Raw genomic sequence first — 50,365 nt, 5'->3', positions numbered from 1 at the left:
CCAGGATCAAACTCTCCGTCGAAAAAACCATAAACACCCCACCAGCACAACGACCGGCAGACGCGTCAGGCAATTGACTTGCTTAGTTTGACCTCTGATCTCGAAACCCCCACCCCCCTGGCGAGGAGGATGGAGGAACAACACCAAAGGAATCCCCAACAACCCACCCACAACAGGTGAGCTGCCACGGGGTTGATTGATTTGGCATCAACACTTGGCACACTGTTGAGTTCTCAAGAACCGGACGCACCAGAACCAGCCACCCCCTACGGAAGCGGCCCAGTCACTGCGCTTGTCGGTGTCACCACCCTACCCCAGCCACCGGGTGGTCCCGGCCAGCCGAAGCGGGCAACCCCCACACCATCGACCCGTCACCAGACGCACTGAAGCACCCAGCGGAAGAATCATGGAAGAGGATCAACGCCCTACCACCTACCAGCGAGAACCGGCCGGTCGCCCGTCCGTTGCTCCCCGCTGCGCGGTGTGTCCACTACGTTAACGACACCCCACCACCGGGTCAAATCCCCGCCAGGTCGACCGGCACCTCCAGCAGGCTCGGCACCGGCACCGAGTCCTCCAGGCGCCGGGCCAGCTCCTGCAGGACCCGCCGGAGGGGGCTGCGCGGAACCACCTCGTGCAGGGTCCGGCCGGCGAGCAGGGCCTGGTCCGCAGCGGGGTCCTCCGGCAGCAGGACGAGGTCGTCGACACCGGTGAAGCGGTGGACGGCCGAGGCCACGCGCCGTGCGGCCGGTGCCCCGACGGCCGAGGCGCGCACCCGGCTCAGCACCGCCACCGCCGGGGTGCCGGGCGCCACGTCACCGACCCTCTGCCACGCGCGGATCCACCGCTGCAGACCCACGGGGTCCGCGGCGCCCACCACCAGCACGACGTCCGCGGCCTCCAGCGCGACCGCCGTCGCGGAGTCGCGGACCGCCTCACCGTCGTCCTCGTCCAGGCCGCCGGGCAGGTCCAGGACCAGCCACTCGGCGCTGCCGGCCGCCACCTCCAGGACGCGGCGCAACCCGACGGGCCGCACCTCCGACCACCGGCCCGGGTCGGGGGACCCCGTCAGCACGGCCAGGTCGGGCAGCACCAGGCTCGCGCACCGGTGCAGCGCCCGCGCGTCCAGGCGTCCCTCCGTGGCGGCACGCACCGCGGCGAGCAGCCCGGGAGCCTCGTCCAGCAGCCCCAGGAGCTGGGCGACGCAGGCGCCCCGGGTGTCGAGGTCCGCCAGGACCGTCCCAGCGCCGGCCGCGGCCAGCTCGGCGGCCAGGTTCACCGCCACGGTCGACCTGCCGGCCGAGCCGTGCGGGCCCCACACGGCGACGGTGCGGCCGACGCCTGCCGCTGCACCGCCGGGGGTCCAGGTGCCCTCCGGCGCCGGCGCACCCGTGGGCGCCGGATCGACGGGCGCGCCGCCCGACCGGCCCTCGGAGCGGACCGCCTCGGCGACCACGGCGGCCGCCCGGGCCAGCGCGGCGGGCTCGTCGCCGGCGGCGGCGAAGGAGCGCGCGCCGAACGCCCGCCACCGGTGCTCCAGCGCGGGGGCGGTCCCGCCGCCGGGCAGCAGGACCAGCAGCCCGGTCCCGTGACGGCGCAGGGCGTCGACCACCTCGGCGTCGGCACCCGGCAGGTCCGCCCCGAGCACCGCGACCCGGGCCAGTCCCGCAGCTGCCGCGGCCAGCACCTCGGTCAGGTCCGCGCAGCGGCGCACCACCACCACCTCACGGCGCAGCGGCTCCCAGCCGGCCACCAGGCGGGCCTCGTCCGGACCCGGGACCGCCACCAGGACCGGCAGGCTCACGAACCGCCCCCGGCCCCGCCCGGCAGCGGCACCAGGACCACGGCGGCCTCGACGGCCAGCGCGCTCAGCACGGAGGGCAGGACGCCCTGGGGCACCAGGACCTCCACGTCGGCACCCGCGGCCCCGGCCAGCGCAGCGGAGCGCTGCCGCACGGCGACCACCTCGACGGCCTCCGCCAGCTGCTCCGGTCGAGGCTGCGACGGCGCACCCGCGGAACCTGCCGGGGCGGCGTCCTGCGGCCACGAGACCCACACGTCCGCGAGCGCCCCGGTGCGCACGCCCTCCGGGAGGGCTCCCTGCATCGGCAGGCTGACCGCGCGTTCGGCGAGGTCGGCGGCGGGGGCGACGGCCGCGCGGGGCAGCAGCTCCCCCGCCGACAGCCCGCGCAGCGCCACCCACCCGGCGACCGGCGGTTCGGTGGCCGGCAGGTACGCCGAGGCCGTCGCCGCGTCGACCGAGACCTGGACGACGTGGAGCTCGGCCTCCCCCAGGGCGGTGCCGGCGCCGACCGGGCTCGACACCGCCCACACCCCGCTGGTGGCGCTCGCGGCCTGGACGGTGCGGGCACCGACGACCACGGACCCCAGGACCAGGGCGATGCCGACCAGGAGCCGTGGATCGCGCCACGTCGGCGCCTGCAGGCGACGCGCCCGCACGGGCGCGTCCGGAGCCTGCCCGCGCCGCCGAGCCGTCGGTGGAGCCGTCGCCGTCCGCACCCGCATCCCCCCAACCCGCGCCGGACCTCCCGGCCGCGTCGGGCACATGGTGACCGCACCGGCGCGGCCCTCCGCGCCGTCGTCCACAGGTCACCCGAACGGGCCTGCGGTCACGGGAGGGCGTGCGAGGATGCGCGTCGCCGCCGGTCACCGGCGGCGACCGCCCTGCACCCGAACAGGAGGCACCGTGCCCAGCCGTTTCCTCCCGCTCGCGGACGTCGCAGAGACGCTGGCGATCTCCGCCGCCCAGGCGTACGCCCTGGTGCGCAGCGGGGACCTGCCGGCCATCAAGGTCGGTGGCCGCGGGCAGTGGAGGGTGGAGGAGTCGCAGCTCGAGGCCTACATCGAGCGGATGTACGCCCAGACGCGCGAGAGCGTGCAGGCCGAGCAGGGGCACGGCGCGCCGCGCACCTGAGGACCGCCCGTCCGGTGGGCCGCGCGTCCCGCCGGCTCAGCTCGATTCGGTGACGTTCAGCAACGAGGCGAACGGCACCGTGACCACCGACTGATCGACCCCGGCGCGGACGAGCACGTCGACGTGGTCGGCCCCCACCCGGGCCAGGCGTCCGCGCACGTCCCCCGCCCGGGTGCGCACCAGCACCCCCTCACCCGCCGCCGCCAGCGCGCGCAGCGCCAGGAGCAGCGAGCGGCGCGCCACCACGGCACCGGGCGGCAGGCTGGCGGCCGAGAGGCCCCGCACGGCGCAGACCGCTGCCGTGGGCACCAGCACCTGGCGCCGGACCGGCGAGCCGGCCGACAGCAGCACCCACCCCGGACCCGCGGCGCGGACGCGCCCCTCCACCCAGCTGCCGTCGAGCAGCTGCAGGGAGAGCTCCCCGTCGGTGGCCAGGAGCCGGGCGAGCAGGTCCACCGAGGCGACGTCGTCGTCCCGCCTATCGGCCACCTCGGCGTCCCGCTCCAGCCGCCGGGCGTGGCTCAGCCGGGCGTCGAGGTCCTCGAAGAGGTCGTCCCAGCGCACCCCTGCACGCTACGGGTGCTCACACCCGGTCAGGTGCACACCGCCGAACGAGGGGTGTGCGTGCGCCGTGCTGGCCCTGAGGGCGATCTTGCCGGTAGACAAGTCGCACCAAACGACACCAAACGACACTCTCTCGGCTCAACAGCCATCAAGTGCAGTGTTCAACCACCGAGGAGGCCGCAGTGCTCGAACGGCACCCGGCAGCGGCCGGACGGACCGGCGCCGTCCTGGCCGTCGGCGCCGCGCTGGCGGCGCTGCCCGTGGGCGCGGCCGCGGGCGTGGGCGTGCTGAGCGCGCCGGCCGTCCGCTCGGCGTCGGCGGGCACCGCGAGCACCGCGGACCTGCTCACCGCCCTGTGCGGAACCGCCGCCTGCCTGCTGCTGCTCGCCCTGGCCGGCAGCGTGCTGCTGGCCGCGGTCGCCGAGGCCCGCGAGCGCTCCGCGGCCGCCCGGGGCCGGCGCGCGCCCGTGGTGCCGGCCGCGACCCGGGCGGCGCCAGCCCCGGTGCGCCGAGTCGTCGCGCTGGTCGTCGGGCTGGCGCTGGGCACCGGTGTGGCCTCCGCCGCCTCCGCCGCACCGCGCGGCCCCGAGGCCGGCTGGGCCGCAGCCGCCCCGCAGGAACCGGGCCCGGTGGTGCCGGCGGACCTGCCGGCCGACCTCGTGAGCCCCGGGTCCACCGGAGACGTCGACCCGGCGTGGGCGTCCCTGCCCGACCTCCTGCCCGCACCGCGCGGCGCACCGGTCCTGCCCCCCGCCGAACTGCCCGGCGGTGTCCGCCCGTCCGGAGCCGGCGCCGATCTCGTGGTCCAGCGCGGCGACAGCCTGTGGTCGCTGGCGCGCGAGCTGAGCGGCCCCGGCGCCCGCGACGCGGACGTCCTGCACGAGCTGCAGCGCCTGTACGCGGCCAACGCCGACGTGATCGGGGAGGACCCCGACGTGCTGCTGCCCGGTCAGGTGCTGCGCCTGCCCTGACCGGGCCCGCCCTTCCTTGCCCACCCCACCACCACCGACCTCGCCAGGAGGACCCCGTGCCCGCGACCGCGGCCCTGCTCGTCGACGCTCCCGCCCCCACCCGGCCGGCGGTCCACCGGATCCGCCGCTACCCCGTCCCTCTCGCCGCACCGCCCCTGGCGGGTGAGCCGGGCGCCGTGCTGTCGGTGCTGACGCACCTGAGCCCCGACCAGGGCGTCCTGGAGCTCGACCTGCCGCGGCGGCACCCGCGCTCGCCCGCACCGGCGGACCTGCCCGAGGTGGGCGGCTGGACGCGCGGCTACCTGGTGGTGCTCCTGGAGGTGCTCAGCGGTCACCGGCCGCCGCAGCAGCTGCTGCGCTGGTCGGCCGCCGACGTCTACACCGACGTCCAGCGCCGGGCGGTCCTGGCGGCGCGGCTGCGCGGCGCCGGACCCGGCCCGCGACCGCAGGTGCTGCGCGTGCTGCCCTGCGGCCTGGACGACGGGGCCGTGGAGGTCAGCGCGGTCGTCCGGGTGGGCGAGCGGGTGCGCGCGCTGGCGCTGCGCGTGGAACGCCGGCACGGGCGCTGGCGGGTCACCGCCCTCGAGGTCGGCTGACCGCGCTCCGACGCCCACCCCCCGCGACGCCGAGGGCCCGCTCCCGGAGCGGGGGCGGGCCCTCGGCGCGACGGGTGCTCAGTCGGTGGCGCGCTCGCGCTCGGCGGCGCGCCGCTGGGCGCGGTTGCCCGTGGGGGCGTCCGTGCTGGAGGAGTCGCCCGCGTGCACCTCGACGTCGCCCTCCGCCGTGGGAGCGGTGTACTGCAGCTGCCGCCTGGCGGGCTGCTCGAACCCCGGCGCCACCGCCGGCGCGCCCGCCTGAGGGGCCGGCTGCACCTTCAGGGAGAACAGGTACCCGACCGACTCCTCCTTGATGGCGTCGGTCATCGCCACGAACAACTGGTAGCCCTCGCGCTGGTACTCCACGAGCGGGTCGCGCTGGGCCATCGCCCGCAGGCCGATGCCCTCCTGCAGGTAGTCCATCTCGTACAGGTGCTCGCGCCACTTGCGGTCCAGCACCGACAGCACCACGCGGCGCTCCAGGTCGCGCAGCGCCGGGGCGCCGAGCTCCTCCTCGCGGGCGTCGTAGCAGGCCTGCGCGTCGGCGCGCATCTCCTCCAGCAGCCGCTCCACCGTGAGGTTGCCGCGACCACCGGCCGCCTCCACGACCTCCTGCGGGGTCACCGAGACCGGGTACAGGGTGCGCAGCGCCGCCCACAGGGCCTCGAGGTCCCAGTCCTCGCCGAAGCCCTTGCCGGTGCCCTGCACCACGTAGGCGGTGACGGTGTCGTCGATGAAGTGGCGGATCTGCTCGTGCAGGTCCTCGCCCTCGAGCACCTTGCGGCGCTCGGCGTAGATGACCTCGCGCTGGCGGTTGAGGACGTCGTCGTACTTCAGGACGTTCTTGCGGATCTCGAAGTTGCGGCCCTCGACCTGGCCCTGCGCGCTCTGGATGGCGCGCGAGACCATCTTCGACTCGATGGGGACGTCCTCCGGGATGCCGGTGCGGGTCAGGAAGGACTCCACCAGCGCCGCGTTGAACAGCCGCATGAGGTCGTCGGTCAGCGACAGGTAGAAGCGGGACTCACCGGGGTCGCCCTGACGGCCCGAGCGGCCGCGCAACTGGTTGTCGATGCGGCGCGACTCGTGCCGCTCGGTGCCCAGCACGTACAGCCCGCCGAGGTCGCGGACCTCGTCGTGCTCGGCCCGCACCGACTCCTGCGCCTGCTTCAGCACGTCCGGCCAGGCCGCCTCGTACTCCTCCGGCGACTCGTCCGGGTCGAGGCCGCGCTCCTTCATGGCCGCCACGGCCAGGAACTCCGCGTTGCCGCCGAGCATGATGTCGGTGCCGCGGCCGGCCATGTTCGTGGCGACGGTGACCGCGCCCTTGCGGCCCGCCTGGGCGACGATCGACGCCTCGCGGTCGTGCTGCTTGGCGTTCAGGACGGTGTGCTGGACGCCCGCCTCGCTCAGCTGGGAGGAGAGGTACTCGCTCTTCTCCACGCTGGTCGTGCCGACCAGGACGGGCTGGCCCGTGGCGTGGTGCTCGGCGATGTCCTCCACGACCGCGGCGAACTTGGCCTTCTCGTTCTTGTAGACCAGGTCCGGCTGGTCCACGCGGATCGCCGGCCGGTTCGTGGGGATCGACACCACGCCCAGCTTGTAGATCTGCTGGAACTCGGCGGCCTCGGTCATCGCGGTGCCGGTCATCCCGGAGAGCTTCTCGTACATGCGGAAGAAGTTCTGCAGGGTGATCGTGGCCAGCGTCTGGTTCTCGTTCTGGATGGGCACGCCCTCCTTGGCCTCGATGGCCTGGTGCATGCCCTCGTTGTACCGGCGCCCGGCCAGGATGCGGCCGGTGTGCTCGTCGACGATGAGGACCTCGCCCTTGGGCGAGACGACGTAGTCCTTGTCGCGCTTGAAGAGCTCCTTGGCCTTCACGGCGTTGTTGAGGTAGCCGATGAGGGGGGTGTTGACGCTCTCGTAGAGGTTGTCGATGCCGAGCAGGTCCTCGACCTTCTCGATGCCGGACTCGAGGATGCCGATCGTGCGCTTCTTCTCGTCGACCTCGTAGTCGACCTCGATCTTCAGCTGGCGGACGATCTTGGCGAACTCGCTGTACCACTTCGTCGGCTGGTCGGCCGGGCCCGAGATGATCAGCGGGGTGCGCGCCTCGTCGATGAGGATGGAGTCGACCTCGTCGACGATGGCGAAGTGGTGCCCGCGCTGCACCATCTCGGAGCTGTTCCAGGCCATGTTGTCGCGCAGGTAGTCGAAGCCGAACTCGTTGTTCGTGCCGTAGGTGATGTCGGCGGCGTAGGCGGCCCGGCGCTCCTCCGGGCGCATGCGCGAGAGGATGCAGGAGCTGGTCATCCCCAGGAAGCGGTAGACGCGCCCCATGAGCTCGCTCTGGTACTCGGCGAGGAAGTCGTTGACCGTGATGACGTGCACGCCCTCGCCGGTGAGGGCGTTGAGGTAGGCGGGCAGCGTCGCCACGAGGGTCTTGCCCTCGCCGGTGCGCATCTCGGCGATGTTGCCCTGGTGCAGGGCGGCGCCACCCATGAGCTGCACGTCGAAGTGGCGCTGGCCCAGCGTGCGGCGGGCGGCCTCGCGCACCACCGCGAACGCCTCCGGCAGCAGCTCGTCGAGGGTCGCCCCGCCGGCCAGGCGCTCCTTGAAGCGGTCGGTCTCCCCGCGCAGCTCGGCGTCGGACATGGCGGTGAAGTCGTCCTCGAGCGCGTTGACCTGCCCCGCGATGCGGTGCAGACGCTTGACGACGCGGCCCTCGCCGGCGCGGAGGACCTTCTCGACGATGGCTGGCACGGGAGCAGTCTAGCGACGGCGGGCCACCGCGGAGCGCACGGACGGACCGATCCGGTGGCGCTGCGTCGCACAGCGCTCACCGTGCGCTCGACCCCGGGTCACCCCGAGCGCCCCAGCAGACGTCGCACGTCCCGCGGGGGCACCACCTGCACCGGCACCGGCACCGAGCCCGCCGCGCCCTCGCGCAGCGCGGCGGGCACCTCCCCCGCCGGGCGCGGCCCCCCCAGCAGCAGCCCCTGGGCCACCACGCACCCGGCCTCCTGCAGCGCGCGCACCTGCCCGGTGCTCTCCACGCCCTCCGCCACGACGCCCAGGTCGAGGGCGGCGCCCAGCTCGCACAGGGTGCGCACCGCGGCCACCGCCGCCGGAGCCTGGTCGCCGTCCAGCTCCGCGACCAGCGAGCGGTCCAGCTTCAGCCCGTCGACCGGCAGCCAGCGCAGCGCGGCCAGCGAGGACCCCGCGGTCCCCGCCGGCACGTGGTCGGCGACGGCGAAGTCGTCCAGCACGATCCGCGCACCCGTGGCGCGCAGCTGCGCCAGCCGGGCCGCGAGCACGTCCGGGTCCGCCGACAGCACCTGCGCCGGCACGTCCAGCACCAGGGCGCCGGGCTCCAGGCCCGTCTCCGTCAGCGCGCGCAGGACGTCCTGCGGCCCCGAGCGCGACAGCGCGTGCTGCGACGAGAGGTTCACCGTCAGCGACAGGTCGGGGGACTGGCGACGCCACCGCACGGCCTGCTCGCAGGCCGCGCGCAGCACCCAGCGCCACAGCGCGTCCACCGCCGGCGAGCGCTCCGCGCCCGCCAGGAAGGCGCCCGGCTCCAGGACCCCGCGGGTGCGGTGCCGCCAGCGCAGCAGGGCCTCCAGGCCCACCACCGCGCCGTCGGACAGCCGCACCAGCGGCTGGTACACCAGCTCGAACTCCTCCTCGTCGACCGCCCGCTGCAGGTCCGACTCCAGCTGGCGCCGCAGGACGTCCGCGTCGTGCACGTCCGGCGCGAAGACCACCACCGTGCCCTGCGAGGGGTCCCCGGCACCGGCCGGGGAGCGCCCCTGGGCCTTGGCGCGGTACATGGCGCTGTCCGCGCGGCGCAGCAGCTCACCCGCCCCGACGCCCTCCGCGGCGACCGCCAGGCCGATGCTCGCCCCCACCCGCACCGACCGGCCGTGCACCTCCACCGGTGCGGTCAGCTCCGCGCAGACCCGCTCCGCCAGCCGCTGCGCGGCGCGCTCCGGCTCGTGGCTGCGCACGACCACGGCGAACTCGTCGCCGCCCAGCCGGGCGGCGAAGTCGTCACCGCGCAGGCAGCGGCGCAACCGCCGCGCCACCCGGCCCAGGACCTCGTCGCCCGCGGCGTGCCCCAGCGAGTCGTTGATCGCCTTGAAGCCGTCCAGGTCGATGAACAGGACGGCCGCCCCCAGCCCGTCGCCGGCCGAGGCGCGCAGCGCGACCTCGAGGTGGCGCAGCAGCGTCGCGCGGTTGGGCAGGTTCGTCAGGGAGTCCGTCGATGCCGCCTCGACCACGCGCACCGTGTCGGCGTGGCTCAGCGCGGTGCTGGCGTGCTCGGCGAACGCGCGCAGGACCGTGGCGCCCACCGCGTCCAGCGGCTCGGCCCCCGTCTCCACCACCAGGGCTCCCACGCCCCGTCCGTTGATGTGCACCGACGCGGCCGCCGGGCCCGCGCCGCCCACCACCACGCCGAAGCCCTCCACCCCCGCGGCCGCCGCCAGCGCCCGCTCCGGCGCGATCGCCGGGTCGCCCACGGCCGCGACCACGCGCAGGCGCATCTGCGAGCGGGGGTCGGCCAGCACCAGGGACACCGCCCGGGAGTCCAGCAGCTGCGAGGAGCTCGCGGCGATCTGCAGCAGCAGCTCCGGCAGGGGCCGGCGGCCGGCGACGGCGCGCTGGAAGCGCACCGACGTGGTGAGCACCTGCTCGCGCTGGGCCAGCGCCCGCTGCAGCCGGGTGCGCTCGGCGGCGCCGAGGGCGTCCTGGCGGCGCTGCGACCGCTCGCGCGCGCGCCCGTGCCCGGCCAGCACCACCAGCCCCAGCAACCGGGCCACCAGTTCCACCCCGCGCAGGTGGGAGGGGTCCACGAGCCCGTCGTGCACGCGCCCGACCACGATGCGCACGTCGACCAGGTCCGGCACCTCCACGACCACCGCGCGCACCCGCCCCAGCCCCGGCACGGCGAAGGTGCCGCCGCCGTCGCGCACCACGCGCGCCAGGCCGCGCTCCGGCAGGAACCGCCGGCCCAGCCCCACGCCGCCGCGGACGTGACCGCCCTCGCACACCGCGACCACGTCGGCGTCGACGAGGTCGGCGACGACCGAGGCCGCGCGCACCAGCACGTCCTGCTCGCCGTCGGTGCCGGACAGCTCCGCCAGCACGCGCTCGAGCAGGTCGCCGGCCTCGCCGAGGCGGCCGGGGGTCACCTCGGAGACGTCCACGGCAGGTGTGTCGGACGCCGCGCGGCTCACGTTGAGCCGAACGCCTCCACGTGACCCGAACGCCCCACGGCCCTTGACAACGCCTCCGCCAGGTCCCCGCGCCCGGCGACGGCCACCGAGCTCAGCCCCAGCCAGCGCGCCAGGTCCCCCAGCTCGGCGGCCAGCTCCTGCGCCGTGCCCGGCGGGGCCCCCGGCTCGCCCCACGCCGCCGGGACGCGCAGCACCCCACCGGGGGCGGCGCGGTCCGCCTTGAGGTCCACGCGCGCCGCGATCCGCTCCCCCAGCAGGAACGGCAGGACGTTGTAGCCGTGCACGCGCCGCTCGCGCGGCACGTAGAACTCCAGCCGCAGCGCCACCCCGAACAGCTCCTCGGTGCGCGGGCGGTGCCACACCAGCGGGTCGAACGGGGTCAGCAGCGCGCGGGCGCGCACCCGCGGCGCCCGCGCGTCCACGTGCCGGTAGACCGGCCGGCGCTGCGAGGAGGCCCACCCGCGCACCCGCACCGGCACCAGCTCACCGGCCTCGACCAGCTGCTGCACGGCCGGGCGCGACTGCTCCGGGCGCAAGCGGAAGTAGTCGCGCAGGCTCGGCTCCGAGGCCACGCCCAGGGCCCGCGCGGCGGTCGCGACCAGGGCGCGCACCGCCTCCTGCGGGTCGGGGTCCGGCGCCGCGGCGACCCCCGGCGGCAGCACCCTGCCGGTCAGGTCGTAGCGGCGCTCGAACTGCGGCGTGCGCCCGGACGCGGACAGCAGGCCGGCGAAGAAGAGGTGCTCGCAGGCCCGCTTCACCGCCGACCAGTTCCAGCCCCAGTGCTCGCCCGGGCGCGTGCCGCCCGGCGCGAGCGCCGCCTCCACCTGCCGGGCCGTGGCCGGGCCGTGCGCGGCGACGTGCTCGAGCACCGCGTCCAGCAGCTCCGGCTGCTCCACGGCGACGCTGCGCACGCTGCCCCACGCGTCCTGCGCGGCGCGCGCCATCCGCCAGCGCAGCAGGCGGTGCGTGGCGGGCGCCACGAACGACGCCTCGTGCGCCCAGTACTCCACCAGCCGCCGCGGCGGGCGCTGCGCCGCGCGGTCGAGCAGCTGCGCCGGGTAGGGGCCCAGTCGGCTGAAGAAGGGCAGGTAGTGGCTGCGGCACAGCACGTTCACCGAGTCGATCTGCACCACGCCCAGGCGCTCGACCACGCGGGCCACGTGCGCGGCGCCGGGAGCCGCCGGGCGGCGGGCGGCGAAGCCCTGAGCCGCGAGCGCCGCCCGGCGCGCCTCGGCCGCGCCGATCTCCTCCACGGCGGCCGGGCCGGCCGGCGCGCTCAGGACAGCTCCACGATCTTCTCCCGCACCGCGTAGACGACCGCCTCCATGCGCGAGTGCAGCTGCAGCTTCTCCAGGAGGTTGCGCACGTGGTTCTTGACGGTGTTCTCGCTGATGCCCAGGTGGCCGGCGATCTCCCGGTTGGCCATCCCCCGGGCCAGCAGGCGCAGCACGTCCAGCTCGCGCGGGCTCAGGCGCGGCGTGCCCACCACGCCCAGGCTGCGCTCCTCGTCGCGCCGGCGCATCGCCGCGAACTCCCCCAGCAGCAGGTCGGCCATCCTCGGGGTGATCAGCGACTGGCCGGTCACGACGGCGCGGATGGCGTCGGCGACCTCCTCGGCGGGCACGTCCTTGAGCAGGTAGCCGTTGGCGCCGGCGCGGACGGCGGCGAACAGGTCGTCCTCCTCCTCGGAGGAGGTGAGCATGAGGATGCGGGTGGAGGGGGCCACCGCCTTGATCTCGGCGCAGGCGTCGATGCCGGAGCGGCGCGGCATCCACACGTCCATCAGGACGACGTCGGGCAGGAGCTCCTCCACGCGCCCGACCGCCTCGGCGCCGTCGGACGCCTCGCCGACGACGTCGATGTCGTCCTCGGTGGACAGGACCATCTGCAGGCCGCGGCGGAACAGGGAGTGGTCGTCGACGACGACGACGCGGATCGCGTCGGTCCCCGCCTGCGGGCTGCTGCTGGGCACCGTTCCTCCTCGTGACGACGGCGGGTGGACCGCCGTCCGGGGATCCTGGCACGCCCGCGCCGCGCGCACCGTCCGCGACGCGCACCGCCCGTGCCGCACGACGGGCCGGCGGGGTGGCACCCCGCCGGCCCGCCCGCTGCCGGACCGGGCCGGGTCGGCTCAGGCCCGGCCGGACCGGCTCAGCGCAGTCCCGCGGCCACGGCGGCCAGCGCGGCGTCGGAACCGGCGCGGGCCGCGCCGTCCGAGCCCGCCGCTCCCGCGGCGTCCTCGTGCACGTCGAGGTGGATGACGCCGTAGTCCCAGCCGCGCCGGCGGTACACCACGCTGGGGCGGCCCGTGGCGGCGTCGACGAAGAGGTAGAAGTCGTGGCCGACGAGCTCCATCTCGTACAGGGCCTGGTCCAGGGTCATGGGCCTGGCCTCGTGCGTCTTCTCCCGGATGACGACCGGCGAGGCGTCGGCGGCGTCGTCGACCGGGTCGACGTCCTCCCCGGGCGGTCGCGATCCGGCCAGGGCCACGGGGGTCGGGACGTCGAGGTCGGCCGGCGTGTGGTCCGCCGGGACGGCGGCGGCCCCGGCCAGCGCCTCGTCGCTCAGACCCGGCGCCGCCGGCTGGCGGACGCTCTCGGGCCGGCGCCGGCCGTGGTGGACCTTCCGCTTGTCGCGGGAGCGCCGCAACCGCTCCATGAGCTTGGTGGTGGCCAGGTCGAGCGCGGCGTACGGGTCGTCCGCGCACGCCTCGGCGCGCACGACGGGGCCCTTGTCCCGCACGGTGATCTCCACCCGTTCGCAGCTGGCCAGCTGGCGGCGGTTGTTCTCGTGCGAGAGCTCCACGTCGACGCGCTGGGCGCGCGGGGCGAGCTGCGTGACCTTCTCCAGCTTCGCCTCGGCGTGGTGGCGGAACCTCTCCTTGACCTCGGTGTGCCGTCCGGTGACCACAACTTCCACGGGATGCCTCCCTCGCTCGCTGGGCGGCGCCGGCCGAGGGGCCGGCCCGCCTCGGACCGTCACCTCGTGCCGTGCAGCGGCTCCCCGGGGAGCGTGCTCAGCACAGGCAGCCGGTAGGGCCCGCCGGGAGCGCCGCGCGGAGCGCGCGCACCGTCGGGCACCGCCGGGGGCGAGACCGGCCTGACGCCGGATCCGGCTGCCATGCACCAACGCTAGACCCCCCACCCCCTCGATGCCCACGTCTACCGCGCCGCGCCCCCGCCGGCGGGGGCGGTCGGGGCGAGGACGGGCGAGGCGGCGGCGGTCAGGCAGGCCACCCCGACGACGGCCGCGCCGGCCGCGCGCAGCGCCCGCACCGCCTCGGTGGCGGTGGCCGTCGTGGTCGCCACGTCGTCCACGACCACGCACGGGCCGGCCGGCACGGGGCCGCGCACGCCGAAGGCGCCGGCGAGGTTCACCCGGCGCTCGCGGGCGCGCAGCAGGGTCTGGTCGGCCACCCCGCGGCGCACCCGCAGGACCCGCGCCACGGCCGTGGGACGGCCCGCGGCGCGCTCGCGGGCGGCGGCGCGGGCGGCGAGGTCGGCGACGAGGTCGCCGCCGCGGGCGCGGCGGCTGGCCCGGCGGGAGGGCACCGGCACCAGGCTCACGGGGGCACCCGGCGCAGGCAGCGCCCGCACGGCGGCGGCGATCGCGGCGGCGGCGACCGGGCGCAGCTCGGCGCGGTGGCGCTCCTTGACCCCCAGCAGCAGCTCGCGGGCGGGACCGGCGTGCGGTGCCGCCGCGCGCAGCGGGGTCCCGTCGGCCAGCTCCAGCACCACCGGCCCGGCGGCGAGGGTGCGAGCGCAGGCGGGGCACCAGGCCGTGCCCGGCCCGCCGCACCCGCCGCACGCGGCCTGCCACAGCAGGTCGGCGGCGGCCCGCAGCAGCGGCCCGGGACCGGTGGGGGCGTCGAGCGCGTCGGGGGGCACCTCGGCAGGCTGCCCCCTCGCCCGCCCGGGCGGCCCGCCGTCCACGGGCCGGCGCCCGCGCCGGGCGCTGCGGCGGCCGGTGGATCCCGCGGCGCGCCGCGCGGCGGCGGGCACGGTCGTGCGTCCCACCCCGGCCGGCCGGTCTCACCCCGGGTAGGAGGGGTGCCGTCCCGGGGCGAGGGGCGACCAGCCCGCTCCGCTGCGCACCAGCAGCCTGCCGTCGGCCGTGCCGACCACGAGGTCGTGCTCGCTCGCGCCGGCCGCGACCGACTCCGCGCCCGGCACCGGCGCCAGCCGCCGGGAGGGGCCGAGCACCTGCACGAGCAGCACCACCGGGTCCTCGCCGGCGGGCCGCACCAGCACGGCGACCCGGTCCTGGCCCAGCCAGGAGGCGTCCAGCACGCGGCCCGCACCGGGCACCAGCTCCGGCGAGGGGGCCCCCAGCCGTGCGGGGCGCCCGTCCGCACCGCGCACCACGGCGTGCACCCGCACCCGCACCACCCCCTCGCCGTCCTCGGCGAGGACCAGCAGCCGGGCCCCCTCGCGCGAGGCGCGGGCCCGCACGACGCGCCCGCCCAGGCCGCCGGCCGGCGGCTCCACCGCGGACGGGGCGGTGCGCGGGTCCGCGGAGGGCAGCACCGCGGGCGCGGCACCCGGCGCGGACGGCACCGCCCACACCCAGCCGTGCCGGTCGATCGAGGGCGGTGCGAACCCCTGCGCGGCACCGGCCACCGAGCCGGCCCCCAGGGACACCGCGGGGCCCGCCCCGCCCGCCGCGGACCGCTGGACCACCAGGGTGGCACCACCGCGCACCAGCCAGGCCCAGCAGGAACCGTCCCCGGCGGCCGCGGGGTGCTCGACGCCGGCGGCCGCGCCCGGCGCGCTCAGGCCCTGCACCGGACGCACGGCGCCGGCGGCCCAGCGCGAGGGCCCCGCCGGGCCGGCCAGCACCAGCCGGGGGTCGGGCACCGGCGGCGCTCCCGGCGGGTCCCCGAGGGGCGAGGGCCCCGCTTCGCGCGTCAGCTCAGCCCCCTCCACGCGCACCGCGACCTCCTCCACGCCCGGCAGCCGGGTCAGGCCGGCGCGCAGCTGGGCCAGCAGCAGCGCGCGCTGCTCGGGCGTGGTGCGCAGCGCCGGGGCGGTCAGGTCCACCACCGCCACGGCACCGGAGAGGGGCACCGTGCCGGTGCGCAGCCCGGTTCCCGCCGGGGCGCCGCTGCGCACGGCCGGCGCCAGCCAGGCCGAGGGTCCCGCGAGCAGCTCGGTGACCACCCGGGTGGCCGTGGAGGAGTCGTAGGCGAACCAGCGCACGTCCCCCACGAGCTGCGCGGCGCCGGCGGTGGTGGCGAAGTGCACCGGGAACGGGCGCAGCGACCGCGCGGCGTCCAGCTGCGTCAGCAGGAGCCCGTCGCCCGGCACGTCCACGCGCCAGCACCCGTCCTCGCGCACCAGGTGCAGCGTGCGCTCCAGCCGGGCCCCCGGGGGCCGCTGCGCGTAGCGGCCCCCGGCGTCGACGTCCGCCAGCGCGGGCGCCGAGACCCGCACCGAGGCGGTGCCGTCGGGGTGGGGGCCGTCGGTGAGCTCCACGGCGGGGTCCTCGCCCAGCACGGTCGTGGACACGTCGGGGCGCCAGGTGCGGCGCGCGGGGACGGACAGGAACTCGCGGGCGACGGCCTTCTCCGCCGCACCGGCCGCCGCCGCCAGCAGGAAGCCCCGCACCACCTCCACCGGCCCGGCGCCGTCCACCGGCCCCTTCGGCACCACCTGCAGCAGGCCCAGGCGGGGGTCGGCCTGCACCCGGGACCCGGCCACCACCGGGCCGGAGCGGGGCAGCCCCGCGCACCCGGTCGCCGCCGCCAGCGCCAGCACCACCACCGCGCGCCGCGGCGGGCGGGCGCCGCGCGCACCGGTCCCGCTCACGGCGCGCCCCCCGGCACGACGGCACGGCCGGCGGGCAGCGCCGCGACGGGCTCGCGCCAGCCCACCGGCACCACCGGCAGCGGCATCGAGCGCAGCGGCCGCCCCGCCGCCCGCGGCACCGTGAGCACGAAGTGGCAGCCGTGCCCGGGGCTGCCCCACACGTCCAGCCGGCCGCCGTGCAGCCGGGTGTCCTCCAGCGCGATGGCCAGGCCCAGCCCGCTGCCACCGGTCGTGCGCGCCCGCGCCGGGTCCGCCCGCCAGAAGCGGTCGAAGACGCGCGGCAGCTGCGCCGGGGCCAGCCCGACGCCGTGGTCGCGGACGCCCACCGCCACCGTCCGCTCGTCGCACACCACGGTCACCTCGATGGGGCGGGACTCGCCGTGCTCCACGGCGTTGCCGAGCAGGTTGCGCAGCACCCGCTCGATGCGCCGGGCGTCCACCTCCGCGGTGCACGGCGAGGCCGGCTCGGAGACCAGGACGGCGCTGCCGCGCCGCTCGGCGAGGGCCGCGGTGAAGTCCACCACGCGGTGCACGAGGGTGCGCACGTCCTGCGGGTCCGGCTCCAGGGCGGCGGCCCCCGCGTCGAAGCGGCTGATCTCCAGCAGGTCCGCCAGCAGGGTGTCGAAGCGCTCCAGCTGCGTCATCAGCAGCTCCGCCGAGCGCGCCGCGACCGGCTCGAAGCCCGCGCGCGCGTCGTGCAGGACCTCCCCGGCCATGCGGATCGTGGTCAGCGGGGTGCGCAGCTCGTGGCTGACGTCCGAGACGAACCGCTGCTGCAGGCGCGAGAGCTCCTCCAGCCGGCCGATGTGCTGCTGCATGCCCGCGGCCATCTCGTTGAAGGCGCCGGCCAGACGGGCGAAGTCGTCGCTGCCGCGCACCCGCATCCGCTCGTCCAGGCGGCCGCCGGCGAGGCGCTCGGCGGTGCCGGCGGCCTCGCGCACCGGCTGCACGACCAGGCGGGTCACCACCCACGCCACCGTGCCCACCAGCACCACCAGGGCCAGGCCGCCGCCGGCGAACGTCCTGCGCACCAGGGCGGTGGTGCGCTGCTCGCTGGTCAGCGGGTACACGAAGTACAGCTCGCGCTCCCCCGCGCGCGGCAGCGTCACGGTGGAGCCGACCACCAGGCTGGGCGCGCCGGTGCCGCCGGACAGGTCCACCAGCTGCACCTGCTGCACGTCGGTGGAGGTCACGGCCCGGCGCAGCCCGGCCGGCACGCCGGCCGGGGACAGCCCCTCCGAGGCGAGGTCGCGCACCGGGGCGGCCCCCTCGGCGCTCCCGCCCGCGCCCAGCAGCAGGACGCCGCGCAGCCGGTCCGGCCCGGGGCCCTCCAGCGCCGAGACGACGTCGCCGGCGAGCTGCTCGACGTCGGCGGCGGTGCGCGGCGTGGAGGCGTCGAACTGCGCCTGGGCCGTCGCCGCGGCGCGCGCAGCGTCGGCCAGGGCCACCCGCCGGCGCTCTTCCACGAGCCCGTCGGCGACGGCGTCCAGCAGGTACGTGCCGACGGCGACGGCGACCAGCAGGCCCAGCGCGGTCGTGGTGGCCACCACGCGCAGCTGCAGCGAACCGCGCCACCGGCGCAGCACGCCCCGCAGCGCCCCGCGCCGCAGCGCGCGCACCCGCAGCGCCCGTGCGCCGCGCGGCCGGCCGAGCGCGCCGGGCGCCCTCACAGCGGTCCCGCGCGGTACCCCACTCCGCGGACCGTCACGACGATCTCGGGGTGCTCCGGGTCGCGCTCGATCTTCGAGCGCAACCGCTGGACGTGGACGTTGACCAGCCGGGTGTCGGCGGCGTGCCGGTACCCCCACACCTGCTCCAGCAGCACCTCGCGGGTGAACGCCTGCCACGGCTTGCGCGCCAGCGTCACCAGCAGCTCGAACTCCAGCGGCGTCAGCGGCAGCGGGCGCCCCTCGCGGCGCACCGAGTGCCCGGCCACGTCGATGGTCAGGTCCGCGATGCGCAGGGTCTCCGGCGGGCGCTCGCCCGCCGAGCGCAACCGGGCCCGCACCCGCGCCACCAGCTCCTTCGGCTTGAACGGCTTGACGACGTAGTCGTCGGCCCCCGCCTCCAGGCCCAGCACCACGTCGACCGTGTCGCCCTTGGCCGTCAGCATGACGATCGGCACCCCGGACTCGGCCCGGATGCGGCGGCACACCTCCATGCCGTCGGTGCCCGGCAGCATCAGGTCCAGCAGCACCAGGTCCGGGCGGGTGGCCCGGAACGCCTCCACCGCCGCGTCGCCGTCGGCGCAGAACCGCGTCTCCAGGCCCTCGCCCCGGAGCACGATCCCCAGCATCTCGGCGAGGGCGGTGTCGTCGTCGACCACCAGCACGCGTCCCCTCATGGGGCCATCCTGCCCGCCGCGGCGCCGGTCGGGGGCGTGGCCACGCCCGGCAGGGCCCCGCAGCGGTCCGCCGACGCGCCGCAGGGCCTCTGGCACGATGGGCCCAGGACGATCGAGGGCAGGGTCGATGAGCCAGTGGCAGGGCCCGGACGAGCCGGGCAGCGGGTGGGCCTCCCCCGGGTGGGGCGAGGGGCCGGACGGCACCCCGGGCGGCGCCGCACCGCAGGCCCCCGGCGCCCCGGGCCCCGGGGCGCCCGCCGGCGACGGCTGGGCGGGTGCCGGCTGGCGCGACGCGCCCGGCGGGCCGGGCGCCCCCGCCGCGCAGCCGGGCATCGTCCCGCTGCGCCCCCTGGGCCTCGGCGAGATCTGGGACGGCGCGTTCCGCGCCTTCCGGCAGAACCCGCGCGTGATGGTGGGCCTGTCCGCGCTCGTGGTCGTCGTCACCTCGGTCGTCACGCTCGTGGCCTCCGTCGTGGCCACGCAGGACCTGGTGCGCGCCACCACCGGCCTGGAGACGGGCACCGGGGACGCTGCGCAGGTGCTCGACGCCCTGCAGACGTCCGTGCCGCTGGTCGTGGTGAGCAGCCTGCTGCAGGTGGTGGCCGTGCAGGTGCTCAACGGCATGCTCATCCTCAGCGTCAGCCGTGCCGTGCTGGGGCGCACCATCTCCCTGGGCGAGCTGTGGCGGGCGAGCCGGCGCCGGCTGGGCGGTCTGCTGCTGCTGGCCGTGCTCGTCACCCTCGCCAGCGCCGCCGGGGTCGTGGCGGTGCTGCCCGGCGTGGGCGTGCTGGCGCTGGCCGACGGCGCGGCGGCCACCGCCACCGGCGCCGTGCTGCTGCTGGTGGGGCTGCTGGGCTGGGTGGCGATCGCCCTGTGGCTGTGGGTGAAGTGGTCCATGGCCACGCCGGTGCTGCTGCTGGAGGGGCTGTCCGTGCGCCGGTCCCTGGGCCGCTCGTGGCGCCTGACCCGCGGCTCGTTCTGGCGCACCCTGGGGATCCTGCTGCTGACGGCGGTGGTGGTGGGCGTGCTGGTGACGGCGGTCGCCACGCCGTTCACGCTGGTGGGCACCTTCCTGGCGGCCGCGCTGAGCACGACCACCGCCGAGTGGACCGGCCTGGTCCTCTCCCAGGGCGTCGGCACGCTGGGCTCGATCGTCGGCTCGGTCGTCGGGTACCCCTTCCTGGCGTCGGTGACCGCGCTGGTGTACGTGGACCTGCGGGTGCGGCGCGAGGGCCTGGACGTGGAGCTGCACCGCGCCGCCTCGGGCGGGTGAGCGCGCTGCCCGCCGCGGGCGCGCCGGTGCTGCCCGGGCGCGAGGAGGCCCGCCGCCTGCTCGCCGAGGAGCTGGCCGGGCGCGAGTACCGCGAGGAGTCCGGTTCGTGGCTGGTGCGGGCCTGGGACTGGCTGGTGCAGCGGCTCAGCGAGGTGCAGGTGCCGGGTGTGGGCACCGGCCTGACCGCGGTGCTCGTCGTGGTGGTGCTGCTGGTCGCCGTCGTCGTGGTGGTGCTGCTGGTGGCGGGGCCGCTGCGCCGCAGCGGCGGCGCGCAACGGGCCGAGGAGGTCTTCGAGGCCGGGCCGGAGCCCGCGTCGGCGCACGTGCAGCGCGCGGACGAGGCCGCTGCGGCGGGCCGCTGGGACGTGGCGGTGGCCGAGCGGTTCCGGGCGCTGGTGCGCTCCCTGGAGGAACGGGCCCTGCTGGACAGGCGCCCCGGGCGCACCGCGCACGAGGTCGCCGTGGAGGCCGCCGCGGCCCTGCCCGGGTGCGCGGCCGGCCTGACCCGCGCGGCGCGGGCCTTCGACGACGTGCGCTACGGCGGGCGGCCGGCCTCGGCCGCCACCGACGCCGACCTGCGCCGGGTGCTCGAGGAGGTGGCCGCCGCGCGGCCCCTCGACCCGGTGGCGCCCGGTGCCGGGACCGGGGCCGGGGCCGGGCGGTGAGCGCGCTCTCCGCTCCCGCGACCGGCGCGGCGGGCCCCCTGGACGGTCCCGCCGGCGCGGGCGGTCCCCGCCGGGCGTGGCGCGGGCCGCTGCTGGTCGCCGCGCTCGTGGTGGCCCTGGTGCTGCTGCTGACCCTGCTGACCCCGCGCACCTCGCGCGAGGCCCTGGCGGCGGACTCCACCGCCCCGCAGGGCGCCCGGGCCGTCGCGCAGGTCCTGCAGCAGCAGGGGGTGCGGGTGCGCCAGGAACGCACCTTCGACACCGCCCTGACCGCGGTGCGCGAGGGCGGCCCGGGCACCACCGTGCTCGTCACCGACCCCGAGCTGCTGGCGCGGGAGCGCTGGGAGGCGCTGGCCGCCGCGGGTGCCCGGCTGGTGCTCGTCGAGCCCACGGACACCGCCCTGGACGCCCTGGGCGACGTGGCCGAGGGGGTGCGCGCGACCGGCACCCGGGACGCGCGCGTGCTGGGACCGGGCTGCGACGCCCCCGCCCCGGCGGCGGCCGGCGCCGCGCGGGCCGGGGGCCGCACGTACGCGCTGCGCACGGGCACCGACGGCACCACCTGCTACGGCGGCTCCTACGTGCGGCTGCCCGCCGACCCGGCCACCGGCCGCGCCGAGCTCGTCGTGCTCGGCCAGGGCGACGTCCTGACCAACCGCTACGCCGCCCTGCAGGGCGACGCGGCGCTGTCGCTGCGCACGCTGGGCGCCTCCCCGACCGTCGTCTGGTACCTGCCGGACCCGCTGGACACCGAGTTCCCGGTGGTGCCGCTGACGTCCCTGGCGCCGGGCTGGGTGGCGCCGGCCGGCGCGCTGCTGCTGGTGGCCGGCCTGGCCACCGCGCTGTGGCGGGGCCGGCGCCTGGGCCGGCTGGTGAGCGAGCCCCTGCCGGTGGTGGTGCGCGCCGCGGAGACCGTCGAGGGGCACGGGCGGCTGTACGCCGGCGCCCGGGCCGGCGACCGGGCCGCCGGGGCGCTGCGCGCGGCGACGCTGCGGCGCCTGCGGCTGGTGGTGCGGCTGGACGCCGCCGCGGGCGCCGGCGACGTCGCCGACCAGGTGGCGCGGCTGACGGGCACCCCGGCGCAGCAGGTCCTGGCCCTGCTGGACGGGCCCGCACCGGCCGACGACCCCGCGCTGGTGCGGCTGGCCACCGACCTGGACGACCTGGAGCGGCGGGTGCGCGCGTGCAGCACCTGACCGGCTCCCCCCTCGGACACCCCGACTCCCCCGCACGGAAGGGCAGCACGTGAGCGACACCCCGGCAGGACAGCCCGGCAGCACCCCCCTGGACGGCACGACGGCCCCCTCGAACGGCACGACCGGCCCGGTGGGCCGCGCGGCGGGGGCCACCGCCGCCTCCGCCGTCCCCGCGGTCGCGGCACCGGCCGACGGCCCCGGCGTGGAGGAGGCCCGCGACGCGCTGCGAGCGGTGCGCCAGGAGGTCGCCAAGGCCGTCGTGGGCCAGGAACCCGCCGTCACCGGCCTCGTCATCGCGCTGCTGTGCCGCGGGCACGTGCTCCTGGAGGGCGTGCCGGGCGTGGCCAAGACGCTGCTGGTGCGCACGCTGGCCGCGGCGCTGGAGCTGGACACCAAGCGCGTGCAGTTCACCCCCGACCTCATGCCCGGCGACGTGACCGGCTCGCTGGTCTACGACGCGCAGACCGCCCGGTTCAGCTTCCGGGAGGGCCCGGTGTTCACGAACCTGCTGCTGGCGGACGAGATCAACCGCACGCCGCCGAAGACGCAGGCCTCGCTGCTGGAGGCCATGGAGGAGCGGCAGGTGTCCGTCGACGGGGTGCCGCGCCCGCTGCCGTCGCCGTTCATCGTGGCCGCCACCCAGAACCCCGTGGAGTACGAGGGCACCTACCCGCTGCCCGAGGCGCAGCTGGACCGGTTCCTGCTGAAGCTGACCCTGCCGCTGCCCGCCCGGGAGGACGAGGTGGAGGTGCTGGCCCGGCACGCCGCCGGCTTCGACCCGCGCGACCTGGCCGCCGCCGGGGTGCGGGCCGTGGCCACCCCCGCGCACCTGGAGCTGGCCACCCGCGCGGTGCGCGCGGTGCAGGTCTCCCGGGAGGTGCTCGGCTACGTCGTCGACGTGTGCCGGGCCACCCGCTCCTCCCCCTCGCTGGCGCTGGGCGCCTCCCCGCGCGGGGCGACGGCCCTGCTGGCCACGGCGCGGGCGTGGGCGTGGCTGTCGGGCCGCGACTACGTCTCCCCCGACGACGTCAAGGACCTGGCCCGGCCGACGCTGCGGCACCGGGTGCAGCTGCGCCCGGAGGCCGAGCTGGACGGCGTCAGCGTGGACGCGGTGCTGGACTCGGTGCTCGGCGCCGTGCCCGTGCCGCGGTGAGCGCCGCGGGGAGCACCCGGTGGCGCTGACGGGGCGGGCGCCGCTGCTGGTGCTGCTGGGGCTGGCCGCGCTGGCGCTGCGACCCGGCTGGGGCGCGTTCTGGGCGTGGCTGGTCCTGTCGGCGGTGCTGGTGGGGGTGGACGTCGCGCTGGCCGCCTCCCCGCGGGCGGTGTCCGTGCAGCGTTCGCCGCTGCCGGCGGTGCGCCTGGGCGAGCCGTGCACCGCCGAGCTGCTCGTCGCCAACACCGGCCGGCGGCGCGCGCGGGGCGTCCTGCGCGACGCGTGGCAGCCCTCGGCGGGCGCGCGCGGCGAGCGGCACGCCCTGGACCTGCCGCCCGGGGAGCGCCGCCGGCTGAGCACGGTGCTGGTGCCGACCCGCCGCGGGGACCGCTTCGCCGACCGCGTCACCGTGCGCTGCACGGGGCCGCTGGGCCTGGCGTCCCGGCAGCGCTCGCGCCCGCTGCCGGGACGGCTGCGGGTGCTGCCGCCGTTCACCTCCCGCCGGCACCTGCCCTCCCGGCTGGCCCGGCTGCGGGAGCTGGACGGGCGCAGCGCCGTGCAGCACCGCGGGCAGGGCACCGAGTTCGACTCGCTGCGCGACTACGTCGACGGCGACGACGTGCGCTCCATCGACTGGCGGGCCACCGCGCGCCGGCAGTCCGTGGTGGTGCGCACCTGGCGCCCCGAGCGCGACCGGCGGGTGCTGCTGGTGGTGGACGCCTCGCGCACCGCGGCCGCGCGCATCGGCGGCGGTCCCGGCGGGGTGGAGGTGCGCCTGGACGCCGCGATCGAGGCGGCGCTGCTGACGGCGGCGCTGGCCGCGCGCGCCGGCGACCGGGTGGACCTGGTGGCGCACGACCGCGCGGTGCGCGCACGGGTGCGCAGCGGTTCGCGCACGGGCCTGCTGCCGGAGCTGGTGGAGGCGCTGGCGGGGCTGGAGCCGTCGCTGGTGGAGGCGGACTGGGACGCGGTCACCGCCCAGGTGCGCTCGATGGCGCGCCAGCGCGCCCTGGTGGTGCTGCTGACGGCCCTGGACACCTCGGTGCTGGACTCCGGGCTGGTGACCGCCCTGGAGCAGCTCGCCGCCCGGCACACGGTGGTGCTGGCGGCGGTGGACGACCCCTCGCTGGTGCGGCTGGCCCGTGCGCGCGCCGACGCCGAGCAGGTGTACACGGCGGCGGCCGCGGAGACCGCGGCCGCCGAGCGGGAGGCCACCGCGGCGCTGCTGGCCCGGCTGGGGGTGGAGGTGGTGCACGCCGCCCCCGACGAGCTGGCCCCGGCGCTGGCCGACCGCTACCTGGCGCTGAAGGCGGCCGGGCGGCTCTGAAGCGGCCCCGACGCCGCCCGGGCCGCCCGGTGGGGGGTCAGCCGCTGACGGGCGCGGCGTCGCCGGCGGAGCGGGCGTCCACGTCACCGGTCTCGCCGGCGGCGGCCGCGGGCCGCCCCAGCAGGAGCACGTACAGCAGGAACGCGACCTCGGCCAGCACGCCGATGCCCACCCGGGCCGCGGTGGGCAGTTGCGAGGGCGTCACGAACCCCTCGATGAGGCCGGAGACGAACAGCACCACCACCAGGCCCAGGGCCAGGCCGACCATGGCGCGCCCCTCGACGGCCAGGGCCTGCGCGCGGCTGCGCGGCCCGGGCGCCACCCACGTCCAGAACAGCTTCATCCCGGCGCCGGCGGCCACGAACACGGCCGTCAGCTCCAGGATGCCGTGGGGGGCGATGAGGCCGAAGAAGACCTCGCCGCGCCCGTTGTCGACGAGCAGACCGCCCTGCAGCCCGACGTTGAGGGCGTTCTGCGTCAGGGCCACCAGCACGAACACCCCCGTGATGCCCAGCACGACGCAGGTGGCGGCGACCATCGCGTTGTTCGTCCACACCCTCCCCGCGAAGGAGGCGTTGGCGTACTCGGAGTAGTAGCCGGCGAAGTCCTCCTCGACGAGGCGGCGGATGTCCTCGCGGGAGCCGAACAGGCTGGCCTGGGCCGCGGGGTCGCCCGCGATCCACGCGCCCGCCGCCACGGCGAGCACCGCGGTGTAGGCGGCGGCGGCGGTGGACCACCACCGCACCCGCCACAGCGCCGCGGGCAGCCCTCGGCCGACGAAGTGTCCCAGCTGGCGCCAGGAGGTGTAGCGCGAGCCGGTCAGCCGCGAGCGCGCCCGCACCAGCAGCGTGGACAGCTGGTCCAGCAGCACCGGTTCGGACTGCGCCGAGCGCAGCACCGACAGGTGGGTGGCCGTGCGCTGGTACAGGCGCACCAGCTCGTCGGCCTCCTCGCCGGTGAGGTGGCGGCGGCGCACCAGCTCGCGCAGCCGCGCCCACTCCTGCTCGTGCACGGCCCGGAAGGCGTCGACGTCCACCCGGCCACAGTAGTGAGCACCACCGCCGCCGGCGGGCACCGCGGCGGGACCGGCCGGGGCGCCCGGCCGGCGGGTACGGTGCCCCGGTGGCACCGACCGACGTCCCGCGGCCCGCCGCGCACCCGGCTCCCGCGCCTCCCGCCGGGCCCGTGCCGCCCACCGGTGCGCGTCCGGTGGACCCCGTCGGCGACGTCGTCACCGGCGAGGCGGTGGTGCTGGGGCTGCGGGCGGCGTCCTTCGCGTCCCGGCTGCTGTCCGCGGCGATCGACGCGGTCGCGCACCTGCTGGTGCTCGGCGCGCTGCTGTACGTCTCGCAGGCCCTGCTCTCCAGCACCGACGAGGCCGCGACCGCGGCCGTCGTGCTCGCCGAGACGGTGCTGTGCCTCATCGGCATCCCGACGGCCGTGGAGACCGCCACCCGCGGCCGGTCGCTGGGCAAGCTGGTGGCGGGAGTGCGGGCGGTGCGCGACGACGGCGGCCCGGTGCGCTTCCGGCACGCCGTCGTGCGGGCCCTGGCCGGGTTCTTCGAGCTGTGGGCGCTGGCCGGCAGCCCGGCGATCGTCTGCGCGCTGCTGACCAGGCGCGGCAAGCGCGTGGGCGACCTGCTGGCCGGCACCTACGTGGTGCGCGAGCGCACCGCCGCGCGGCACGTGCCGCTGCCGCCGATGCCGCCGGAGCTGGCGGGCTGGGCGCGGTCGGCGGACATCGGCCGCCCGCCCGACGGCACCGTGCTGGCCGCCCGGCAGTTCCTGGCCCGGGCGGGCTCCCTGCACCCCTCCTCGCGCACCGCGCTGGGCACGTCGCTGGCGAGCGCGCTGCTGACGCACGTCGCGCCGCCGCCCCCGGCGGGCGCCGACCCGGAGCGGTTCATCACGGCGGTCCTGGTCGAGCGGCGCGACCGCGAGCTGACCCGCCTGCAGCGCAGGGCCCGGCGCACCGCCGAGCTGGAGCGCTCGGTCGTGCGGCGCTGAGCACCGGGCGGGGCGCGTCAGAGCTCCACGTCACCGCCGAAGTCCCCGCCGAAGTCACCGCCGTCGCCGAACCCGCCGCCGAAGTCCCCACCGCCGTCGCCGTAGCCGTCGCCGTAGCCACCACCGGCGCCCTCGTCGTACCCGCCGTCGGCGGCGCCGGAGCCGTCGTCGTACCCCTCGTCGTAGCCGGCCTGCTCGCCCGCCTCGTAGGCCTGGTCGTCGCCGAAGTGCTCGTTGCCGAAGTCGTCGGGGATGAGGGCGTCGGCGATGGCGGTGCCGACGAACGCGCCGGCGACCCCGGCGAGCAGGCTGCCGCCCAGGCCCGTGCCCATGCCGACGCCGAACCCACCGCCGCCGAACCCGCGCCCGTACCCGCCGCCGTAGCCCCCGCCGTAGCCGGGACCGCTGTTGAAGACCTGCACGAGGGTGCCCGGGCGGCGCACCTCAGCGCGGGTGGCGGTGCGGGCCAGCGAGGTCGCGTCGTCACCGCGCAGCTCCGAGGCGGGCACCACGGCGGACAGCTGCTCCAGGACCTGCCGGCGCTGCTCGGGCGTCAGCTTCGCGAAGGCCTCGGCGTGGGCCTGCTCGACCTGGTCCGGCGGCGCGGTGCGCAGCATGTACCGGTAGCGGGCGATCGCCGCCTCGTCCGTGCCGGCAGCGACTCCCGCCGCCCCGCCGTGCGCGGGATGCGGGGCGCGGTGCGGTGCGGGTGGTGCCGGCGCCCACTGCTCGCGCTTCGGCCTGCGGCCCAGCAGCCGGTCCAGGAGACCCACGGCGCGTCCTCCTCGGTAGGGGGCTCCAGGCTGCACCGCGGCGGGCCGGTGCGCTCGTCCAGCACACTGGGCGGGGTGCACGAGGAGCGCGCGTCGGCGGTGCCCGGGGCGGTGCGGTGGACGCACCGGACGGTGCCCGGCGAGGCCCCCGGGCTGGTCCTGCCCGACGGCTGCGTGGACCTGCTGTGGTCCGGGCGCGAGCTGGTCGTGGCGGGTCCGGACACCCGTGCGCACGCCGGGGCGGGCGGCGGGCCGTGGGCCGGGGTGCGGCTGCCCCCCGGCCTGGCACCGGCCGTGCTGGGGGTGCCGGCGGTGCAGCTGCGCGACCGCCGGGTGCCGCTGGCCGACGTGTGGGGCGCCGCGCGGGTGCGGGAGCTCACCGAGCGCGTCGGCGCCGCCACCGACCCGGCCGCGGCCCTCGACGCGCTCACCGCCCACCTGGTGCACCGGGCAGCGCCCCCGGAACCGCTGGTGCGGCACGCCGCCCGGCTGCTGGCGCGGGGCCTGCCCGTCGCCCGGGTCGCCGGCGAGCTCGGGATCGGCGAGCGCCGCCTGCACCGCACCAGCCTGGCGGCCTTCGGGTACGGGCCGAAGACGCTCGCGCGCGTGCTGCGCCTGCAGCGGGCGCTGGCCGCCGCGCGGGCGGGGCGGCCGGCGGCGCTCGTGGCGGCCGGGGCCGGTTACGCCGATCAGCAGCACCTGGCGCGGGAGGTGCGGGCGCTGACCGGCACGACGCTCAGCCGGCTGCGCGGCTGAGCGCGGCGAAGAGGTCGACCGCGCCGCCGTCGGGGTCCAGCACGACGGCGTAGCGCTGCCCCCAGGCCGCGTCCCACGGCGGCAGGTGCGCGCCGGCCCCCGCCGCGACGAGGTCCGCGAACACCTCGTCGACGCCGGCGGGCGTGCCGCAGTCGAAGGCGAGGGCGGTGCGGTGCCCGCCGGTGGGCCGCGTCCAGCCGGGGTCGAAGGAGCGCACGACGTCCTCGCGGTCCCAGGCCAGGCGCAGCCCGCCCGGCAGGGTCGTCTCGACGTGGGGCAGCTCGTCGGCCTCGGCCGGCAGGTCCAGGCCGAGTCGCCGGTAGAAGGCGAGGGAGGCGGCCACGTCGGCGACGACGAGGCCGATCAGGTCCAGGCGGGGAGCGGGGCGGGCGTCAGCGGGTCGGGTGTCCACGGGTGCCACGGTGGCAGCCGCCGGGGCGGGCCGTCGTGGACGTTCCGGACACCACCGCACCGGCCGGGCCGCAGCCCGCGCGGCCCGGCGGGGTTCAGCCCGTGGCGCCGCGCAGCACGCCGGTGGTCACCAGCTCCTCGGCGACGTCGCGCAGCTTGACGTTGGTGTGCTGGGAGGAGTGCGTGAGCAGGGTGAAGGCCTGGTCGGGCGTGATGCGGTGCCGCTCGACCAGGACGCCCTTGGCCTGCTCGATGACGGCGCGCGAGGCCATGGCCCGGCGCATGTTCTCGGCGTCCTCGGTGGAGCGGGCGTGGGCGTCGGCGTTGGCGACGGCGATCGCGACGAACGCGGCGACCTCCTGCCCGAGCACGACGTCCTCCTCGCCGAAGGCGCGGGGGCGCGAGGAGTAGCAGTTCAGCGCCCCGATGCTGCGGCCCTGCACCGGCAGCGGCAGCGACAGCGAGCTGCCGATGCCCGCCGCGGCGGCGGCGCGGGCGTAGTCCGGCCAGCGCTCCTCGGTGCTCGTGTCCTCGATGACGAAGACCTGCCCCGCGCGGCCGGCGTCCATGCAGGGGCCGTAGCCGCGCTCGTACTGCATCTCGTCGGCGTCCAGGGCCATCTGCCCGTCGTGGGCGGCGGTGAAGGCCCGCTCGCCGCGCAGCAGCGTGGTGGAGACCGACTCGGCGGCGGGCAGGGCCTTGCGGGCCACGCCGACGACCTCGGTGAGCACGTCGTCGAGGGGGCGGTCGGTGAGCAGCACGGCGGCGAGCGCCGCGTGCAGCTCGCTCAGGTCGGACACGGGACTCCTCCTTCGGGGTGGTGCTCGGCCGGGTGGTGCGTGGACGCCGACCGCCCGGCACCCCGTGGGGTGCCGGGCGGTCGTGGACCTGCAGTCTGCCAGGTCTCAGTAGCGGTACTCGTCGGTCTTGTAGGGACCGGCGACGTCCACGCCGAGGTAGTCGGCCTGCGTCTTGGTCAGCTCCGTCAGCCGCACGCCGAGGGCGTCCAGGTGCAGGCGGGCGACCTTCTCGTCGAGCAGCTTGGGCAGCACGTGCACGCCCACGGGGTAGGCGTCGTGCCTGCCGAACAGCTCGATCTGCGCGAGCACCTGGTTGGTGAAGGAGTTCGACATCACGAAGCTGGGGTGGCCGGTGGCGTTGCCCAGGTTCAGCAGCCGGCCCTCGGAGAGCACGATGACGCTGTGCGCGCCTCGGCCGTCGGCGGCGGGGATGCGCCACTCGTGCACCTGCGGCTTGATCTCGACCTTCTCCACGCCGGGCACGCGGGCCAGGCCGGCCATGTCGATCTCGTTGTCGAAGTGGCCGATGTTGCCCAGGATCGCCTGGTGCTTCATGCGGACGATGTCGCCGGCCATGACGACGTCGCGGTTGCCGGTGGCGGTGATGACGAGGTCCGCGGTCTCGACGACGTCGTCCAGGCGGGCGACCTGGTAGCCGTCCATCGCGGCCTGCAGCGCGTTGATGGGGTCGATCTCGGTGACGATCACCCGGGCGCCCTGACCGCGCAGCGACTCCGCGCACCCCTTGCCGACGTCGCCGTAGCCGCACACGACGGCGACCTTGCCGCCGATGAGGACGTCGGTGGCGCGGTTGATGCCGTCGATCAGGGAGTGGCGGGTGCCGTACTTGTTGTCGAACTTCGACTTCGTCACGGCGTCGTTGACGTTGATCGCCGGGAACGGCAGCACGCCGGCGCGGTGGTACTCCGCCAGGCGGTGCACACCGGTGGTCGTCTCCTCGCTGACGCCCTGGATGCCCTCGGCCACGCGGGTCCAGCGCTGCGGGTCCTCGGCGAGGGAGCGGCGCAGCAGCTCCAGGACGACGCGGTACTCCTCGGAGTCGTCCTCGGTCGGCTCGGGCACGGCGCCGGCGGCCTCGAAGCGCTTGCCCTCGAGCACGAGCATCGTGGCGTCGCCGCCGTCGTCGAGGATCATGTTGGGGCCCACGCGGTGGCCCTCGGCGTCGGTGCCCCAGTCGAAGATGCGCTCGGCCAGGCGCCAGTACTCCTCGAGGGTCTCGCCCTTCCACGCGAACACCGGCGAGCCGGCGGGCGCCTCGGGGGTGCCGTCGCCCACGACGATCGCGGCGGCGGCCTGGTCCTGGGTGGAGAAGATGTTGCAGCTGGCCCAGCGGACCTGCGCGCCCAGGGCCACGAGGGTCTCGATGAGCACGGCGGTCTGCACGGTCATGTGCAGCGAGCCGGCGATGCGGGCGCCGGCCAGCGGCTGCGACTCGGCGAACTCGGCGCGCAGCGACATCAGGCCGGGCATCTCGTGCTCGGCCAGGCGCAGCTCGTGGCGGCCGGCCTCGGCGAGGGAGAGGTCGCGGACCTCGAACTCGAACGTCATGCGGAACTACCCCTCCGGGGGATCGGTGGCGTGGGCCCCCGGCGCGGCCCCTCTGAGCCACTCGGCATCACCGGACGCCGGAGCCCTCCCAGGGTACGCGCCGGCACGGCACCGGTCGCGGTGCGCCGTGGCGCGCGGGCCGGCCCCCGCCGCCGGTGCCCGCCGCCCTCCCCGCGGGTCGCTCACCCCAGGCGCTGGCGCAGGTCCGCCACCTGCGGGGACGCGGCGGGGTCGGTGCCGCTGGCGAGCGCGAGGTACGCGGCGGCGAAGTCGGTGCGGGCGATCACCTGCGCCAGGCGCACCAGCGGCTCGCCGGGCTCGGCGACGACCTCGCTGACGCGGACCCCGGCGTCCTCGGCGGTCCTGGCGACCGCGTCGGCGACGACCCGCTCGGCGTCCGGCACGGCGGCGGGGGCGTCGCGCAGCAGGGTCAGCTGCAGCCGCGGGCCGGTCGGGCCGTCCAGGAACGGGTCGGCGAAGACGTCCTCGGGCCGGGCGGCGAAGGGGCCGCCGAAGGTGGCGACGACCTCGCTGGCGTCGTCGGGCAGCGCCCCGGCGACGGCGGGGACCCGCGCGGTGCGCGCCAGCACCGAGGCGGTGCGCCGGGCCGCCGCGGCTGTGAGGTCGCCGTCGGCCAGGACGACGGGCACGGCACCGGCCAGCTCCATCGCCAGGACCTTGGCGGGGTTGACGAAGGGCTCCGACCACGGCCGGCAGGCCTCCGCCTCGGCGTCGAGGCGGTCGGCGACCGCCGCCAGCACCGGTGCGGGGGTGCGCACGAGGTCCAGCGCGTGGGCGGCCAGCAGCACCGGGGTGAGCATCGACCACAGGGACACGCGCGAGGAGCGGGTGCCGGCCTCCGCGGCGCGCACGCCCCGCGCCGGGGGGACGTGGACGTTGCCCGGGCGGGCGCCGAGCGCCGCCAGGGGCGAGCCGTCCGCGGCGACCGCGACCACGCGCGCGCCCCGGCGCACGGCCTCGGTCGCCAGGGCCAGCGGCCCGGGGGCGCGCCCGGACATGGACACCGCCACCACGAGGTCCAGCGGGCCGACCCAGCTGGGCAGCGGCCCGCCGCGGCGGGCCACCAGCGGCACGGGGCAGCTGCGCCCGGCCAGGGAGGTCAGCACGTCGGCGACGACGGAGGCGCCGCCGAGGGCGGCGACGACGACCGCACGGGGGCGGCCGTCCTCGGCGAGCCGGCCGGTGCCGGCGCCCGCGGACAGCTCGACGGCCTCGCGCACCTGCGCCCCGGCGCCGGCCAGGGAGCGCAGCACGCCGGAGGGGTCGGCGGCGGTGAGGGCGTCGCCGTCGCCGAGCAGGGTCTCGTCCAGGGCGTTCACCGCTGCTCCTCCCACCGGGCGCGCACGTGCTCGGGCACGTCCAGGGCCTCGTCGGCCAGCAGCACGGGCACGCCGTCGCTCACCGGGTAGCGGATGCCGTCGGCGGTGGCGAGGAACACCTCGCCGTCCGTCTCGAGCGGGGTCAGCGGTTGCCCGGTCAGCGGGCAGCGCAGCAGCTCCAGCACCCACGGCTCCAGCCGGAGCCCGGCGGGCGCGGCGCTCACCGGGCACCGCCGCGCACCACGGCGAGCACGCGGTCGCGCACGGCTGCCATCGTCTCGGGGTCGGCGCCCTCGGCGTTCAGCCGCAGCAGCGGCTCGGTGTTCGAGGCGCGCAGGTTGAACCACCACACCGGCTGCCCGTCGGTGCCCGGGGAGGAGACGGTCAGCCCGTCCAGGCGGTCCACCTCCAGCTCACGGCCCTGCGCGGCGGCCAGCTCGCGCTCCGCCGCCAGGACCCGCTCGGTGACGGCCGCGGCGTCGTCCACGGTGGAGTTGACCTCCCCGCTGGAGGCGTAGCGCTCGTACTCGGCCGCCAGCTTCGACAGCGGCAGGTCGCTCTCGGCGAGCGCGGCGAGCACGTGCATCGCGGCGAGCATGCCGGTGTCGGCGGACCAGAACTCGCGGAAGTAGTAGTGGGCGGAGTGCTCGCCGCCGAAGACGGCGCCCTCCTCGGCCATGCGCTGCTTGATGAAGGAGTGGCCCACCCGGGTGCGCACCGGCACGCCGCCGGCCTCGGCGACGATCTCGGGCACGGCCCGGGAGGTGATGAGGTTGTGGATCACCCGGGGCTCGCGCCCGGCGGCCAGCTCCTTGGCGATCTCGCGGCGGGCGACCAGCGCGGTCACCGCGCTGGGGCTGACCGGGTCGCCGTTCTCGTCCACGACGAAGCAGCGGTCGGCGTCGCCGTCGAAGGCGAGCCCGAGGTCGGCGCCGGCGCGCGGGACGGCGGCCTGCAGGTCGCGCAGGTTCTCCGGGTCCAGGGGGTTGGCCTCGTGGTGGGGGAAGGTGCCGTCGAGCTCGAAGTACAGCGCCTCGACCCGCAGGGGCAGCGCCGGCAGCCCGGCCGCGTCGCCGAGCACGGCGGGCACGGTGTGCCCGGCCATGCCGTTGCCGGCGTCCACCACGACCTCCAGCGGCCGCGCGCCGGACAGGTCCACCAGGGAGCGCAGGTGGGCGGCGTACTCGGCGAGCAGGTCCTGCCCGGACACCGCGCCCGGCGCGGCGGTCCCGGCGGGGACCTCGCCGGCGTCCAGCCAGGTCTGGGCCAGCTCGCGCACGGCGGCCAGGCCGGTGTCCTGGCCCACGGGGCGCGCGCCGGCCCGGCACAGCTTGACGCCGTTGTACTGCGCCGGGTTGTGGCTGGCGGTGAACATCGCGCCGGGCACGTCCAGGGAGCCGCTGGCGAAGTACAGCCCGTCGGTGGAGCACAGCCCGATGAGCACGACGTCCACGCCGCGCGAGGCCACCCCGTCGGCGAACGCGGCCGACAGCTCCGGCGACGAGGGGCGCATGTCGTGGCCGACGACCGCGCGGGGGGCCGCGCCGGCCGCGGCCTCCGGCAGCACCACCACCTCGGCGAAGGCGGCGCCCAGGGCGCGCACGACCGGGGCGTCGAGCTGGTCGGGGACGACCCCCCGGACGTCGTAGGCCTTGACGACGGTCGACAGGGAGGCGCTCACGCGGGGAGCCTACAAGCGCCGCCGCCGGCCGGTGGGGTCGTGGAGACCCGCCGCGCCACCGGCCGGCGCCGGGAACCTCACTGCTTGCGGGTGCGCTCCAGCACGGAGTCCACGCTCAGCGGGCCGCCGGAGGACTGCCACGTGCGCTCCTCGCAGACGTGGCAGGAGACGAAGCGGACGGGCGTGCCGTCCGTGAGGGACATCGACAGCTGGGTGACGCGCTCGCTGCCGCAGGAACCGCAGGCGGTGCCCTCGCGGTGCCCGGCCTGGGTCAGCGACCCCAGCGGCGGGGCGGGACGGGCGGCGCGGGAGCGGCGGGTGCTGCTGGGACCGACGGGCACGGGGGCCTCCGGGGGCTCGACGCGGGGTGACACCCCGTCCATCGGCAGGTCCGCGACGCGGCTTGAGCCCCCGTCCGGGGGAACACCCGGCTCCGGGCCGGTGGTCGCTCAGCGCGGGTGGTCCTCGCGCAGCACGCGCAGGTGCACGCGCCGCACGGCGGGGGCGTCGGGGTCGACGCCGGGGCGCGCGGTGCCGGGGCGGTCGCGCACGGCCTCGGCGACGGCGAGCAGGTCGTCGTGCCTGCTGGCGGCCTCCACCAGCTCCGGAGCCAGCCGCACGACCTCCCAGCCGCGCGGCGCGGTGAGGCGCTCGGCGTGCTCGGCGCACAGGTCGTAGCAGTGGGGTTCGGCGTAGGCCGCGAGGGGGCCCAGGACGGCCGTGGAGTCGGAGTAGACGTAGGTCAGGGTCGCGACCGCGGTCCGGCCGCACGCCGTCCGCGAGCACCGCCGCACCGCTGCGCCGTGACGACCACCACCGCCTCCGGCGGGACTCGTGCGGGGAGCGTTCACCCGCCGAACGCTACCGCTGATCCCGCGCCCTCGGGGAGCGGCGGCGGGGTGGGACGCACCGTGTCGCGACGGGCGCGGCGCGCGACGACGGGCGGGACCGGGGACGCGCCGGGGCGGGCTTGGTACCTTGCGCCGATGAGCACGCCCAGGGCGCAACGCCGGCGCCGCCGCGTGCGGCGCGACCGCCACGGTCGCGGCCTGCGCGGCCCGCTGCTGCCGGCCTCGCTGCCGGCGGCCCGCACCCGCGCAGAGCGCTTCGACGACCTGGTGCTGGACGCGGTGGAGCTGCTGGAGCGTCGCTGGGCGGAGCAGCTGGCCGGCGTGGAGTTCGCGGTGGAGGACGTCCCGCCCTCCGACCCCGCCCCGTGGGAGGACGAGGTCGTGCCGCTGGGGCGCCTGTTCCCCGCGGACGGCTCGGGGCCGGCGCGGGTGGTGCTGTACCGGCGGCCGCTGGAGACGCGCGCCGGCGGCGAGGACCTCGAGGACCTCGTGGCCGACGTGGTCGTGGAGCAGGTGGCGCACCTGCTGGACATGGACCCCGAGGAGGTGGACCCCCGCTACGGCGGGGAGTGAGCCCAGGGGTGGCCGGGCCCCGCGGCGGCTTCAGCCGGTGCGGCGCTTGAGCCGGCGGCGCTCGCGCTCGGAGAGCCCGCCCCAGATGCCGAAGCGCTCGTCGTTGCCCAGGGCGTACTCCAGGCACTCCTGGCGCACCTCGCAGGACTGGCAGACGCGCTTGGCCTCGCGGGTGGAGCCGCCCTTCTCCGGGAAGAACGCCTCGGGGTCGGTCTGCGCGCACAGGGCCAGCTCCTGCCAGCCCGGGTCCTCGGGCGTCAGGCCGGACAGCCCGGTGGGCGGGGCGCCGAGGACCGAGGGGGCCTGGGGCACCTCCTCGCGCAGGGGGGCCACGAGCCGCAGCTCGGGGCGCCCGCCGGGCAGGCCCGGGTGCTCGGGACGGCGGACGGCGCCGTCCTCGTCGTGGTGCTGGACTTCGATCTCCACTGGGAGCCCCCACAGCCTCGGTCTGTCACTACCGGTGACGCGACGGTCACGGAAGACCACCACTGGTGGAATTACACGCGTGTCGTCCGTACTAGTCAAGCCCGCCGTGGTATCACCTGCGCCCCCTCCGTCACACCAGCCGCAGCAGCACCACCGATCAGCCCTCCTCCTCACCCGTTCGGCCGCACCGGTGCACCCGTCCGGGCCGCCCGCCCGTGACCGCCGCGGGGCGTGACGGCGACAATGGGCCGGTGAGCCCCACCACCCCCGACCGCACCCCCGCGCGCGCCCCCGGCGCGGCCCCCCTGCGCATCACGGCCCTGGCCGGCGGCGTGGGCGGGGCACGGTTCCTGCGCGGCCTGCTGGCCGCGCTGCGCTCCAGCGCGGACCCGGCCCGGCGCGACGCGCAGGTGACGGTCGTCGTCAACACCGCCGACGACGTCACCCTGCACGGGCTGCGGATCAGCCCCGACCTGGACTCGGTGATGTACACCCTGGGCGGCGGCATCGACGAGGAGCGCGGCTGGGGCCGCGACCACGAGACCTCCGGCGTGGCCGACGAGCTCGCCCGCTACGGGCGCACACCGACCTGGTTCACCCTGGGCGACAAGGACATCGCCACCCACCTGGTGCGCACGCAGGCGCTCGCGCAGGGCCGCACGCTCTCGCAGGCCACCGACGAGCTGTGCCGGCGCTGGCGGCCCGGCGCGCGGCTGCTGCCGATGACCGACGACGTCGTGGAGACCCACGTCGACCTCGCGCCCGTGCCCGAGGCCGAGCGCTCCGCCCACGACGGCGAGGCAGGCGGGCGGCGCGTGCACTTCCAGGAGTGGTGGGTGCGCCTGCACGCGGCCGTGCCCGCGCTGCGCATCGAACCGGTGGGGGCCGCCACCGCCCGCCCCGCCCCCGGGGTCCTGCAGGCCCTCGCCGACGCCGACGCCGTGGTGCTGCCCCCCAGCAACCCCGTGGTCTCCATCGGCTCGATCCTGGCGGTGCCGGGGATCCGCGAGGCGCTGGCCGCCACGGCCGCGCCGGTCGTGGGCGTCTCCCCCGTCGTCGGCGGCGCCCCGGTGCGCGGCATGGCCGACGCCTGCCTGTCGGCGATCGGCGTGCCCACCACCGCCGCCGCCGTGGCCGGCCTGTACGCCGACTTCCTGGACGGCTGGCTGATCGCCGAGGGCGACGAGGCCCCCGCCCCCGGGCCGCGCCCGCTGGCCGTGCGGCGGCGCCCGCTGCTGATGAGCGACCCGGCCGCCACCGCCGCCCTCGCCGGGGCCGCCCTGGACCTGGCGGGCGAGCTCACCGGGGAGGTGCACGCCGCGTGATGCGCAGCACCACCAGCCTGCAGGTCGTCGGGATCACCGGGGTCGGCGAGGTGTGCGCGGGCGACGACCTCGCCCGCGTCCTCGTCGAGGCGCTGCACGCCCAGCGCGCCTCCGTCGTCGACGGCGACGTCCTCGCCGTGTCCAGCAAGGTCGTCTCCAAGGCCCGCGGCCTGACCGCGCCGCTGGAGCAGCGCGAGGCCGTCATCGCCGCGCAGTCGGTGCGCACCGTCGCCGCGCGCCGCACCCCCACCGGCCTGGCCAGCGTCGTGCAGTCCGCCGCCGGGCCGGTGATGGCCGCCGCCGGCGTCGACGCCTCCAACGTCGTCGACGGCACCGTGCTGCTGCTGCCGGCCGACGCCGACGCCGAGGCCCGGGCGCTGCGCACGGCCCTGCGCGAGCTGACCGGCGCGGACGTCGGCGTGGTCGTCACCGACACGGCCGGGCGGGCCTGGCGGGAGGGGCAGACCGACTTCGCCCTCGGCGTGGCGGGCGTCGACGTGCTGGACGACCTGCGCGGCGAGCTGGACGCCTCCGGGCGCCCGATGAGCGTGACCGCCCGCGCCATCGCCGACGAGGTGGCCGCCGCCGCCGACCTCGTCAAGGGCAAGACGGACGGCGTGCCGGCCGCCCTCATCCGGGGGCTGGGCGAGCGGGTGCGCGCCGACGACGGGCCCGGGGCGCGCTCGCTGCTGCGCCCGGCCAGCTCGGACTGGTTCCGGCTGGGGCACGTGGAGGCCGTGCGCGCCGCGATCGGCGCCGCGGCCGTCGACGCCCCGCCCGTGGTGCCCGGCACGCTCGCCGAGCGCCTGGACCGGGTCGCACAGGTCGCCACCGCCGGCGGGCCGGGGCGGTGCCTCGTCAAGGACGACGGCGCCGGGCCCGTGCTGCGGCTGTCCGCCGAGGACGCCTTCGAGCTGGGCGCGCTGGCGCAGCGGGTGCTGGCGGCGCTGTGGACGGAGGACCTGCGCGGCCGGGTCGAGCGCGACGGGGAGCCCGACGGCGAGCGCGAGGCCCTGGTGCGGGCGGCGCCGGCCCCTCGCCCTTGACGACCCTCCCCCCTTCCTCTCCCCCATTCCTCTCCCGGGGGCGGAAACCATGGCTTCCGCCCCCGGGAGAGGCCCTTCAAGGGCGGAAACCGTGGTTTCCGCCCGGGGTGGGGACGGTCAGGGGTGCAGTGCGGCGCTGAGCGCGTCGAGCTGCTCGGACCCCGCGGCGGGGGCCTCGGCGCGGGCGGCGGCCGCGGCGGCGCGGCCGCTGCCGCAGGTGCACCAGGCGAGCTGCTCGTCCAGGGCGCCGCCGCCACCGGCGGCCAGGACCTCCTCGGCGCTCAGCAGGCCCGGCCAGCCCCACGCGCGCGCCTGGGCGCTCACCTTGCCGCCGCCGGCGACGGGGTCCACCGCGAGGGCCGGCACCCCCGCGCGCAGGGCCAGGACGAGGCCGTGCAGGCGGGTGGTGACCACGACGTCCAGGCGGGAGACCACGGCCAGGACCTGCTCGGCGGTGGCGGGCAGGCGCCAGTCGCGCGGGTCGACGCGGGTGTCCAGCTCCAGGCGGGCCACGTCCAGGCCGCCGAGCCAGCCGGTGACCGCGTCGGCGACCTCGTCGTGGCGGCGGCGGGCGCCGTACTCGCCCTGCCCGCGGGTGAGGTACGCGCCGACGACGGGCACGGCCGGGGCGGGCGGGCGGGCGGCGAGGTCGCGGCCGGGTGCGGCGCCCGGGGCGTCGCGCGGCACGACGGCGTGGAAGCCGGTCACGGCCGGGTCGGCGGGGTCCAGGACGGAGACGCCCACGGCGAGGCGGCGGGCGTGCGGGAAGCGCTCGTGCACCTGCTGCACGGGCCGGCCGGTCAGCGGGCCGCACGCCCACACGACGTGGGTGTACGCGGCGGGGTCGACCCGCAGGACCTCGTCGGCGTCCTCGTACGGCAGCCCGCCGCGGGGTCCGTACGCCCGCAGGACCGCCGGGCTGAAGGCGAGGTCGACCTCGGCGCCGTCCTCGCGCAGCCGCTGCGCGACGGCCTCGGTGCTCAGCAGGTCGCCGGCCGTGGCCTCGCCGTGCAGGACGCTGGACCAGCCGATCAGGAGCACGCGCACGCGGTGCATCCCACCAGCCGCGCCGCTCAGCCGCCGCGGCGGGGTCGGTGCGCGCGCAGGGCGCGGTTCGGGGTGTGGGTGGGCAGGGCGGCGCGGGGGCCGCGGCGGGGCCGGCGCACCCCGGCGAGCACCAGCAGGCGCTGCACGCGGTAGCGGTGCCCGCGGTAGCACTCGATGACCTCGGCGCACCCGGCGTCGTCCAGGACCTCGCCGGTCAGGGCCCAGGAGACGTCGGCGGCGACGTGCAGGTCGCCGAAGGAGAAGGCGTCGGGGTGGCCGTGGGCGCGGGCGCGCACCTCCGCGGAGGTCCACACGCCGATGCCGGGCAGGGAGCGCAGGGCCCGGTCCGCGGCCGCCTCGTCCATCGCCAGGGTGCGCTCCAGGGCGGCGGCTCGGGGCGCGGCCAGGATCGTGACCTTCCGCCGGCGCAGCTCCACGCCGGCGGCGAGCCACTCCCAGGAGGGCACCTCCAGCCAGTCGCGGGGGGCGGGGGGCACCCACACCCCCGCCGGGCCGGGGGCGGGTTCGCCGAAGCGCAGCACGAGGCGCCGCCAGCCGGCGAACGCCTCGCGGGTGGTGACGACCTGCTCCAGCGCGGAGGCCGACAGCGCCTCGAACACCGCGCGGGTGCGCGGCTGGCGCCAGCAGGGGTGGGCCCGCCAGGCGTCGTGCAGGGCGGCGTGCTCACGGCGCGGGCGGAACTCGGCGTGGGTGGTGTCGGCGGCGCCCAGCAGGTCCGGCACGCCGTCCAGGGCCCACTCGGCGCCGGGGCCCCAGGCGCGGGCCTCGACCTCACCGGTGCGCGGGTGCGGCAGCAGGTGCAGCTGCGCGGGCCCGCACGGGGTGCGGGTGGCGCGGCGCACGCTGCCGTCGTCCTCGCGGCGGAAGGCGGGGTCGGCCGCGCCGCGGCGCAGCACCGAGACGGTGCACGCCAGGTCCAGCTCCCAGCCGGGCCGCCAGCGGCGCACCAGGGGTGCGCCGGCGTGCGCGGGGGCGCGCTCGGTGGGGACGCTCACCGCTCCACGGTAGTCAGGCGCCGGTCGTGATCGGCGCGGCCCGGTGCAGCTGGGCGGGCCAGGCGTCCTCGACGAACACCGCGCGCACCAGGTCCGCCAGCAGCGCGGTGACGTCGGCGTCGGCCGGCTCCAGCAGCCACTGCACCTGGGCGCCGTCCTGCAGGGCGAACATCGCGCGCGCCGCACGGCGGGGGTCGACGTGGGCGCGCAGCAGGCCCTGCGCGCGGGCGCGCTCCAGCTGCGCCGACATGCCCTCGACGGCGGCGCGGTAGCGCTCGCGGTAGTAGCCGTGCGCGGGGTGCTCGGGAGCGGTGGCCTCCGCGGAGGTCACGGCGAAGAGCGCGACCAGGCCGGGCGCTGTCGCGTTGAGCTCGGCCAGGCGCAGCACCAGGGCGGGCAGCTCGCGGGGGTCGTCGACGTCCTCGAAGACCGCAGCGGTGCGCTCGTCGCGCCGGCGCAGGACGGCCATCAGCAGCTCGTCCTTGCCGGGGAAGTAGTGCAGCAGCGTGGGGTGGGAGACGCCGCAGGCGCGCGCCAGGTCGCGCAGGGAGGTGCCGCGGTAGCCGCCCTCGCCGAACAGGCGGGTGGCGACCTCGAGGATCTGCTCGCGGCGGGCCTCGCGCTGGGCGCGGCGCGAACCCGGCGCCGCGGCCCGCTCGTCGGGGGCGGACCCGTCCGCCGCCTCTGCCGCCACCCGGCTCACGTCGCCTCCCCCAGCGCGGCCGCCCGTGGCCGTGCGCGCGCAGGCTAACCGACCGCCCGTCCCCGTGAGTCCCGCCACGGTCCCCCGTCCGGTCCAACACTCACCTACCGACTGGTAGACGACGGGCGTACCCTCCCGGGGTGCGCCGCTGCGGCGGCGCTGGGGACCGCGCCCGCGACGGGCGCAGGACGAAGGAGTCGCAGTGACGCAGATGAGCACCCCCGCCGCACCCGGCGCGACGAACCCGCCGCCGGCACGACCCGGCCGGGGGTTCGTGCCCCTGCTGGGAGCGGCCAACTTCGGCGCCTACCTGGCGCTGCTGACCCCCGTGCTCGTGGGCCTGTCGCTGAAGGTCACCGAGATCGCCGGCGACGACAAGGCCACCGCCCTGGGCCTGGTCACCGGCGTGGGGGCCCTGTTCGCGCTGTTCGCCAACCCGCTCATCGGGCGCCTGTCGGACCGCACGGCCTCCCGGCTGGGGATGCGCCGGCCGTGGATCCTCGGCGGTGCCGTCGTCGGGGTCGCCGCGCTGGCCCTCATCGGCGCCGCGCACTCGGTGTGGGTGGTGCTCGTGGGCTGGTGCCTGGCGCAGACCGCGTTCAACGCGGTGCTCGCCGCGGCGAACGCGACCATCCCCGACCAGGTGCCCGAGCGCGAGCGCGGCCGCGCCTCGGGCGTGGTCGGCGTGGGCACCCCGCTGGCCATCGTGGTCGGCTCCTGGGCGGTGAACCTCCTGGACTCCTCCCTGGCGCGGTTCCTCGTTCCCGGCGCCCTCGGCGGCGTCCTCGCCGTGCTGTTCGCCCTGGCGCTGCGCGACCGCCGGCTGGCGCAGGCGCCCGCCGGGCGGCTGAGCGCCCGCGAGTTCTTCGGCTCGTTCGTGTTCGACCCGCGCGCGCACCCCGACTTCGGGTGGGTGTGGCTGGGCCGGTTCGCGATGTTCTTCGGCTACGCCGGCATCGCCGCCTACCTGCTCTTCTACCTCACCGACGAGCTCGGCCTGTCCGAGAGCAGGGCCGTGGGCGTCATCGCGCTGGCCAACACCGCCGCGGCCGTGCTGATGATGGCCTCCAGCCTGCTGGGCGGCGTGCTCTCCGACCGCCTCGGCGCGCGCAAGCCGTTCGTGGCGCTGGCCAGCGTCGTGATGGCCGTGGGGCTGCTGCTGCTGGCCTTCGCACCGGGCGTCGCCACGGTCGTCGTCGCGCAGGCCGTCATCGGCCTCGGTTTCGGCGCGTTCATGTCGGTGGACATGGCGCTGGCCACCAGCGTCCTGCCGAACCCCGACGAGGCCGCCAAGGACCTGGGCGTGCTGAACATCGCCAACGCCCTGCCGCAGTCCATCGCCCCGGCCGTCGCCCCGGCCGTCATCGCCGCGGGCGCCCACCTGCCCATCGGCGGGTACAGCACCTGGTACCTGCTGGGTGCGATCGTCGTGTTCGCCGGCGCGGCGTGCGTGTTCCGCGTGGAGTCCGTCAAGTGACCCAGACCCAGGAGAACGATCCCGTGACCACCGAAGCACCCGCGCCGCCCTACCGGGACGCCTCCCTGCCGATCGAGCAGCGCGTGTCGGACCTCCTCGCGCGCATGACGCTGGAGGAGAAGGCCGGCCTGATGTTCCAGGACATGATCGCCCCCGGCCCCGGCGGCGAACTGGCCGAAGCGAACCCCGCGTTCGGGCTGGGTTCCACGCGCGAGGCGGTGGCCGGCAAGCACCTGAACCACTTCAACCTCCTCGGCAGCGTCCAGGACGCGCGCGAGACGGCGACCTGGCACAACCGGCTGCAGGAGCTCGCCGCCGGCACCCGGCTGGGGATCCCCGTCACCCTGTCCACCGACCCGCGCAACCACTTCTCCGACAACCCCGGCACGGCCGCGACGGCCGGGGCGTTCTCGCAGTGGCCCGAGACGCTGGGCCTGGCGGCGCTGCGCTCGCCCGAGCTCGTCGAGCGGTTCGCCGACGTCGCCCGGCAGGAGTACCTCGCCGTCGGGATCCGGGCGGCGCTGCACCCGCAGGTGGACCTGGCCACCGAACCGCGCTGGGCACGGGTGGTGGCCACGTTCGGCGAGGACGCCGACCTGACGAGCGAACTGGTCGCCGCCTACGTGCGCGGTTTCCAGGGCGAGCGGATCGGGCCGGACTCGGTCTCGACGATGACCAAGCACTTCCCCGGCGGAGGCCCGCAGAAGGACGGCGAGGACCCGCACTTCCCCTACGGCAAGGAGCAGGTCTACCCGGCGGGGATGTTCGAGCACCACCTGAAGCCGTTCGAGGCGGCCATCGCCGCCGGCACCTCGCAGATCATGCCGTACTACGGGATGCCGGTCGGCACCGAGCACGAGGAGGTCGGGTTCGGTTTCAGCAAGAGCGTGATCACCGGCCTGCTGCGCGAGCGCCTCGGTTTCGACGGGATCGTGTGCACCGACTGGGGCCTGCTCACCGACGCGGTGATCCTGGGCCAGGACGTGCCCGCGCGCGCCTGGGGCGTGGAGCACCTCAGCCCCCTGGAGCGGGCCGAGAAGGTGCTGCTCGCCGGCTGCGACCAGTTCGGCGGGGAGTCGCGGCCCGAGCTGGTCGTCGAACTCGTGCGCACCGGCCGGGTGAGCGAGGAGCGCATCGACGTCTCCGTGCGGCGCCTGCTGCGTGAGAAGTTCCGCCTCGGGTTGTTCGAGAACCCGTACGTCGACGTCGAGGCCGCGGTGCGCACCGTCGGGAACGAGCGGTTCGTGCGCGACGGCGAGCTGGCCCAGCGCCGCTCGATGACCCTGCTGACCAACCGCGACGGCGTGCTGCCCCTGGACGCCGCGACGACCGGCCCCGTGTACGTGGAGGGCCTGGACCCCGAGCTGGTGCGCCGCCGCGGCCTGCGGGTCGTGGACGACCCGGCGCAGGCGCAGCTGGCGCTGGTGCGGCTGCGCGCGCCGTACGAGCCCCGCCCCGGCGGGTTCGAGGCGATGTTCCACGCCGGCTCGCTGGAGTTCGCGCCCGCCGAGCGGGAGCGGCTGCGCGCCCTGCTGGCGGCCGTGCCGACCGTGGTGGACCTCTACCTGGACCGCGCCGCGGTCGTGCCCGAGCTGGCCGAGGGGGCCGCCGCGCTGCTGGTGGACCACGGCAGCAGCGCCGAGGCCTTCCTCGACGTCGCCCTGGGCGTCGTCGCCCCCGAGGGCAGGCTGCCCTTCGACCTGCCCTCCTCGACGGCGGCCGTGGAGCGCAGCCGCCCCGACGCCCCGTTCGACACCGTGGCTCCCCTCTTCCGCTTCGGCCACGGCCTGTCCTGCGGCGGCTGAGGCCCCTCGTCCCCGCCGGCGACCGGGAGCAGCTGGCCCCGGTCGCCGGCGGCACCACCCGGCGCGCCCGCCTGCCGCACCCGGCCCACCGGGGCCACGGCACGGCCACTCGCCTGTCATCCTGGCGCCGGAGGCTGTTCACTGCTCCACGACGGCCGTCGCCCCGACCGACAGGAGAGGCACCGTGAGCACCACGCCAGAGCAGACCGCGACCGACGTCGCGCCCGAGCAGCAGCTCACCGTGAGCGACAACGCCGAGCTGTCCCGCTTCGAGGGCCGGGTGGGCGGGGAGCTGGCCGCCGTCGCCGTCTACTCCCCCGCGCCGCGCTTCCTGGTGTTCTCCCACACCGAGGTCCTGCCCGGCTTCGAGAGCCGCGGCATCGCCTCCGCCGTGGTGCGCCACGCGCTGGAGGAGGTGCGCGAGCGCGGGCTGACCGCGGTGCCGCTGTGCCCGTTCGTCTCCCGCTGGATCCAGCGGCACCCGGAGTTCTCCGACGTCGTGCAGCGCACCTCCACCCGGGTGCCGCGCGACGAGGACTGACGCCCGGGCGTCACCCGGGGAGCTCGTCGGCGCGGGGTCGTCAGCGCGCGACGCGGCGGGGCGGCTCGTGCAGGGACAGCGAGGCGATGGAGTCGCACAGGTGCGGCAACGACTCCAGGACCTGCTCGGCCACCTCCAGCGCCAGCGGGGTGGAGGACAGCACGGTCACCGTCAGCCGCCCGCGCGTGCTCGGGCCCTGGGAGACGAAGCAGCCGGGCACCGCCGCGGCGATGCCGGACAGGAACCCGTTGAGCTCGCGGGTGCCGATCGGCTTGGTGGTCTCGATCTCCAGGACTGTCTTCACCCGCTCCTCCTCGGCACGCGGACGGGCGGACCGGACCGCGCGGGTGGCAGGAGCCCCTGAACGGAGCACGCGGCGGCGTGCGCACGGGTGACGCGCGCCGGGCCGGCCGGGCGGATCGGGCGGGCCGGTCAGGCGGGCCGGTGCTCCGCGGCGACGGGCACGCCCACCACGCCGTGCAGGTGGCACGCCGCGGTGTGGGCGGGCTCCACCTCCTGCAGCGCCGGGTCCACGTCGGGGCACGGCGCGAACGCGCGCGGGCAGCGGGTGCGGAAGCGGCAGCCGGAGGGCACCCGCGTGGCCGAGGGCACGTCCCCGGACAGCACGATCCGCTCGCGGCGGCGCTCGGCGGCCGGGGAGGGCAGCGGCACCGCCGACAGCAGCGCCTGCGCGTAGGGGTGCTGCGGGCGGGTGCTGACGGCGTCGGCGTCCCCCACCTCCACCACGCGCCCCAGGTACATCACGGCGATGCGGTCGCTGACGTGCCGCACCGCGGCCAGGTCGTGCGAGACGAACAGGTACGTCAGGCCCAGGCGCTGCTGCAGGTCGCGCAGCAGGTTCAGCACCTGCGCCTGCACGCTGACGTCGAGCGAGGCGATGGCCTCGTCGCACACCACGAAGTCCGGCTCGCCCGCCAGGGCGCGGGCGATGCCGACGCGCTGGCGCTGGCCGCCGGAGAACTCGTGCGGGTAGCGCGAGGCCACCGACGGGTCCAGGCCGACGAGCTCCAGCAGCTCGGCCACCCGTGCCGCGCGCGCCTGCGCACCGCGGTGCAGGCCGTGCACCTGCAGCGGCTCGGCGACGGTCTGCCCCACGGTGGTGCGCGGGTCCAGCGAGGCGTACGGGTCCTGGAAGACCATCACGGCGCGCCGGCGCAGCGCGCGCAGCTCGCGCGCGCCCAGCGCGGTGACGTCGGTGCCGTCGAACTCGACGGTGCCCGCCGTCGGCTCCACCAGGCGCAGCAGGGCGTTGCCCAGGGTGGACTTGCCGCACCCGGACTCCCCGACCAGCCCCAGCGTCTCGCCTCGGCGGATGTCCAGGTCGACCCCGTCCACCGCCCGGACCTCTCCGGTGCGCTTGCGGCGCAGCCCCTTCGAGCGCACCGGGAAGTGCACCTCGAGCCCGCGGGCGCGCACCAGCACGTCGCCGCCCTGCTGCGCTGCCGCGTTCACGCGCCCACCTCCCCGGCGTCGCGCGCCGCGTCGTAGAACGTCGCCGCCCGGTGCGGCACGTCGCCCCCGCCGGAGCCGTCGCCGGCAGCGGTGCCCACGGCGGTCAGCGGCGGCTGCTCGGTGGCGCAGCGCTCGTGGCCGCGCACCGGGCAGCGCGGCCAGAACACGCACCCGGGCGGCAGGTCGGTGGGCGGCGGCGGGGTGCCGCCGATGGCGACGAGCTCGCGGCGCCGGCCGCCCGGCTCGTCGTCGTGCAGCTGCGGCAGCGAGCCCAGCAGCCCCTGCGTGTAGGGGTGCGCGGGGCGCTCGAAGACGTCGTCGACGGTGCCGTCCTCGACGCAGCGCCCGCCGTACATCACCAGCACCCGGTCGGCGATCCCGGCGACCACCCCCAGGTCGTGGGTGATCCACACCACGCCGGTGTCGTGCTCGTCCTGCAGCCGGGCCACCAGGTCCAGGATCTGCGCCTGCACGGTGACGTCCAGGGCGGTGGTGGCCTCGTCGGCGATGAGCAGGGCGGGGTCACCGGACAGGGCGATCGCGATGACGACGCGCTGGCGCATCCCGCCGGACAGCTCGTGCGGGAAGCGGTCCAGCGCCCCGCGCGGGTCGGGCAGGCCCACGTCGGCGAGCAGCTGCGCGGCCCGCTCGCGCGCCTCCTTCTTGCCGGAGACCCTGCGGTGCGCGAGCAGCCCCTCGGTGAGCTGCCGGCCGATCGTCAGCACCGGGTTCAGCGACGTCATGGGGTCCTGGAACACCATCCCGACGCCGTCGCCGCGCACGGCGCGCAGCTCCCGCTCGCGCATGCGCAGCAGGTCCCGGCCGCGGAAGACGGCGGTGCCGGACACGCGGGCCTGCTTGGGCAGCAGCCCGAGCAGAGCCATCACCGACACGCTCTTGCCGCTGCCGGACTCCCCCACGACGGCGACCGTCTCGCCCGGCGCCACGGAGTAGCTCAGCCCGTTGACGATCTCGGCGCTCCCGCGGGCGGTGTCCATCCGCACCCGCAGGTCCTGCACGGTCAGCACCGGCTCGCTCACGCGCGCACCCCCGCCCGGCGACGCCGGCGCGGCTTCGCGCGGGCGGCCTCCAGCGCGCTGCGCTGCTGCGGGTCCAGCACGTCGCGCAGCCCGTCGCCCAGCAGGTTGAACGCCAGCACCAGCAGCACGATCGCCAGGCCCGGGAACACCGCCATCCACCACGCGTCCTCCAGGTAGCCGCGGCCCTCCGAGAGCATCCGCCCCCAGCTCGGCGCCGGCGGCTGCGTGCCCAGGCCCACGAACGACAGCGCCGCCTCGGCCAGCACCGCGAACGCCAGGCTCACCGACGTCTGCACGATGATCGGCGGGGCGGCGTTCGGCAGGACGTGGCGCAGCAGCATCCGGGCGTCGGAGACCCCCACGGAGCGCGAGGCCCGCACGAACACGCTCTCCTTCACGCCGAGGACGGCCGCGCGCGTGACCCGCGCGAACACCGGCGTGTAGGTGATGCCGATGGCGATCATCGCGTTCGTGGTGCCCGGCCCCAGGATCGCGATGACCGCGATGGCCAGCAGGATCGCGGGGAACGCGAACAGCACGTCCATCAGCCGCATGAGCACCGTGTCCAGCCAGCGGCCGTAGAACCCCGCGAGCAGGCCCGCGGTGACGCCGACCAGCAGCGAGAAACCCACCGCCACCGCGCCCACCTGCAGCGAGACCGCCGCGCCCAGCACCACGCGGCTGAGCACGTCGCGGCCCAGGTCGTCGGTGCCGAACCAGTGCCCCCCGCCCGGCGGCAGCAGCCGCTGCTGGACGTCCACCTCGTTGTAACCGGTGGGGGCGATCTGCTCGTCGAACAGCGCGAGGACCACCACCCCCACCACGACCAGCGTGGCGAACAGCGTCGGCGGGGACGTCAGCAGCAGCTTCAGCGCCGTGGTGAACCGCCCGCGCGCCGGGCGCACCGAGATCCGCTTCGCGGGCACCGCCACCGCGTCCTGGGCCGCGCTCACGCGCTGATCCTCGGGTCGAGCTTGGAGTACAGCAGGTCCACCACCAGGTTCACCAGGAGGAACACGAACGCGAACAGCAGCACCGCGCCCTGCAGGACGGGGTAGTCGCGCGCCTGCACCGCCTGCAGGGCCAGCTGCCCCAGGCCCGGCCAGGCGAACACGATCTCCACCACGACGACCCCGGACAGCAGGTACGCCAGCTGCACGCCCGTCACCGTCACCAGCGGCAGCAGGGCGTTGCGCAGCACGTGCCAGTTCAGCACCGCGCGGGCCCCCAGGCCCTTCGCGCGGGCCGTGCGCACGTGCTCGGCGCCCAGCGCCTCCAGCACGCTGGAGCGGGTGAACCTGGTCAGCACGCTGCCGGAGACCAGGCCCGTCGTCACCGCCGGCAGCACCAGCGCGCGCGCCCAGCCCAGCGGGTCCTCGCTCAGCGGCACGTACCCGCCGGCGGGGAACCAGCCCAGGACGCCGGCGAACAGCAGGATCAGCATGATGCCCATCCAGAACTCCGGCACCGAGATGCCGATCTGGCTCAGGACCGTGCCCACCCCGTCGACGAGCGAGCGGGGCCGCAGCGCGGAGGCGGTGCCCAGCGGGACCGCGATGAGCAGCGCCACGAGGATCGAGGCGCCGGCCAGCGACAGCGTCGCCGGCAGGCGCTCCAGGATCAGCGCCGTCACCGGCTCGCCGGAGCGGAAGCTCACGCCCAGGTCACCGGTGACCGCGCTGGAGATCCACTGCAGGTACTGCACCACCAGCGGCTGGTCCAGGCCGGCGCGCTCGCGCAGCGCCTCGTACGTCTCCTGGTCGAAGCGGGTGCCCAGCGCCAGGCGCACCGGGTCGCCGTCGACGAGGTGCACGAGGGCGAACACCACCACGCTGACGCCGAGCAGGACGACGACGGACTGCAGCGCCCGCCGCAGCGCGATCCCCGTCACGAGGGCAGTTCCACCTCCTCGAAGTTCACGGCCTTGTCCGGGCGGATCGTGTAACCGGTCAGCCCGGGCGTCCACGCCTGCACCACGTCGGGGTTGTACAGGTACACGTAGGACACGTCGTCGACGATCTGCTTGGCCGCCTGGTCGTAGAGGTCCTTGCGCTCGTCGCGGTCGGTGGCGACCGCGGCGCGGTTGAGCAGGTCGTCGGTGACGGGGCTGGAGTAGCCCTGGTAGTTGTTCGACCCGCCGGTGCGGTGCTGGCCGTCGTAGTAGTCGAACGGGTCGATGTTGCCCAGCCAACCGAGCATGAAGGCGTCGAAGTCGCCGCGGCCCTGCCGGTCCAGCCAGGTCGCGAAGTCCTCCGTCTGGATCTCCACCTGGACGCCGAGCGGTTCGAGCTGGCTGGCGAGGACCTGCGCGGCCGTCACCGTCTCGGGGTACTCGGAGGTCACCATCAGGCCCATCGTGATCGGGGTGGTGACCCCGGCGCCCTCCAGCAGGCGCTTCGCCTCGTCCACGTCCGTGGTGAAGGGGGCGTAGTCGTAGTACCAGAAGCTGTCCTCGGGGATGGCCGTCTGGTTCGGGCGGGCCGCGTCGAAGCGCGCCGCCTCGGTGACCGCCGCGCGGTCCACGGCGGTGGCGATCGCCCGGCGCACGTCGCGGTTGTCGAACGGTGCCTTGGCGTGGTTCATCGCCAGGTACCAGTAGTCGACGCTGGCGACCTGCCCGAGCTCGACCTGCTCGTCCTCGGCGAGGTCGGAGACCTGCTGGGTGGGCACGTTGTCGGTCCACTGGACCTGGCCGCTGGTCAGCGCGGTCATCGCGGCGGCCGGTTCGGTGATGAACTGGAACGTCATCCCGTCCAGCGCGGAGGCCTCGCCCCAGTACTCGTCGAACCGGCTCAGCGAGACCTCGCTGGCGGAGGTGCTGTCCAGCCGGAACGGGCCGGTGCCCACGGCCTGCGTCGTCAGGCTCGCCTCGTCCACGCCCGAGGGCAGGATCGCCATGCCCTTGAAGCCGCCGATCTGAGCCAGCAGCGCCGGCGTGGGCTCGGAGACGGTGATGACGACGGTGCGCGGGTCCTGCGCACGCACGTCCGTCACGGTGGCGAAGCGGTAGGCGTTGGAGAGCTGCTGGTCGATGATGCGGTCGTACGAGAAGACGACGTCGTCGGCGTCGAAGGTGGAGCCGTCGTGGAACGTGACGCCGTCGCGCAGGGTGAACGTCCAGGTGAGGCCGTCGTCGCTGGTGGTCCAGTCCGTGGCCAGCGACGGCTCCATGGACTCGCCGTCCGCGCTGGGCACCACGAGGGTGTCGTAGACGTTCTCCAGCACCTGGAAGCTGGCGTAGGCGGTGGTCTTGTGCGGGTCGAACTGGTCCGGCTGGGCGCTGATGGCCGCGACGAAGGCGCCACCGCCCTCCCCGCCGCCCTGGCCGGTGTCCACGCCCTCGCCGGAGCTGCACCCGGCGACGACGATCGGCGTGGCGGCGAGCGAGCTGAGCACGGTGCGGCGGCGCATGGGGGTTCCCTCTTCCGCGGTCGACGACGGCTGAGCGGGTCCGCCCGTCGGTCGACGCGCGGGCTCAGCGCCGACACACCATGCCGACATCCCCCCGGATGCACCAACCCCCACCACGGCGGGTCGCGATTCTTCACACGATCGCAACCTCCGTCCCCCTCCCCCCTCCGCCCCCCCTCCCCGCGGTGATCTTGCACGCTTGAGGGCTCAACCGTGCAAGATC

At 76.9% G+C, this 50,365-nt stretch carries 48 protein-coding genes; 16 read left to right on the top strand and 32 right to left on the bottom strand.

What is annotated here, in order from left to right:
• Positions 1 to 517: 517 nt before the first annotated feature.
• Together ACRYR9_RS08700 and ACRYR9_RS08695 are read right to left on the bottom strand one after the other, a co-directional pair.
• Positions 518 to 1,804 (bottom strand): AAA family ATPase, encoded by a 1,287-nt coding sequence (locus ACRYR9_RS08700; RefSeq protein WP_432496164.1) that lies wholly within the window; start codon positions 1,802 to 1,804, stop codon positions 518 to 520.
• The gene (locus tag ACRYR9_RS08695) at positions 1,801 to 2,460 is read right to left on the bottom strand and encodes a hypothetical protein (protein WP_432496161.1); all 660 of its coding nucleotides are present in this window, start codon (positions 2,458 to 2,460) and stop codon (positions 1,801 to 1,803) included. Before ACRYR9_RS08695 ends, ACRYR9_RS08700 begins: the two co-directional genes overlap by 4 nt.
• A gap of 247 nt (positions 2,461 to 2,707) precedes the next feature.
• Between ACRYR9_RS08695 and ACRYR9_RS08690 the strand changes: the two genes are divergently transcribed.
• Complete coding sequence (locus ACRYR9_RS08690; protein WP_432496157.1) at positions 2,708 to 2,935, top strand: helix-turn-helix domain-containing protein; 228 nt, start codon at positions 2,708 to 2,710, stop codon at positions 2,933 to 2,935.
• Between the two features lie 36 nt (positions 2,936 to 2,971).
• Here the strand turns inward: ACRYR9_RS08690 and ACRYR9_RS08685 are convergent, their stop codons facing one another.
• Positions 2,972 to 3,499, bottom strand: coding sequence for a hypothetical protein (locus ACRYR9_RS08685; protein ID WP_432496154.1), 528 nt, complete (start codon positions 3,497 to 3,499; stop codon positions 2,972 to 2,974).
• Positions 3,500 to 3,681: 182 nt separating this feature from the next.
• Between ACRYR9_RS08685 and ACRYR9_RS08680 the strand changes: the two genes are divergently transcribed.
• Positions 3,682 to 4,470, top strand: coding sequence for a LysM peptidoglycan-binding domain-containing protein (locus ACRYR9_RS08680; RefSeq protein WP_432496151.1), 789 nt, complete (start codon positions 3,682 to 3,684; stop codon positions 4,468 to 4,470).
• A gap of 56 nt (positions 4,471 to 4,526) precedes the next feature.
• Positions 4,527 to 5,066, top strand: coding sequence for an Rv3235 family protein (locus ACRYR9_RS08675; protein ID WP_432496148.1), 540 nt, complete (start codon positions 4,527 to 4,529; stop codon positions 5,064 to 5,066).
• A 78-nt stretch (positions 5,067 to 5,144) separates the two neighbouring features.
• Here ACRYR9_RS08675 and secA read toward each other — a convergent pair whose 3' ends face one another.
• From secA to mtrA, 9 genes are all read right to left on the bottom strand, one after another.
• Positions 5,145 to 7,829, bottom strand: a complete 2,685-nt coding sequence (gene secA, locus ACRYR9_RS08670) for a preprotein translocase subunit SecA (protein ID WP_432496145.1) — start codon at positions 7,827 to 7,829, stop codon at positions 5,145 to 5,147.
• A gap of 98 nt (positions 7,830 to 7,927) precedes the next feature.
• Complete coding sequence (locus tag ACRYR9_RS08665) at positions 7,928 to 10,276, bottom strand: putative bifunctional diguanylate cyclase/phosphodiesterase (protein ID WP_432496142.1); 2,349 nt, start codon at positions 10,274 to 10,276, stop codon at positions 7,928 to 7,930.
• Between the two features lie 26 nt (positions 10,277 to 10,302).
• A complete protein-coding gene (locus ACRYR9_RS08660) occupies positions 10,303 to 11,559 on the bottom strand; it encodes a winged helix-turn-helix domain-containing protein (RefSeq protein WP_432496139.1) in 1,257 nt (418 codons plus the stop codon).
• A 23-nt stretch (positions 11,560 to 11,582) separates the two neighbouring features.
• Entirely contained in the window at positions 11,583 to 12,278 is a 696-nt protein-coding gene (locus ACRYR9_RS08655) for a response regulator (protein WP_432496137.1), read from the bottom strand.
• Positions 12,279 to 12,457: 179 nt separating this feature from the next.
• Positions 12,458 to 13,225, bottom strand: a complete 768-nt coding sequence (gene hpf, locus ACRYR9_RS08650; RefSeq protein WP_432496135.1) for a ribosome hibernation-promoting factor, HPF/YfiA family — start codon at positions 13,223 to 13,225, stop codon at positions 12,458 to 12,460.
• Between the two features lie 242 nt (positions 13,226 to 13,467).
• Positions 13,468 to 14,193: a ComF family protein gene (locus tag ACRYR9_RS08645; protein ID WP_432496133.1), complete on the bottom strand. Its 726-nt coding sequence runs from the start codon at positions 14,191 to 14,193 to the stop codon at positions 13,468 to 13,470.
• A gap of 144 nt (positions 14,194 to 14,337) precedes the next feature.
• On the bottom strand, positions 14,338 to 16,113 hold the full coding sequence (locus ACRYR9_RS08640; RefSeq protein ID WP_432496130.1) for an LpqB family beta-propeller domain-containing protein: 1,776 nt from the start codon (positions 16,111 to 16,113) through the stop codon (positions 14,338 to 14,340).
• A complete protein-coding gene (gene mtrB, locus ACRYR9_RS08635) occupies positions 16,110 to 17,783 on the bottom strand; it encodes an MtrAB system histidine kinase MtrB (RefSeq protein ID WP_432496127.1) in 1,674 nt (557 codons plus the stop codon). Before mtrB ends, ACRYR9_RS08640 begins: the two co-directional genes overlap by 4 nt.
• Positions 17,780 to 18,457, bottom strand: a complete 678-nt coding sequence (mtrA, locus tag ACRYR9_RS08630) for an MtrAB system response regulator MtrA (RefSeq protein WP_432496125.1) — start codon at positions 18,455 to 18,457, stop codon at positions 17,780 to 17,782. The genes mtrB and mtrA overlap by 4 nt, the downstream gene beginning before the upstream one ends.
• A 127-nt stretch (positions 18,458 to 18,584) precedes the next feature.
• On the opposite strand from mtrA, the gene ACRYR9_RS08625 reads away from it, so the two are divergent.
• The 5 genes from ACRYR9_RS08625 to ACRYR9_RS08605 all read left to right on the top strand — a co-directional run bounded on the left by ACRYR9_RS08625 (position 18,585) and on the right by ACRYR9_RS08605 (position 24,071).
• Entirely contained in the window at positions 18,585 to 19,730 is a 1,146-nt protein-coding gene (locus ACRYR9_RS08625) for a glycerophosphoryl diester phosphodiesterase membrane domain-containing protein (RefSeq protein WP_432496122.1), read from the top strand.
• Entirely contained in the window at positions 19,727 to 20,395 is a 669-nt protein-coding gene (locus ACRYR9_RS08620; protein ID WP_432496119.1) for a DUF4129 domain-containing protein, read from the top strand. The genes ACRYR9_RS08625 and ACRYR9_RS08620 overlap by 4 nt, the downstream gene beginning before the upstream one ends.
• Positions 20,392 to 21,591: a DUF4350 domain-containing protein gene (locus ACRYR9_RS08615; protein WP_432496117.1), complete on the top strand. Its 1,200-nt coding sequence runs from the start codon at positions 20,392 to 20,394 to the stop codon at positions 21,589 to 21,591. The genes ACRYR9_RS08620 and ACRYR9_RS08615 overlap by 4 nt, the downstream gene beginning before the upstream one ends.
• A gap of 202 nt (positions 21,592 to 21,793) precedes the next feature.
• Positions 21,794 to 22,744, top strand: coding sequence for an AAA family ATPase (locus ACRYR9_RS08610; RefSeq protein ID WP_432496167.1), 951 nt, complete (start codon positions 21,794 to 21,796; stop codon positions 22,742 to 22,744).
• 19 nt (positions 22,745 to 22,763) lie between these two features.
• Positions 22,764 to 24,071, top strand: coding sequence for a DUF58 domain-containing protein (locus tag ACRYR9_RS08605; protein ID WP_432496115.1), 1,308 nt, complete (start codon positions 22,764 to 22,766; stop codon positions 24,069 to 24,071).
• Positions 24,072 to 24,108: 37 nt separating this feature from the next.
• Here the strand turns inward: ACRYR9_RS08605 and ACRYR9_RS08600 are convergent, their stop codons facing one another.
• Entirely contained in the window at positions 24,109 to 25,107 is a 999-nt protein-coding gene (locus ACRYR9_RS08600) for a stage II sporulation protein M (protein WP_432496113.1), read from the bottom strand.
• A gap of 86 nt (positions 25,108 to 25,193) precedes the next feature.
• Here ACRYR9_RS08600 and ACRYR9_RS08595 point away from each other — a divergent pair, with 86 nt between their 5' ends.
• Positions 25,194 to 26,078, top strand: a complete 885-nt coding sequence (locus ACRYR9_RS08595) for an RDD family protein (RefSeq protein WP_432496111.1) — start codon at positions 25,194 to 25,196, stop codon at positions 26,076 to 26,078.
• A gap of 17 nt (positions 26,079 to 26,095) precedes the next feature.
• Here the strand turns inward: ACRYR9_RS08595 and ACRYR9_RS08590 are convergent, their stop codons facing one another.
• Positions 26,096 to 26,851 carry a hypothetical protein gene (locus tag ACRYR9_RS08590; protein WP_432496109.1) on the bottom strand — a complete coding sequence of 252 codons (756 nt, stop codon included), beginning with the start codon at positions 26,849 to 26,851 and terminating at the stop codon, positions 26,096 to 26,098.
• A 75-nt stretch (positions 26,852 to 26,926) separates the two neighbouring features.
• Here ACRYR9_RS08590 and ACRYR9_RS08585 point away from each other — a divergent pair, with 75 nt between their 5' ends.
• A complete protein-coding gene (locus ACRYR9_RS08585) occupies positions 26,927 to 27,607 on the top strand; it encodes a helix-turn-helix domain-containing protein (protein WP_432496107.1) in 681 nt (226 codons plus the stop codon).
• On the opposite strand, the gene ACRYR9_RS08580 is transcribed toward ACRYR9_RS08585, so the two are convergent.
• The 8 genes from ACRYR9_RS08580 to ACRYR9_RS08545 form a co-directional block, all read right to left on the bottom strand.
• A complete protein-coding gene (locus ACRYR9_RS08580) occupies positions 27,588 to 28,019 on the bottom strand; it encodes a VOC family protein (protein WP_432496104.1) in 432 nt (143 codons plus the stop codon). The genes ACRYR9_RS08585 and ACRYR9_RS08580 overlap by 20 nt on opposite strands.
• Positions 28,020 to 28,113: 94 nt before the next feature.
• A complete protein-coding gene (locus ACRYR9_RS08575) occupies positions 28,114 to 28,818 on the bottom strand; it encodes a GAF and ANTAR domain-containing protein (protein WP_432496101.1) in 705 nt (234 codons plus the stop codon).
• Positions 28,819 to 28,923: 105 nt separating this feature from the next.
• On the bottom strand, positions 28,924 to 30,387 hold the full coding sequence (gene ahcY / locus ACRYR9_RS08570) for an adenosylhomocysteinase (protein WP_432496098.1): 1,464 nt from the start codon (positions 30,385 to 30,387) through the stop codon (positions 28,924 to 28,926).
• 182 nt (positions 30,388 to 30,569) lie between these two features.
• The gene (locus ACRYR9_RS08565) at positions 30,570 to 31,727 is read right to left on the bottom strand and encodes an SIS domain-containing protein (RefSeq protein WP_432509226.1); all 1,158 of its coding nucleotides are present in this window, start codon (positions 31,725 to 31,727) and stop codon (positions 30,570 to 30,572) included.
• Entirely contained in the window at positions 31,724 to 31,951 is a 228-nt protein-coding gene (locus ACRYR9_RS08560; protein ID WP_432491999.1) for a Trm112 family protein, read from the bottom strand. The genes ACRYR9_RS08565 and ACRYR9_RS08560 overlap by 4 nt, the downstream gene beginning before the upstream one ends.
• Positions 31,948 to 33,408: a phosphomannomutase/phosphoglucomutase gene (locus ACRYR9_RS08555; protein WP_432492001.1), complete on the bottom strand. Its 1,461-nt coding sequence runs from the start codon at positions 33,406 to 33,408 to the stop codon at positions 31,948 to 31,950. The genes ACRYR9_RS08560 and ACRYR9_RS08555 overlap by 4 nt, the downstream gene beginning before the upstream one ends.
• Before the next feature lie 77 nt (positions 33,409 to 33,485).
• Positions 33,486 to 33,749, bottom strand: a complete 264-nt coding sequence (locus tag ACRYR9_RS08550) for a hypothetical protein (RefSeq protein ID WP_432492003.1) — start codon at positions 33,747 to 33,749, stop codon at positions 33,486 to 33,488.
• A 108-nt stretch (positions 33,750 to 33,857) separates the two neighbouring features.
• Positions 33,858 to 34,259, bottom strand: coding sequence for a DUF3499 domain-containing protein (locus ACRYR9_RS08545; protein ID WP_432492005.1), 402 nt, complete (start codon positions 34,257 to 34,259; stop codon positions 33,858 to 33,860).
• 135 nt (positions 34,260 to 34,394) lie between these two features.
• Here ACRYR9_RS08545 and ACRYR9_RS08540 point away from each other — a divergent pair, with 135 nt between their 5' ends.
• Entirely contained in the window at positions 34,395 to 34,832 is a 438-nt protein-coding gene (locus tag ACRYR9_RS08540) for a metallopeptidase family protein (protein WP_432492007.1), read from the top strand.
• A 30-nt stretch (positions 34,833 to 34,862) separates the two neighbouring features.
• Here ACRYR9_RS08540 and ACRYR9_RS08535 read toward each other — a convergent pair whose 3' ends face one another.
• Positions 34,863 to 35,102, bottom strand: coding sequence for a WhiB family transcriptional regulator (locus tag ACRYR9_RS08535; RefSeq protein WP_432482215.1), 240 nt, complete (start codon positions 35,100 to 35,102; stop codon positions 34,863 to 34,865).
• A 461-nt stretch (positions 35,103 to 35,563) separates the two neighbouring features.
• Between ACRYR9_RS08535 and cofD the strand changes: the two genes are divergently transcribed.
• The gene (gene cofD, locus ACRYR9_RS08530) at positions 35,564 to 36,583 is read left to right on the top strand and encodes a 2-phospho-L-lactate transferase (protein WP_432492159.1); all 1,020 of its coding nucleotides are present in this window, start codon (positions 35,564 to 35,566) and stop codon (positions 36,581 to 36,583) included.
• Positions 36,583 to 37,629 carry a coenzyme F420-0:L-glutamate ligase gene (cofE, locus tag ACRYR9_RS08525; protein WP_432492161.1) on the top strand — a complete coding sequence of 349 codons (1,047 nt, stop codon included), beginning with the start codon at positions 36,583 to 36,585 and terminating at the stop codon, positions 37,627 to 37,629. The genes cofD and cofE overlap by 1 nt, the downstream gene beginning before the upstream one ends.
• Positions 37,630 to 37,746: 117 nt before the next feature.
• On the opposite strand, the gene ACRYR9_RS08520 is transcribed toward cofE, so the two are convergent.
• From ACRYR9_RS08520 to ACRYR9_RS08510, 3 genes are read right to left on the bottom strand one after another with little or no spacing between them, the layout of a single operon-like run.
• Positions 37,747 to 38,685 carry a polysaccharide pyruvyl transferase family protein gene (locus ACRYR9_RS08520; RefSeq protein ID WP_432492009.1) on the bottom strand — a complete coding sequence of 313 codons (939 nt, stop codon included), beginning with the start codon at positions 38,683 to 38,685 and terminating at the stop codon, positions 37,747 to 37,749.
• Positions 38,686 to 38,702: 17 nt separating this feature from the next.
• Complete coding sequence (locus tag ACRYR9_RS08515; RefSeq protein ID WP_432492011.1) at positions 38,703 to 39,692, bottom strand: DNA-3-methyladenine glycosylase family protein; 990 nt, start codon at positions 39,690 to 39,692, stop codon at positions 38,703 to 38,705.
• A 13-nt stretch (positions 39,693 to 39,705) separates the two neighbouring features.
• Positions 39,706 to 40,395 carry a TetR/AcrR family transcriptional regulator gene (locus tag ACRYR9_RS08510; protein WP_432492013.1) on the bottom strand — a complete coding sequence of 230 codons (690 nt, stop codon included), beginning with the start codon at positions 40,393 to 40,395 and terminating at the stop codon, positions 39,706 to 39,708.
• 211 nt (positions 40,396 to 40,606) lie between these two features.
• Here ACRYR9_RS08510 and ACRYR9_RS08505 point away from each other — a divergent pair, with 211 nt between their 5' ends.
• The 3 genes from ACRYR9_RS08505 (at position 40,607) to ACRYR9_RS08495 (ending at position 44,218) form a co-directional block, all read left to right on the top strand.
• Positions 40,607 to 41,872, top strand: coding sequence for an MFS transporter (locus ACRYR9_RS08505; protein ID WP_432492163.1), 1,266 nt, complete (start codon positions 40,607 to 40,609; stop codon positions 41,870 to 41,872).
• 104 nt (positions 41,873 to 41,976) lie between these two features.
• Entirely contained in the window at positions 41,977 to 43,677 is a 1,701-nt protein-coding gene (locus ACRYR9_RS08500; protein WP_432492165.1) for a glycoside hydrolase family 3 protein, read from the top strand.
• Positions 43,678 to 43,861: 184 nt separating this feature from the next.
• Positions 43,862 to 44,218 carry a GNAT family N-acetyltransferase gene (locus tag ACRYR9_RS08495; RefSeq protein ID WP_432492015.1) on the top strand — a complete coding sequence of 119 codons (357 nt, stop codon included), beginning with the start codon at positions 43,862 to 43,864 and terminating at the stop codon, positions 44,216 to 44,218.
• A 40-nt stretch (positions 44,219 to 44,258) separates the two neighbouring features.
• Here ACRYR9_RS08495 and ACRYR9_RS08490 read toward each other — a convergent pair whose 3' ends face one another.
• The 6 genes from ACRYR9_RS08490 to ACRYR9_RS08465 all read right to left on the bottom strand — a co-directional run bounded on the left by ACRYR9_RS08490 (position 44,259) and on the right by ACRYR9_RS08465 (position 50,142).
• A complete protein-coding gene (locus tag ACRYR9_RS08490) occupies positions 44,259 to 44,522 on the bottom strand; it encodes a hypothetical protein (RefSeq protein ID WP_432492017.1) in 264 nt (87 codons plus the stop codon).
• 128 nt (positions 44,523 to 44,650) lie between these two features.
• Positions 44,651 to 45,691: an ABC transporter ATP-binding protein gene (locus ACRYR9_RS08485; protein ID WP_432492019.1), complete on the bottom strand. Its 1,041-nt coding sequence runs from the start codon at positions 45,689 to 45,691 to the stop codon at positions 44,651 to 44,653.
• Positions 45,688 to 46,731, bottom strand: a complete 1,044-nt coding sequence (locus ACRYR9_RS08480) for an ABC transporter ATP-binding protein (RefSeq protein ID WP_432492021.1) — start codon at positions 46,729 to 46,731, stop codon at positions 45,688 to 45,690. Before ACRYR9_RS08480 ends, ACRYR9_RS08485 begins: the two co-directional genes overlap by 4 nt.
• Positions 46,728 to 47,636: an ABC transporter permease gene (locus ACRYR9_RS08475; RefSeq protein WP_432492167.1), complete on the bottom strand. Its 909-nt coding sequence runs from the start codon at positions 47,634 to 47,636 to the stop codon at positions 46,728 to 46,730. Before ACRYR9_RS08475 ends, ACRYR9_RS08480 begins: the two co-directional genes overlap by 4 nt.
• A gap of 44 nt (positions 47,637 to 47,680) precedes the next feature.
• Positions 47,681 to 48,622 carry an ABC transporter permease gene (locus tag ACRYR9_RS08470; protein ID WP_432492023.1) on the bottom strand — a complete coding sequence of 314 codons (942 nt, stop codon included), beginning with the start codon at positions 48,620 to 48,622 and terminating at the stop codon, positions 47,681 to 47,683.
• On the bottom strand, positions 48,619 to 50,142 hold the full coding sequence (locus tag ACRYR9_RS08465; protein ID WP_432492025.1) for an ABC transporter substrate-binding protein: 1,524 nt from the start codon (positions 50,140 to 50,142) through the stop codon (positions 48,619 to 48,621). The genes ACRYR9_RS08470 and ACRYR9_RS08465 overlap by 4 nt, the downstream gene beginning before the upstream one ends.
• Positions 50,143 to 50,365 lie beyond the last annotated feature (223 nt).

Source organism: Kineococcus auxinigenes, from assembly GCF_050871525.1.
In the GTDB taxonomy this organism is placed as follows: Bacteria; Actinomycetota; Actinomycetes; order Actinomycetales; family Kineococcaceae; genus Kineococcus.
The sequence above is the reverse complement of the archived record's forward strand: the minus strand, read 5'-3'. Positions and strand labels throughout refer to the sequence as shown.

Bases quoted from the DNA above. Each gene is read 5' to 3' on its own strand.
- mtrA (WP_432496125.1), bottom strand. From the start codon at position 18,457: ATGAGGGGACGCGTGCTGGTGGTCGACGACGACACCGCCCTCGCCGAG.
- ACRYR9_RS08625 (WP_432496122.1), top strand. From the start codon at position 18,585: ATGAGCCAGTGGCAGGGCCCGGACGAGCCGGGCAGCGGGTGGGCCTCC.
- ahcY (WP_432496098.1), bottom strand. From the start codon at position 30,387: ATGACGTTCGAGTTCGAGGTCCGCGACCTCTCCCTCGCCGAGGCCGGC.
- ACRYR9_RS08540 (WP_432492007.1), top strand. From the start codon at position 34,395: ATGAGCACGCCCAGGGCGCAACGCCGGCGCCGCCGCGTGCGGCGCGAC.
- cofE (WP_432492161.1), top strand. From the start codon at position 36,583: ATGCGCAGCACCACCAGCCTGCAGGTCGTCGGGATCACCGGGGTCGGC.
- ACRYR9_RS08520 (WP_432492009.1), bottom strand. From the start codon at position 38,685: ATGCACCGCGTGCGCGTGCTCCTGATCGGCTGGTCCAGCGTCCTGCAC.
- ACRYR9_RS08505 (WP_432492163.1), top strand. From the start codon at position 40,607: ATGAGCACCCCCGCCGCACCCGGCGCGACGAACCCGCCGCCGGCACGA.
- ACRYR9_RS08500 (WP_432492165.1), top strand. From the start codon at position 41,977: ATGACGCTGGAGGAGAAGGCCGGCCTGATGTTCCAGGACATGATCGCC.
- ACRYR9_RS08465 (WP_432492025.1), bottom strand. From the start codon at position 50,142: ATGCGCCGCCGCACCGTGCTCAGCTCGCTCGCCGCCACGCCGATCGTC.